General features: G+C 69.2%; 42 protein-coding genes. 27 read left to right on the top strand and 15 right to left on the bottom strand.

What is annotated here, in order from left to right; all coding sequences use genetic code 11:
• From OL599_RS21790 to OL599_RS21770, 5 genes are all read left to right on the top strand, one after another.
• Positions 1-2413 (top strand): DEAD/DEAH box helicase (locus OL599_RS21790; protein WP_264716134.1); only part of this gene is annotated, 2413 nt, incomplete at its 5' end.
• A gap of 89 nt (positions 2414-2502) precedes the next feature.
• Positions 2503-3390 (top strand): MBL fold metallo-hydrolase, encoded by an 888-nt coding sequence (locus tag OL599_RS21785; protein ID WP_264716133.1) that lies wholly within the window; start codon positions 2503-2505, stop codon positions 3388-3390.
• 188 nt (positions 3391-3578) lie between these two features.
• Positions 3579-4130: an NADPH-dependent FMN reductase gene (locus OL599_RS21780; RefSeq protein WP_264716132.1), complete on the top strand. Its 552-nt coding sequence runs from the start codon at positions 3579-3581 to the stop codon at positions 4128-4130.
• A 108-nt stretch (positions 4131-4238) separates the two neighbouring features.
• On the top strand, positions 4239-4397 hold the full coding sequence (locus tag OL599_RS21775) for a hypothetical protein (RefSeq protein WP_264716131.1): 159 nt from the start codon (positions 4239-4241) through the stop codon (positions 4395-4397).
• Positions 4398-4415: 18 nt separating this feature from the next.
• Positions 4416-4550 (top strand): hypothetical protein, encoded by a 135-nt coding sequence (locus OL599_RS21770; protein WP_264716130.1) that lies wholly within the window; start codon positions 4416-4418, stop codon positions 4548-4550.
• A gap of 215 nt (positions 4551-4765) precedes the next feature.
• On the opposite strand, the gene OL599_RS21765 is transcribed toward OL599_RS21770, so the two are convergent.
• Positions 4766-5668 (bottom strand): LysR family transcriptional regulator, encoded by a 903-nt coding sequence (locus tag OL599_RS21765; protein ID WP_264716129.1) that lies wholly within the window; start codon positions 5666-5668, stop codon positions 4766-4768.
• Positions 5669-5803: 135 nt separating this feature from the next.
• On the opposite strand from OL599_RS21765, the gene OL599_RS21760 reads away from it, so the two are divergent.
• Both OL599_RS21760 and OL599_RS21755 read left to right on the top strand, forming a co-directional pair.
• Positions 5804-6232: a YybH family protein gene (locus tag OL599_RS21760; RefSeq protein ID WP_264716128.1), complete on the top strand. Its 429-nt coding sequence runs from the start codon at positions 5804-5806 to the stop codon at positions 6230-6232.
• A gap of 89 nt (positions 6233-6321) precedes the next feature.
• On the top strand, positions 6322-6768 hold the full coding sequence (locus tag OL599_RS21755) for a DUF1330 domain-containing protein (RefSeq protein ID WP_264716127.1): 447 nt from the start codon (positions 6322-6324) through the stop codon (positions 6766-6768).
• Between the two features lie 83 nt (positions 6769-6851).
• On the opposite strand, the gene OL599_RS21750 is transcribed toward OL599_RS21755, so the two are convergent.
• Entirely contained in the window at positions 6852-7682 is an 831-nt protein-coding gene (locus OL599_RS21750) for a phosphodiesterase (protein ID WP_264716126.1), read from the bottom strand.
• 253 nt (positions 7683-7935) lie between these two features.
• Between OL599_RS21750 and OL599_RS21745 the strand changes: the two genes are divergently transcribed.
• Positions 7936-8877, top strand: coding sequence for a Hint domain-containing protein (locus OL599_RS21745; RefSeq protein WP_264716125.1), 942 nt, complete (start codon positions 7936-7938; stop codon positions 8875-8877).
• Positions 8878-8892: 15 nt separating this feature from the next.
• On the opposite strand, the gene OL599_RS21740 is transcribed toward OL599_RS21745, so the two are convergent.
• Positions 8893-10860, bottom strand: a complete 1968-nt coding sequence (locus OL599_RS21740) for a putative bifunctional diguanylate cyclase/phosphodiesterase (RefSeq protein WP_264716124.1) — start codon at positions 10858-10860, stop codon at positions 8893-8895.
• Positions 10861-11020: 160 nt separating this feature from the next.
• On the opposite strand from OL599_RS21740, the gene OL599_RS21735 reads away from it, so the two are divergent.
• The 4 genes from OL599_RS21735 (at position 11021) to OL599_RS21720 (ending at position 16807) form a co-directional block, all read left to right on the top strand.
• Positions 11021-11950, top strand: coding sequence for a ketopantoate reductase family protein (locus OL599_RS21735; protein ID WP_264716123.1), 930 nt, complete (start codon positions 11021-11023; stop codon positions 11948-11950).
• Positions 11951-12118: 168 nt separating this feature from the next.
• A complete protein-coding gene (locus tag OL599_RS21730; RefSeq protein WP_264716122.1) occupies positions 12119-12730 on the top strand; it encodes a TetR/AcrR family transcriptional regulator in 612 nt (203 codons plus the stop codon).
• A 54-nt stretch (positions 12731-12784) separates the two neighbouring features.
• Positions 12785-13753, top strand: a complete 969-nt coding sequence (locus tag OL599_RS21725; RefSeq protein ID WP_264716121.1) for a quinone oxidoreductase family protein — start codon at positions 12785-12787, stop codon at positions 13751-13753.
• A 528-nt stretch (positions 13754-14281) separates the two neighbouring features.
• A complete protein-coding gene (locus OL599_RS21720) occupies positions 14282-16807 on the top strand; it encodes an arylsulfatase (RefSeq protein ID WP_264716120.1) in 2526 nt (841 codons plus the stop codon).
• Between the two features lie 201 nt (positions 16808-17008).
• Here the strand turns inward: OL599_RS21720 and OL599_RS21715 are convergent, their stop codons facing one another.
• Positions 17009-18568, bottom strand: a complete 1560-nt coding sequence (locus OL599_RS21715) for a winged helix-turn-helix domain-containing tetratricopeptide repeat protein (RefSeq protein WP_264716118.1) — start codon at positions 18566-18568, stop codon at positions 17009-17011.
• A gap of 123 nt (positions 18569-18691) precedes the next feature.
• Here OL599_RS21715 and mddA point away from each other — a divergent pair, with 123 nt between their 5' ends.
• A complete protein-coding gene (gene mddA, locus OL599_RS21710) occupies positions 18692-19489 on the top strand; it encodes a methanethiol S-methyltransferase (RefSeq protein ID WP_264716117.1) in 798 nt (265 codons plus the stop codon).
• A 73-nt stretch (positions 19490-19562) separates the two neighbouring features.
• Positions 19563-21389, top strand: a complete 1827-nt coding sequence (locus tag OL599_RS21705; protein ID WP_347403224.1) for an adenylate/guanylate cyclase domain-containing protein — start codon at positions 19563-19565, stop codon at positions 21387-21389.
• On the opposite strand, the gene OL599_RS21700 is transcribed toward OL599_RS21705, so the two are convergent.
• Entirely contained in the window at positions 21295-22398 is a 1104-nt protein-coding gene (locus tag OL599_RS21700) for a Hint domain-containing protein (RefSeq protein ID WP_264716116.1), read from the bottom strand. The two genes, OL599_RS21705 and OL599_RS21700, sit on opposite strands and share 95 nt — an antisense overlap.
• Before the next feature lie 106 nt (positions 22399-22504).
• Here OL599_RS21700 and OL599_RS21695 point away from each other — a divergent pair, with 106 nt between their 5' ends.
• The 5 genes from OL599_RS21695 (at position 22505) to OL599_RS21675 (ending at position 30832) form a co-directional block, all read left to right on the top strand.
• Positions 22505-23128 (top strand): TetR/AcrR family transcriptional regulator, encoded by a 624-nt coding sequence (locus OL599_RS21695; protein WP_264716115.1) that lies wholly within the window; start codon positions 22505-22507, stop codon positions 23126-23128.
• 82 nt (positions 23129-23210) lie between these two features.
• Entirely contained in the window at positions 23211-24287 is a 1077-nt protein-coding gene (locus OL599_RS21690) for an efflux RND transporter periplasmic adaptor subunit (protein ID WP_264716113.1), read from the top strand.
• A 141-nt stretch (positions 24288-24428) separates the two neighbouring features.
• Positions 24429-27629 (top strand): efflux RND transporter permease subunit, encoded by a 3201-nt coding sequence (locus OL599_RS21685; RefSeq protein WP_264716112.1) that lies wholly within the window; start codon positions 24429-24431, stop codon positions 27627-27629.
• 380 nt (positions 27630-28009) lie between these two features.
• Positions 28010-30259, top strand: a complete 2250-nt coding sequence (locus OL599_RS21680) for a beta strand repeat-containing protein (protein ID WP_264716110.1) — start codon at positions 28010-28012, stop codon at positions 30257-30259.
• A 189-nt stretch (positions 30260-30448) separates the two neighbouring features.
• Positions 30449-30832 carry a glycine zipper domain-containing protein gene (locus tag OL599_RS21675; RefSeq protein ID WP_264716109.1) on the top strand — a complete coding sequence of 128 codons (384 nt, stop codon included), beginning with the start codon at positions 30449-30451 and terminating at the stop codon, positions 30830-30832.
• 72 nt (positions 30833-30904) lie between these two features.
• Here OL599_RS21675 and OL599_RS21670 read toward each other — a convergent pair whose 3' ends face one another.
• From OL599_RS21670 to OL599_RS21655, 4 genes are all read right to left on the bottom strand, one after another.
• A complete protein-coding gene (locus OL599_RS21670; protein WP_264716108.1) occupies positions 30905-31342 on the bottom strand; it encodes a hypothetical protein in 438 nt (145 codons plus the stop codon).
• Between the two features lie 47 nt (positions 31343-31389).
• Positions 31390-31773 carry a hypothetical protein gene (locus tag OL599_RS21665; protein ID WP_264716107.1) on the bottom strand — a complete coding sequence of 128 codons (384 nt, stop codon included), beginning with the start codon at positions 31771-31773 and terminating at the stop codon, positions 31390-31392.
• 179 nt (positions 31774-31952) lie between these two features.
• Complete coding sequence (locus OL599_RS21660) at positions 31953-33743, bottom strand: ATP-binding protein (protein WP_264716106.1); 1791 nt, start codon at positions 33741-33743, stop codon at positions 31953-31955.
• A gap of 155 nt (positions 33744-33898) precedes the next feature.
• Complete coding sequence (locus tag OL599_RS21655) at positions 33899-34525, bottom strand: Hsp20/alpha crystallin family protein (RefSeq protein WP_264716104.1); 627 nt, start codon at positions 34523-34525, stop codon at positions 33899-33901.
• Between the two features lie 242 nt (positions 34526-34767).
• Between OL599_RS21655 and OL599_RS21650 the strand changes: the two genes are divergently transcribed.
• The 5 genes from OL599_RS21650 to OL599_RS21630 all read left to right on the top strand — a co-directional run bounded on the left by OL599_RS21650 (position 34768) and on the right by OL599_RS21630 (position 39373).
• Positions 34768-36216: a calcium-binding protein gene (locus OL599_RS21650; protein ID WP_264716103.1), complete on the top strand. Its 1449-nt coding sequence runs from the start codon at positions 34768-34770 to the stop codon at positions 36214-36216.
• A gap of 100 nt (positions 36217-36316) precedes the next feature.
• Positions 36317-37111: an ABC transporter ATP-binding protein gene (locus OL599_RS21645; protein ID WP_264716102.1), complete on the top strand. Its 795-nt coding sequence runs from the start codon at positions 36317-36319 to the stop codon at positions 37109-37111.
• The gene (locus OL599_RS21640) at positions 37108-37884 is read left to right on the top strand and encodes an ABC transporter permease (RefSeq protein ID WP_264716101.1); all 777 of its coding nucleotides are present in this window, start codon (positions 37108-37110) and stop codon (positions 37882-37884) included. Before OL599_RS21645 ends, OL599_RS21640 begins: the two co-directional genes overlap by 4 nt.
• Positions 37881-38924 (top strand): ABC transporter substrate-binding protein, encoded by a 1044-nt coding sequence (locus OL599_RS21635; protein WP_264716100.1) that lies wholly within the window; start codon positions 37881-37883, stop codon positions 38922-38924. The genes OL599_RS21640 and OL599_RS21635 overlap by 4 nt, the downstream gene beginning before the upstream one ends.
• 131 nt (positions 38925-39055) lie before the next feature.
• Positions 39056-39373, top strand: coding sequence for a cupin domain-containing protein (locus tag OL599_RS21630; RefSeq protein ID WP_264716099.1), 318 nt, complete (start codon positions 39056-39058; stop codon positions 39371-39373).
• Positions 39374-39378: 5 nt separating this feature from the next.
• On the opposite strand, the gene OL599_RS21625 is transcribed toward OL599_RS21630, so the two are convergent.
• Complete coding sequence (locus tag OL599_RS21625) at positions 39379-40386, bottom strand: Lnb N-terminal periplasmic domain-containing protein (RefSeq protein WP_264716098.1); 1008 nt, start codon at positions 40384-40386, stop codon at positions 39379-39381.
• A 7-nt stretch (positions 40387-40393) separates the two neighbouring features.
• A complete protein-coding gene (locus tag OL599_RS21620; RefSeq protein WP_264716097.1) occupies positions 40394-42313 on the bottom strand; it encodes an esterase/lipase family protein in 1920 nt (639 codons plus the stop codon).
• Positions 42314-42511: 198 nt separating this feature from the next.
• Here OL599_RS21620 and OL599_RS21615 point away from each other — a divergent pair, with 198 nt between their 5' ends.
• Positions 42512-43303, top strand: coding sequence for a DUF6923 family protein (locus OL599_RS21615; protein WP_264716096.1), 792 nt, complete (start codon positions 42512-42514; stop codon positions 43301-43303).
• A gap of 120 nt (positions 43304-43423) precedes the next feature.
• Here OL599_RS21615 and fumC read toward each other — a convergent pair whose 3' ends face one another.
• Genes fumC through OL599_RS21600 form a run of 3 tightly spaced genes read right to left on the bottom strand, consistent with a single transcriptional unit; the run spans position 43424 to position 47209 of the window.
• Positions 43424-44827 (bottom strand): class II fumarate hydratase, encoded by a 1404-nt coding sequence (gene fumC / locus OL599_RS21610; RefSeq protein ID WP_264716095.1) that lies wholly within the window; start codon positions 44825-44827, stop codon positions 43424-43426.
• A 26-nt stretch (positions 44828-44853) separates the two neighbouring features.
• Positions 44854-45957: a lysylphosphatidylglycerol synthase domain-containing protein gene (locus OL599_RS21605; protein WP_264716093.1), complete on the bottom strand. Its 1104-nt coding sequence runs from the start codon at positions 45955-45957 to the stop codon at positions 44854-44856.
• Positions 45935-47209: a sulfotransferase family protein gene (locus OL599_RS21600; protein ID WP_264716092.1), complete on the bottom strand. Its 1275-nt coding sequence runs from the start codon at positions 47207-47209 to the stop codon at positions 45935-45937. The genes OL599_RS21605 and OL599_RS21600 overlap by 23 nt, the downstream gene beginning before the upstream one ends.
• Positions 47210-47534: 325 nt before the next feature.
• Between OL599_RS21600 and OL599_RS21595 the strand changes: the two genes are divergently transcribed.
• Positions 47535-48050, top strand: coding sequence for a M15 family metallopeptidase (locus tag OL599_RS21595; protein ID WP_264716091.1), 516 nt, complete (start codon positions 47535-47537; stop codon positions 48048-48050).
• Between the two features lie 53 nt (positions 48051-48103).
• Positions 48104-49321 (top strand): amidohydrolase, encoded by a 1218-nt coding sequence (locus tag OL599_RS21590; RefSeq protein WP_456306711.1) that lies wholly within the window; start codon positions 48104-48106, stop codon positions 49319-49321.
• 24 nt (positions 49322-49345) lie between these two features.
• Here the strand turns inward: OL599_RS21590 and OL599_RS21585 are convergent.
• A partial coding sequence (locus OL599_RS21585; RefSeq protein ID WP_264716090.1) for a hypothetical protein occupies positions 49346-50126 on the bottom strand: 781 nt, incomplete at its 5' end.

The raw sequence follows: 50126 nt of genomic DNA, 5'->3' as shown, positions 1-50126 counted from the left end.
CGACGCCGCGCCGCTGGTGCGGGCCGAGATGGCGCGCCGCCTGCCGGCGCTGGCCGCGCTGGCGCCGCAGGAGCTGGCCCCGCCGCGCGTGGTGGCGGGGCCGCCCGTTCCGGTGCTGCGGCTGTTCGCCGGCAGCGTGCCGTTCGATGTGCGCCTGCTGCGCGGCGGCGGGCCGCGCCCGGGCTGGAATGCCGGAAGGTGGCAGGAGCCGATGGCGCGGCTGTCGTTCCGCTACGGCCCGGTGACCCTGCCGGCGCTGCAGCCCGGGCCGGGCCTGCATGCCCATGAGGGGGCGCTGCTGCAGATCCGGCGCGACGCCGTCGCCGAGCGGGATGCCGCGGGGCGCCTGGCCGCGCTGGACTTCCTGCCGCTCGGCGCCATGCACCCGGTCTTCGCCCAGGACCCGCATCGCGACGATTTCCTGCTGAACGACAGCGAGTCGGACCTCGCGGGCTGGCTGGATGTCATGCTGGACGCGCTGCCGGCGCTGCGCCGCGACGGCTGGCAGGTGGAGATCGCCGACGACTTCCCGATCCGCCTCGCCACGCTCAGCGGCGACATCGAGGCGCGCATCAGCGAAGGCTCGGGGATCGACTGGTTCGAGCTGGATGTCGGCGTCAGCGTGGACGGCGCGCGCATCGACCTGGTGCCGCCGCTGCTGGGCTTGATCGAGCGCGAGGGGCTGGGCCTGTTCGCCGCCGCTGATGAGGTGCCGGGCGAAGACGCGGCGCAGGTCTGGATCACGCTCGATGACGGGCGGCTGCTGCCGCTGCCGATGGCGCGCATCCGCCCGATCGCCGTCGCCCTGCTGGAACTGTTCAATCCCTCGGGCGACAAGGACGGGCAGGTGGGCCTGTCGCGGCTGCGGGCCGCCGAGCTGGCGGCGCTGGAAGCGGAAACCGCCGGGCGCGGCATCGTCTGGCAGGGCGGCGACAGCCTGCGCGCGCTGGGCCGGCAGTTGCACGAGACCGGCTCGATCCCGCGGGCCAACCTGCCCGCCGGCTTCCGGGCGGTCCTGCGCCCGTACCAGGCCCGCGGCGTCGATTGGCTGCAGTTCCTGCGCGCGGCCGGCCTGGGCGGGGTGCTGGCCGACGACATGGGCCTGGGCAAGACCGTGCAGACGCTGGCGCATATCGCCATCGAGCAGGCCGCGGGGCGGCTGGATCGCCCCGCCCTGATCGTCTGCCCGACCAGCCTCGTCGCCAACTGGCGGCTGGAGGCGGCCCGCTTCGCGCCGGCGCTGAAGCTGCTGACGCTGCACGGCCCGGCCCGCAAGGACAGCTTCGCCGCCATTCCCCGCCACGACCTCGTGCTCACCACCTATCCGCTGCTGACCCGCGACCACGCCGCGCTGGCCGCGCAGGACTGGCACATCGTGGTGCTGGACGAGGCGCAGACCATCAAGAACCCGCAGGCCGACACCTCCCGGCGCGTGCGCGGCCTGCGGGCGCGCCAGCGGCTGTGCCTGTCCGGCACGCCGCTGGAGAACCATCTGGGCGAGCTGTGGTCGCTGTTCGACTTCGTCGCCCCCGGCTTCCTCGGCGATCGCCGCGGCTTCCAGGCCCGCTACCGCACCCCGATCGAGAAGGCCGGCAATGCCGAGCGCCGGACGCTGCTGGCGCGCCGCATCCGCCCGTTCCTGCTGCGCCGCACCAAGGACGAGGTGACGCCGGACCTGCCGCCGAAGACCGAAATCCCCGAGGCCGTGGACATGGCGGCCGACCAGCGTGCCGTGTACGAAAGCATCCGCCTGGCCATGCATGCGCGGGTGCGGGCGGCCATCGCCGCGCGCGGGCTGGCGCGCAGCGGCATCATCGTGCTCGATGCGCTGCTGAAGCTGCGCCAGGCCTGCTGCGACCCGCGGCTGCTGAAGCTGGCGTCGGTGCGGCGCAGCCGGACGACGTCGGCCAAGTTCAACCGGCTGATGGAACTGCTGCCGCACATGATCGCGGACGGACGGCGCATCCTGCTGTTCAGCCAGTTCACGGAAATGCTCGGCCTGATCCAGGACGGGCTGGCGGCGGCCAAGCTGCCGCATGCGCTGCTGACCGGCGACACGCGCGACCGCGCCACCCCGATCCGCCGGTTCCAGGCGGGCGAGGTGCCGCTGTTCCTGATCAGCCTGAAGGCGGGCGGCACCGGCCTGAACCTGACCGCCGCCGACACCGTGATCCATTACGACCCGTGGTGGAACCCGGCGGTGGAAGACCAGGCCACCGACCGCGCCCACCGCATCGGCCAGGACAAGGCCGTGTTCGTGCACAAGCTGGTGACGCTGGGCACGATCGAGGAGAAGATGGAGGTGCTGAAGCAGCGCAAGCGCGCCCTGGCCGCCGGCATCCTGCACGCCGAGCGCGGCGGCGCGCTGCGGATGACCGAGGCCGATGTGGAGGAGCTGTTCGCCGCGGCCTGACGTGGGCCCCCCGTTACGCTTCACGAACACCTGACAGCAACATTCCCGCCGCCTCCATGGTAGAGTGCCGCGCCGGGCCCCAACGGAGGATGCGCATGCACCCTGATGTCACCGCCTTTTTCGACGAGGCGACGAACACCATCACCTATCTGGTGTCCGACCCCGCCACGCAGCGGGCCGCCATCATCGATCCGGTGCTGGACTACGACGCCGCCTCCGGCCGGACCGGCACCGCCAACGCCGACCGCGTGGTGGCCGCGGTGCGCGACCAGGGCCTGACCGTGGACTGGCTGCTGGAGACGCACGTCCATGCCGACCACCTGTCCGGCGCGCCCTACCTCAAGCGCCGCTTGGCGGAGCTGGGGCTGGGCCAGGCGAAGATCGCCATCGGCGAGCACATCCGCCGGGTGCAGGAGGTGTTCCGCACCCTGTTCAACGCCGAGCCGTCCTTCGTGACCGACGGCCGCCAGTTCGACCACCTGTTCGCCGACGGCGAGCGCTTCCCGATCGGCCAGTTGCTGGCCGACGTGCTGCACACGCCCGGCCACACGCCGGCCTGCCTGACCTATGTGGTGGGCGATGCCGCCTTCGTCGGCGACACGCTGTTCATGCCGGATTTCGGCACCGCGCGCGCCGATTTCCCCGGCGGCGACGCGGCGGCGCTGTATCGCTCCATCCACCGCATCCTCGCCTTGCCGGGCCATACCCGCATCTTCACCGCGCACGACTACAAGGCGCCGGGGCGCGACAAATACGCCTGGGAAAGCACGGTGGCCGAGCAGCGCACCCGCAACGTGCACGTGCATGACGGGATCAGCGAAGCCGATTTCGTGGCCCTGCGCACCGCGCGCGACAGGACGCTGGCGGTGCCGAAGCTGCTGCTGCCGTCGGTGCAGGTGAACATGCGCGCGGGCCAGCGGCCGCCGGCCGAGGACAACGGGGTGTGCTACCTGAAGATCCCGCTGGATACGTTCTGATTCAGGCGCCACGGCGCCATGTCGCGGCCGGCGCCTGCAGTGTCGCGCGGACTATCGCGGGTCCCCCGGCTCTCCGTCCGGCCCCATCACGTCCCGTGGCCTGGAATCGCCGCGCGATTCCATCCGGGCCGGGATTGCTCTAGTCTGGGTGCGACAGCCGGAAGTCACGTCGTTCCAGGGGAGCCACCATGACCCAATACCAGATCGCTGTCGTCGTCGGCAGTCTTCGGCGGGAGTCATTCAACCGGAAGCTTGCGACCGCTGTCGTCAAGCTGGCGCCGCCAGACTTCTCGTTCACGCAGGTGCGGATCGACGACTTGCCGCTCTACAACCAGGATGACGACGCGAATCAGGCCGATCCCGTCAAGCGGCTCAAAAGCGAGATTGCCGGATCCAGTGGCGTGCTGTTCGTCACCGCCGAATACAACCGCTCGATCCCCGGCGTGCTGAAGAACGCGATCGACAACGCCTCGCGCCCGTATGGCCAAAGCGCCTGGGCCGGGAAGCCGGCCGGGATCCTGGGTGTGTCGGTGGGCGCTGTTGGAACTGCGGTCGCGCAGCAGCATCTGCGCAATACCCTGGCCTACCTGGATATGCCGACGCTCGGCGAACCCGAAGCTTTCATCCAGGCCACAGACGGCCTGTTCGATAAGGCCGGGAATATCGGGGAAGGCAGCAAGGCGTTCCTTCAGGGCTGGATGGACAAGTATGTCGCCTGGGTGAAGCGGCACGCCGGGTAAGGCGTTCAAGGCGCTGTTCGGCCGGGGTGTGGGGGCGTATCGCGGGCGGCCAATGAGACGGCCGCCGACGCGGTCACGGACAGGCATGAGCGGATCATCGGCACGTTCGTGGATGTAGGCAACCTCGATGCCGTGAAGTATCCGTGCTGGAGTGGCGCCTGTCCGTCCGGCCAGACCACCCGCGTGACCGTGACCGCGATCATCCTGGCCAGCATGCTGCCGGAAAAGAAAGGCATCATCTGGGCCCGCGCCGACGAATACGCGTAAAGCCGCGTCATCGGTGGGATGCATTATCTGAACGATTTGGTAGCCGGGCGGCGCGCCGGGACGGCTATGGCAGCGGTGATGTTTGCTGATGCTGCGTACCGGGCGGATTACGAGGTGGCGAAGGTTGAGGTTCGGAAGGCGATGGGTTTCTGAACGGGACACGGGCGCCTGCCCGAAGACTGCATTCGACCCAAAGCGGACTCCGCCGAATGCGCCTTGCCGCGACCGTCTCAATCGGGACTTCCGCACCGCACTTATGCACAGTCTAAGTCATTGAATCCACAGGTGCGACAGCGTGTTGCATATTTCTTAAGATATGCACTGCCCGTCCTTCCCAAGTTGGCGCAAAGCGGAAACGTCGGCCTTTGCTACAGCGCAAGGCTCGGATCTTGGGCGAAGATCTCGGCCAAAAAGTCGATGAACACCCTGACCTTGCTGGCCAGGAAGCGGCCGCCCGGCCGGACAGCGCTGATCGAGAGCTTGGCGGGCTCGTAATCCGTGAGCACCGGCCGCACGGCGCCGGAGGCAATCTCTGACGCGAAAAGCCAGCCGGGCGTGTGAGCGATACCGAGGTCGGCGAGAACGGCGGTTCGGATTTGCTCCGCGTCATTGGTGCGGAAGGCCCCCTTCGGCTGATGGGTGGTCGGGCCGAAGCGGCCATGAAAACCCCAAATGCGCGGCGCGCCTTGCGGGGCGTAGATAATGCAGAAGTGCTGCTCGAGCTCGGCCGGTATCGCGGGTTCACCGTGCGCCTCGAGATAGGCAGGGGTGGCGACGGTCACGACCGGCGTTTGCGCGATCTTGCGGGCAATCAGACTGGAGTCAGACAGTTCGCCATTGTGGACGCCGAGATCGATACCCTCCTCCACTAGGTTCATCAGGCGGTCGGCGACCACCAGGTCGACTGCGACATCAGGATAGCGCACGAAAAACTCGTGCAATCGCGGCACGACATAGAGTCGGCCGAAGACGGGCACGACTGTCGCTCGCACCAGCCCCGAAGGCGCGATGCGGCCGCGTCCGACACGTGATTCCGCCGCTTCGAGATCGCCCAAAAGGCGCACGCCGGACTCGTAGAAGTCGCGGCCGGCCTCCGTAAGGGTCAGGCTGCGCGAGGTTCGCTGCAATAGCTGAGCGCCGAGATGCGCTTCGAGCGCGGCGATCTGTTTGCTGACCGCCGGCTGGCCAACGCCAAGCGTGCGGGCGACGGCAGAAAAGCTGCCGCTGTCAACGACCCGGACAAAGAGACTGATGGCATCCATCCGGTCCATCTACGTCCCCAATGTATTCCAATAACGGAATTGATCCTATTCCACATGCCCTTCTACTCCCTCTTCCTGGGATGGGATAGGTATTCGTCACCGGAGATTGAAACAGAGCCTCCGCAAATCGAAAGGGAAGTCGCCATGACAAGGATCACCGGCAGCCAGCAGCGCGATAAGGAAGTTCTTACCTCCATCGTCAAGGAAATGGCTCAGTCCATGACAGGTGCGCAAAGCACGAAACACTGGTCAGAAGACGCCCTATGGTTCGACATCCCTGCTTTTGCCTCAAGAGGCATTCAGCCGGCGCTGAAGATGTTTGACCGTGTATTTAGCGGCTTTAAGTCATGCAAAATCGACATTCTCGAAGAGGATGTGGTGATAAACGGCGACATGGGAATTGTTTGCACGATTCAGAGAGTCAACATCGTGCTCAAGAGTGGAGATACAAAACAAGCATTGGTGCGCCAAACCGACTGTTTTGAACGGCGTGGCGGTGAGTGGTGGCTCATTCATGAACATGCCTCCTTCCCCGCCGGGGGAGAATGGGATGGAAAGATCATAACCGCTTAAGTTGCTGGCGACAGTGTGGTGCGTTTCGGCGCGTTGCCGCATTTCTCGCCACGTCCTGTTCCTGACTGGACTCACCAATGGAGCGAACGATGCCGGCTTATGTGATCGCCACGGTGAAATCCGTGACTGACAGACGGGGACTAGAGGAATACTGGTCCCATGCTGCACCCTCATTTGCAGGCTCGGGCGCAACACATCTCGCCGCTTATACGCCGTTCAGGCTGCTGGAGGGGAAAGGTCCTCTCGAAGCCGCCGTGCTGATAGAGTTTCCGGACATGGAAGCTGCCAATCGCTGGTATGAAAGCGCCGCCTACCAAGCGGCAAAACAGTATAGGGCTGGCGCTGCCGAAGTTGAGGTAATTGTTCTGGATGGCGGGACGGTCACAGCTGAGAATCGCAAGTTTCACAGCGAGAAGGGTGTGCGAAATTCTTTAATTATGCAACGCCGTCTGACGTGTTTGCGACTGGCCGGACGGCCGCTTTCCACCCAAACCCGTCATCGGATAGGTCCGCCGGCAAAGGTCGATATAACCTGAAGGCCGCTGATCCATCCAAGAGAGTCCGGGATTGCAAAGGCTCCGCCTTTGCTGGGGTCCAGGGGCAAAGCCCCTGGCCTTGCCTACGCCTTCCCCGGATACTCCGGATCCGCCAGGAACGGAAACGGCCCGGCGAAATTCTCCACATAAGCGGTGTGCGAAACGATCGCCCCGACCTCTTCCATCCACACATGCACCTGGAACGCCGCCGGCTCCAGGTTCCACTGTCCGGGTGCGCTGCTGAACAGGTCCAGCTCCACCTGATGCGCCACCGACGGCGCGATCGAGGCGATGGCGTGGGCCACCGGCACGTTGATCGGGCGGTGGTGGTGGCCGCTGATGATGCGTTGCACCTGCCTGTGCTTCGCGATCACCGCCGTGAACGCGGCGCTGTCGCGCAGGTTGATGCGGTCCATGTGGCGGATGCCGCAGGTGAAGGGCGGGTGGTGCATGCCGATCAGCGTCGGCCGGTCCGGCTGTTCCGCCAGCGTCGTGTCGAGCCAGGCCAGCCGGTCCGCGCACAGCTCGCCGTGGCCGACGCCGGGCACCACCGTGTCCAGCATTACCAGGCGCACCGGCAGATTTTCCACCGTGTACTGCACGAAGGTCGGGTGGTCGGACACGCCGGGCAGGTGCGCCAGATGCGCCTTCACGCCCTCGCGCCGGTCGTGGTTGCCGGGAATGACGTAGACCGGGGCTTCGGCGGTGCGCGCCAGGATCGCCGCCACTTCCTCGTATTCGGCTTGCAGGCCGTTGTCGGTCAGGTCGCCGGTGATGACGATGGCGTCGGGCCGCGGGCGGAAGGCGCGCACGGCACGCAGGGCACGCTCGGTCAGCATGTTGGTCTCGCAACGGCCCATGGCGGGGCGGCCGTGGGCGACGCAGTGCAGGTCGGTGAGCTGGGCGAGGATCATCGGGCTTCTTCCATCGAAAACGGCGGAGCGGCTGTCCGCCCCGCCGGAGTCACGCAGATCGTTGCGGCGCAGTCTGGCAGCTTCAGCGCGGTCCGGTCCACCGGGCGCGTCGGCGGCGCGGCCGGGCTGGGGGGCGTGCTGATAGACGCCGGCCGATGATCGCCGCGTGACCGGGCGGCGACGGTTCGGTGACATTGGCCGCCGGCACCGCGCCGCCCTAGAATGACGCGCACAACCGGGCGCGGACGGGCGGATGACGAACAAGGCGATCGGGCCGGCACGGGCGGCGCCGGCACAGGAAGCGGCGGCCGCATCCGGCGGCCTGCGCGCCGGCACCCGCATCGCCACCCCGCTGGGCCAGGTGCCAGTGGAGGCGTTGACCGTGGGCGACGCCGTGCTGACGCCCGCCGGAAAGGTCCGCCGCGTCGTGGGCATCGGCCGGCGCGGCCCGGGGCAGCCACCGGTGCGCGTCGCCGCCGGCGCGCTGGCCGACGGGCTGCCGCGGCGCGACCTGGTCCTGGCGCCCGGACAGGCGGTGCTGCTGCCCGATGGCGACAGCGTCGTTGCGGTTCCCGCGCTGCTGCTGGTGAACGGCGCCAGCATCACCGAGGCGGCGGGTGAGGCGGCCGATATCCAGGTGGAATTGAAGCAGCCCGACGGGCTTCTGGCCGAGGGCCAGCCGGTGGAATACCCAGGCGCCGTGCCCGGCGGCGGCGCCGCCATCGCGGCGCCGCTGGTGCGCATCCGCCGCCGCATCGACGCCCGCGCCGGCGTCGTTCCCGGCGAGCTGGCCGGCATCCTCGGCCGCGTCGCCGCGGACAGGCTGTCCGGCTGGGCGCATGACCGCGGCAATCCCGGCCGCCCCGTGCTGCTGGAGGTGGCAGTGAACGGCGACGTGGTGGGCGCGGTGCTCGCCGACCATCCGCGCGCGGACCTGGAGGCGGTGACGGGCAGCCCCGCCCGCGGCTATATCTTCGCCTTGCCGGCGCCGCTCGCGGGCGACCGCAGGCACCTCATATCCGTCCGCCGCGCCCAGGACGGCGCCGAACTGCCGGGCTCTCCGGCGTTGCTCGACCAGGCCCCGTCGGCGGCGGCGCTGCTGGCCGGGCTGCGCGCGGACGACGCCGCGGCGGCAACGGACCTGGCCATGTTCCTGACCGCGCAGATCGACCGGCTGCGCGCGGCGCGGCGATAAAGCCGAAGCCCGGCGCTACGCGGCCTCGCGCTGCAGGGCGGCGGCCAGCAGCACCGGCACGTCGCGGGCGGGGCGTGGCGGGCTGAAGAAATGCCCCTGCACCTCCGTGCAGCCCTTGGCGATGACGTGCTCCAGTTGCGCCAGCGTTTCCACGCCCTCGGCGGTGGTGGCGATGCCGAGCGAGACGCCCAGGCCGGCGATGGCGCGCACGATGGCGGCGTTTTCCTCACTGTCCGCAAGGCACTGGATGAAGGACTTGTCGATCTTGATCTTGTCGAACGGGAAGCTGCGCAGATAGCTCAACGAGGAATAGCCGGTGCCGAAATCGTCCATGCAGATGCGCGCGCCCAGGCGGCGCAGCCGGTGCAGGGTTTCCAGGGTCGTTGCGTTGTCCTGCAGCAGCACGCTTTCGGTGATCTCCAGCTCCAGCCGCTCGCCCGGCAGCCCGCTGGCGGCCAGCGCGGCTTGCACGGTCTCCACCAGGCCGTGGCCGGCGAACTGCAGGGGCGAGAGGTTCACGGCCACGCGTGGCGGGGCACCGCCGCCGGGAGCGGCCCAGCCGGCGGCCTCCATGCACGCGGTGCGCAGCACCCAGGCGCCGATCGGCCCGATCAGGCCGATCTCCTCGGCCAGCGGAATGAACGCGTCCGGCGGCACCAGGCCGCGGCTGGGATGGCGCCAGCGCAGCAGAGCCTCGAAGCCGTTCACGCGGCGGCTGTCGATGCTGACGAGCGGCTGGTAGTAGAGCTCGAACTCGTTGCGCGCCAGGGCCTGGCGCACGTCCATTTCCAGCGCGCGGTGGGCCTGGGCGCGGGTGTCCATCTCGGGCTCGAAGAAGCGGAACGTGCCGCGCCCGTCCTGCTTGGCGCGCCACAGCGCCAGGTCGGCGTTGCGCAACAGCAGGTGCACGTCGTGGCTGTCCCGGGTGGCCAGCGCGATGCCGACCGAGGCGCTGACGACGATCACCTGCCCGTCGATGGTGAAAGGCTGGCTCAATGTCTCGCCCACGCGGCGGGCCAGCGCCTCGGCGCCGCCGGGCTGGTCCAGGCCGGCCTGCACGATCGCGAACTCGTCGCCGCCGAAGCGGGCGACGGTGTCGATTTCGCGCACCGAGCGGCGCAGGCGCAGCGCCGCGTCGCGCAGCAGCGCGTCGCCGACCGGGTGGCCGAGCGTGTCGTTCACCTGCTTGAAGCGATCCAGGCCGATGCACAGCACGGCGAAGTCCTCGCCGCGGCGGGCACGGCCCAGGGCACGGCCGATCGCCTCGTGGAAGGCGGTGCGGTTGGGCAGCCCGGTCAGGCCGTCATGGCCGGCCATGTGGGCGATGCGCGCCACCGACATCTGCCGCTCGGTGATGTCCTCGAACGTGCCGATCCAGCCGCCGCCGGGCATCGGCTGCCACCGCGCGGCCAGCACGCGCCCGTCCGGCATTGTGTGCTCCCACATGCCGCGATGGCCGGGCCGGACATGCGCGTGCAGGTCCGCCATCAGCGCGTCCGGGCTGCGGCCGGGATGGTTGCCCATCTCGATGCTGTGGCGGAGCATGTCGTGCAGGGTGGCGCCCGGGCGCATCGCCTCGGGCCGCAGGTGGTAGAGCTCCAGCAGGCGGCGGTTGCACACCAGCAGGCGCTGCTGCGCGTCGAGCATCAGCAGGCCCTGGGCCATGTTGTTCAGCGCCGCCTCGAAGCGCCGGTTGGCCGCCTGCAGCGCGTCGCCGCGCCGTTCCAGCGCCGCGGTGCCGGCGCGCAGGCTGGCGACGGCGCAAGAGAGGTGGCTCAGCCGCGCCGGCGCGCCGCGCAGGAAGGCCAGGCTGAGCAGGCAGAGGGCGGCGCCGGCCACCCACAAGGCCATCGCCGGCGCGGCGGTGCCGGCGGCGACCTGCAGGCCGCCGCCGGCGAGCAGCGCCAGCGTCAGCAGCAGCGCCGACATTGCCGCGTACAGCCGGCCGGACAGTCCGAGCCGGCGGCGCCAGAGGTCGCGCATGTCCACAGGCATCTCCGCCCCGTCGCTTCGTGTGTCCGGGATCCGAGGGCTGTCCCGCGGCGGGAGCGTGACGCCGGAGTATTGCCGAACCGTTGAGAAACGGGCCGAATAGCCGCATCCGGCGTATCGTTTTGACGCTGCCACAGAACAGGACGGAAAAATGACGGAACCCATGCGGATCATCGTGGTCGGGGCCGGCGGGCTGGGCGGGTATTTCGGCGGGCGGCTGGCCCAGGGCGGGGCGGACGTGACCTTCGTCGCCCGCGGCGCGCATCTGCGGGCGCTGCAGGCCGAGGGGCTGCGCATCGAAAGCGGCCTGGGCGACCTGCATCTGCCGGACGTGCCCGCCACCGAGGATCCCGCGGGCCTGCCGCCGGCCGACCTGGTGATGATCGCGGTGAAGCTGCACGACACCGAGGCCGCCTGCCGGCTGGCCGCCCCGGTGGTGGGGCCGGGCACGGCGGTGGTGAGCTTCCAGAACGGCGTGCGCAAGGATGCGATCCTGCGCGCGGCGTTCGGCCCCGGGCGGGTGTTCGGCGGCGTCGGCTATATCGGGGCTGCGATCGCGCGGCCGGGGGTGATCGCGCATGTCGGCACCATGCAGCGCCTGGTGTTCGGCGAGTTCGACGCCAGCCGGTCGGACCGCACGCAGGCCTTCCTGGCCGCCTGCACGGCCGGCGGCATCGACGCCGAGCTGACCGAGGCGATCGAGCTGCGGCAATGGGAGAAGCTGGTGTTCCTGGTGGGCCTGTCCGGCGCCACCACGACGATGCGCAGCACGCTGGGCCCGGTGCGCGAGAACCCCGCCAGCCGCGCCTTCCTGCTGCAGCTGATGCAGGAGGTGGTGGCGGTGGGCCGCGCCCGCGGCGTGCCATTGCCGGCCGACTACGCCCAGGGGCGGCTGGCGTTCGTGGACGGGCTGCCGGCGGAGATGAACAGCTCGATGCACGAAGACCTCAAGCGCGGGCGGCGGCTGGAGCTGCCGTTCCTGGCGGGCGACGTGGTGCGCATGGGGCAGGAGGCAGGGGTGCCGACGCCGGCCAATGAGGCGGTGTGCGCCATACTCGCGGTGCATGCAGAGGGGGCGTGATCGTTGGGGCGTTCCGGGGCAGGCTGTGCAAAAACCCGGGTGGGCAAGCGGCCTGGCCTCCGCCGTATCCGGTGAGCAGACGCTCCAGGCTTCGGTTCGAGGCAGTGAGCGGTCATTGCGACAGCGGGCCGACGATGACCGGTTTGCGCCCATCGCCCACATTTTAACATGGGGTTTCTTGAACGATCGTTCCTGAACGACCAGATGGGGCTCATGGCAAGGCCCCGGGAATTTGATACAGACGCGGCCCTCGACGGCGCCATCGCGGTCTTCCGCGAGCACGGGTTCGAGGGCGCCTCGGCCCAGATGCTCGTCGACGCCATGGGGATCAGCCGACAGAGCCTGTACGACACATTCGGAGACAAGTGGCGGCTCTACTGCTCGGCGGTGCGCCGCTACGGGATGGGCGAGTGTGCGGCGCACTTCGAGGCGCTCCGCAGCGGCTTGCGAGCCATCGAAGGGATCGCGGCGATGCTGAACCGGGTCGTGGAGACGGCGGATCAGCCCTGCCTCGGCGTCGGCTCGACCTGGGAGTTCGGCGTCTCCCGCCCCGACCTCGCCGAGGTCAAGGCGCCCCTGGCCAGGACCCTGCGCGAGGCGATCGCCGCCCGCGTCCGGGACGGGCTGAGGGATGGCGATGTGGCGTCCGATCTCGACCCCGAGGCGACCGCCGACTTTCTGATCGCGAACATCTCCGGCATCCGGGTCGCCGGCCGCGGCGGCGCGGATCGCGCCGCCCTGACCCGGCTCGCCGAGATGACGCTCAGGGCGCTGCGGTAGGCACCCCTTTTTTTGACCAGCTGCGGAACGGTCGTTTGGCAACGGAGCAAGTCGATGAAAGCCGTGGTGATGAACGGTGTGGGCGGCTGGGAGCTGCTGGAGCATGTCGAGCGTCCGGCCCCCGTGGCGGGGCCCGGCCAGGCGCTGGTTGAGATCGCCTATGCGGGCGTCAACTTCATGGACATCGGCGTGCGGCAGGGCATGGCCTGGACCGAGACGCCCAATCCCAAGGTCCTCGGTGTGGAAGGCTCAGGCAGGGTCCTGGCGGTGGGCGACGGCGTCGAGGGCTTCGCGCCTGGTGATCGGGTCGCCTGGGTCTATGCGCCCGGAAGCTATGCGGAGCGGATCGCCATCCCGGCTACGTCCCTGGTGAAGGTTCCCGACGCGGTCGACGACCGCACGGCGGCGTCGGTGATGATGCAGGGGCTGACCGCCAGCCACTTCGCTACCGATTTCTATCCGGTGCAGCCTGGCGACGTCGCCTTCGTCCACGCGGCGGCAGGCGGCTTGGGCCTTCTGCTGACCCAGATCATCAAGCTGCGCGGCGGCCATGTCATCGGGCGGGTGTCGTCGGAAGAGAAGGTCGCCATGGCGAAGGCGGCCGGCGCCGACCACGTGATCGTCGACGCCGAGGGCCGGTTCGCCGAGGAGGCGATCCGCCTGACGGGCGGCGAGGGCGTGCATGTCGTCTATGACGGGTCCGGGCCGGCGACCTTCCAAGGGTCGCTCGACGTGCTGCGCCGGTCAGGAACCTTCTGCTGGTATGGCCCCGTCCTGGGCGGTCCCGGCCTGCTCGACATCATGAGCCTGCCGAAGAGCATCAAGCTCGGCTACGCGGTCTTCTTCGACCACATCCATACGCCGGAGCTGCTGCGCGCCCGCGCGGCGCAGGTGTTCGACTGGATCGCCGAGGAAAGGCTCGAGGTCCGGATCGGCGGCGTATATCCGCTGGCGGAGACGGCAAAGGCGCATGCGGACATGGAGAGCCGCAAGACAACCGGCAAACTGTTGCTGGTCCCATGAGCGGCAGGACGGTCGAGCTGTTGGGGACGCGTGGGTCAGCAAACGGCCGCCTCCGGACGGCGCCGCCGACCCGGCGCAATGTCATGGGGTCGTAGCGCGAGCAGCCTGGACCTGGCCGAGCTGGGCTTCAACCGGGTCGTTGCGGCGGCGACGGGCAGGTGACCGCTTCGGCCGGGGTGGCGTCGCGGCGGATGGCGACGCCGTTGACCGTGGTGCCTGCGGGGTATTCCGGCCCGACCAAAAGAACAGGCGCTGAAAAAGCGCGTACTTGTAATTGCGGCGCCAGAACAGATGGGCGGCCGAACGCCGCCGGCTAACTTTTCCTGCGCAATTCATGAATTACGCATATTTGAGATGTGCCGATGGTATCGTGGCACTTCGCAGCTTCAGATTCTCGCCCCTTGACCGGAAACGGGTCGCGCAACCGCTGCTGTCCCATCCCGGTTTCATGCGTTCCGAACAGCCTGTCCCGTACAGCTTCGATCGACATGCACGCGCCTGTCGGCCAACCGTTGAAGCGGAGGCACCATGCCAGGTTATCGGATCACGCCTGCGCTCGCCGGATTCGTCCTTGCCATCGCCGGCCTCGTTGCCGTGATCGACAAGCCGGCGGTCGCGCAGCAGACCACCGGTGTGCCGGGCTCGCCCGAGGCGACGACGACGATCGACGGCCGCTATCTGCCGCCGCCGGCGCAGCCGTTCCGGGGCCAGATCGGGCTGAACGCCGACCAGTCCAAACCGGCGTGGCCGATGCGCGTGGTGCCGCCGAAAGGTGCGCCCAACATCCTGCTGATCATGACCGACGACGTCGGTTTCGGGGCGCCGTCCACCTTCGGCGGCGTGATCCCGACGCCCACGCTCGACCGCATCGCCAATGACGGGCTGCGCTACACCAACTTCCACTCGACCGCGCTTTGCTCACCGACCCGGGCGGCGCTGATCACCGGCCGCAACCACCACTCGGTGGGCTTCGGCGTCGTCTCCGAGCAATCGACCGGGTTCCCCGGCTACAACAGCGTCATCGAGAGGGACAGCGCGACGATCGGCCGGATCCTGCTGGAGAACGGCTACCGCACCTCCTGGTTCGGCAAGGAGCATAACACGCCGACCTACCAGGCGAGCCAGGCCGGGCCGTTCGACCAGTGGCCGATCGGCATGGGCTTCGAGTATTTCTACGGGTTCATCGGCGGCGACACCAGCCAGTGGACCCCGAACCTGTTCCGCAACACCACGGCCATCTACCCGTATATCGGGCATCCCGAGTGGAACCTGATCACCGCCATGGCCGACGAGGCCATCCACTGGATGAACCAGCTCAACGACATCGATCCGACGATGCCGTTCTTCCTGTACTACGTGCCCGGGGGCACCCACGCGCCGCACCACGCGACGCCGGAATGGATCAAGAGGATCAGCGACATGCACCTCTTCGACAAGGGGTGGAACGCGCTGCGCGACGAGATCTTCGCCAACCAGAAGCGGCTGGGGGTGATCCCGGCGGACGCCAGGCTCACGCCCTGGCCGGACGCTTTGCTGAAGAGGTGGGACACGCTGAACGACGACGAGAAGAAGCTCTTCATCCGCCAGGCGGACGTCTATGGGGCCTACCTGGCCTACACCGACCATGAGATCGGCCGCGTGGTCCAGGCCGTGCAGGACCTGGGCAAGCTCGACAACACGCTGATCATCTACATCAGCGGCGACAACGGCGCCTCGGCGGAGGGCACGCCGAACGGCACGCCGAGCGAAAATCTTGCGTTCAACGGCATCGATCTGCCGGTGGCCGAGCAGATGAAGTGGTACGACGCCTGGGGCACCAACCAGACCTACAACCACTTTGCGGTGCCGTGGGCCTGGGCGTTCGACACGCCGTACAAGTGGACGAAGCAGATCGCGTCGTTCTTCGGCGGCACGCGCCAGGGCATGGCGATCTCCTGGCCCGCGCGCATCACAGACAAGGGCGGCATCCGCTGGCAGTTCCACCATGTGATCGACATCGTGCCGACGCTGCTGGAGGTCACCGGCATCCCCGCGCCGGTGATGGTGGACGGCATCGCGCAGAAGCCGATCGAGGGCGTGAGCCTGGCCTATACTTTCGACAAGGCCAACGCCGACGCAGCCACGAACCATCCCACCCAATACTTTGAGATGTTGGGCGTGCAGGGGCTGTATGACGACGGATGGATGCTGAGCGCGGTTCCCACTCGCGCGCCATGGGAGCTGGTCGGCAAGGCGATCGAGAACCCGGCCAGTGCCTTCAGGTTCGAACTGTACGACGTGCGGCATGACTGGACGCAGTACACCGATGTGGCCGCCCAGAATCCGGCCAGGATGCGGGCAATGACCGACCTGATGTTCGCCGAGTTCGCGAAGCACCAGGTGCTGCCGCTCGACGCGTCGGTCGCGACGCGGCTGGTGGCGCCGCGCCCGAGGCTGGCGGCCGGAAGGGACGTGTTCACCTATTCGGGCGAGACGGTCACCGGCATCCCCACTGGCGCCGCACCGAGTCTGCTGAACACCTCCTACACCATCACGGCGGAGATCGACGTGCCGCCGGGCGGTGCCGAGGGCATGATCGTCACCGACGGCGGACGGTTCGGTGGCTACGGCCTCTACCTGCTGAAGGGCAAGCCGGTGTTCCTGTGGAACCTGCTCGACCTGAAGCGGGTGCGTTGGGAAGGGCCGGACGCGCTGTCGCCGGGCAAGCATATGCTGGAGTACGACTTCAAATATGACGGGCTTGGCTTTGCGACCCTTGCCTTCAACGACATCAGCGGCATCGGCCGTGGCGGCACCGGCGTGTTTCGCGTGGACGGCAAGGAGGTGGCCCGCCAGACGCTGGAGCGCACGATCCCGCTGCTTCTGCCGATCGACGAGACGTTCGACGTCGGCGCGGATACCGGCACGCCAGTGGATGACGGGGACTACCAGGTGCCGTTCAGGTTCACCGGCACGATCGACAAGCTGACCATCACGCTCGATCCCCCGAGGCTGACACCAGAAGATCGGAAAAAGCTGATGGACGCGGCGGCAAGTGCGCAAGACGCCAAATAGAGGCGGGTGGCGTGAGAGGCCCGCGCATTCGCCACCGCTGCCGCGCACTCCGTCGCCACGCGACGCACGTTGCGTTCGACTCCCGGTATGAGGTGAAGGCTAGAGCAATATCGGCGCAGATGGAATCGCGCAGCGATTCCATGCCGATGAAATTGCTCGCGAGATATGCGCTAGAGCATGTTCGTCTGCGACGAACATGCTCTAGTCCAGGCCCGCGCGGCGGAAAGCCTCCAGATAGTGCTCCCGGTCGGCCTCCTGCTTGATCGGCATCTGGCTTGCGATCCAGGCGAGCGAAATGTTGGGCTGCACGCGGCGAAGCTCCTGCAATGCGGCCTTGGCGACGTCGTCCTGCCCGGCCATGCCCGCCGCGGCGGTCAGCACCCGGTGGGCGCCGACGAAATCGCCGCGTTGCCGGATGCCCTCGCGCGCAAGGCGCATCGCCTCGTCGTAGTTGCGGCCAACGAACTGGGCGAAGGCGGCAATGCCGTAATAGAGCGCCGTGAACGGATCGCGCGGGCTCAGCCGCAGCGCACGGCGCGCGGCCACGCTGCCTTCTTCCCAGCGCCCGCAATAGGCCAGCGCCAGGCCGTAATAGCCCTGGGCCAGCGAGAAGTTCGGATTGAGCCGCAGCGCCAGCTCGAACTCCGCCAGCGAGTCGTCGAAGCGCCGCTCGAACAGATAGACGCAGCCCAGCGCGTGGTGCGCCCAGGGGTCCTCGCTGTCGGCCAGGATCGCCGCCAGCGCCGCGCGTTCGGCGATCGGCGCCGCCGTCGCCATGTCCGCCCAGCCCATGTGGGCGCTGAACGTGTAGCTGGTGGCAAGCATGCCGAGCGCCTGGCCGTAGTTCGGATCGATGGCCGTCGCCTTCTCCAGCAGCGCCTGCGCGACCACATTGTCCTGCCGCGTCACCCGCCAGTAATGCGACAGCGCCCGCATCACCAGGTCCCACGCGCCCATGCTGTTCGGCGGCTTGCGCTGGGCGCGAAAATTCTCCGCGGCGTAAAGCTGCGGCTCGATCGCGGCGACGATGGCCTCGGTGATCTCGTCCTGCACCGCGAACACGTCGGCGAGGTCGCGGTCGTAGCGCTCCGCCCAGATGTGGCTGCCGGTGGCGGCGTCGTTGAGCTGTGCGGTGATGCGCACGCGCTCGCCGCCCTTGCGCACGCTGCCCTCGACCACGTAGCCGACGCCGAGCGCCTCGGCGACCTGCCTGATATGGACGGCCTTGCCCTTGTAGATGAACGAGGAGTTGCGCGCGATCACCAGGAACCAGCGCAGCTTGGACAGCGCGGTGATGATGTCTTCGCTGATGCCGTCGGAGAAATACTCCTGCTCCGGATCGCCGCTCATGTTGGTGAAGGGAAGCACGGCGATGGCCGGCCGGTCGGGCAGCGGCAGGGCCGGGCGCGGCTGCGCGTGGCGAGCGTCCGGCGCAGTTCTGCCGCCGTTCGGCCGCGTGCACACGGCGCCGACGAAGCGCAGGCCCTTGCGCGGGATGGTGCGGATCAGCTTCTGGTCCTCGCCGCTGTCGCCGACCGCCTTGCGCGCGGCGCTGATGCGGCTGGACAGCGTCGAATCCGACACGATCCGGCCGCCCCAGACGGATGCGATGAGATCGTCCTTGCTGACGACGCGATCGCGGTTCTGCGCCAGGTAGACCAGCAGGTCGAACACCTGCGGCTCGACGGCAACGGGCTCGCAGCCGCGGCGCAGCTCCCGCCGGTCGGTATCAAGCGTGTGATCGGTAAAGAGAAATTGCACGTCGGCACCCCAGAGCCGGACCGCGAAGCCGCTCTCAGGGAATAATCAAGCCCTTCTCAAGGGATAATCAAGCTCCGGGCAAAGTCTTCCGGGCGCGCGCCCGGCATCCTGCGCAGATCCCGATTGCTATCCGAACGGCCACGCGGCGGCAAACCGGCAACAGCAACGCCTGGAACACAGGAAAATCCCATGGGCAGGTTCATCGCGTTCCTCTACGGACTGGCATCCTACGCCGTGTTCTTCGCAACCTTCCTGTACGCCATCGGCTTCGTCTCCGGGCTCGGGGTGCCAAAGACCATCGACACCGGAACGGTCGTGCCCATGGCGCAGGCGTGCATCGCGAACCTTCTGCTGATGTCCGTCTTCGCCGTTCAGCACAGCGTGATGGCGCGCAAGCCGTTCAAGCAATGGTGGACGCAATTCGTCCCGGCCTCGGTCGAGCGCAGCACCTACGTGCTGTTTTCGAGCCTGGCGCTGGTCCTCCTGTTCTGGCAATGGCGCCCGATGCCGGCGCTGGTGTGGCAGGTCGCCGATCCGCACATCGCCATGGCGGTCACGGGCTTGTCATTCGCCGGCTGGCTGATCGTGTTGACCAGCACGTTCCTGATCAACCATTTTGAACTCTTCGGATTGCACCAGGTGGCAAGCAATCTCGCCGGCCGCGCGATGCCCGCACCGCGCTTCCGGACACCGCTGTACTACCGGTTTGTGCGGCACCCGCTCTATCTCGGTTTCATCATTGCGTTCTGGGCGGCACCAACGATGACGGCCGGACGTCTCCTGTTCGCGGCGGTGACCACGGCATACATCGTCGTCGGCATCCTGTTGGAGGAGCGCGACCTGGTCGCTCTCTTCGGCGACGACTACCGCCGCTACAAGAACCGCGTGTCGATGCTGGTGCCTTGGCGCAAGTCGGCCTGATCGATCGGTCCGGGCGCAATCGGATGGCGGCGCCGGCGCCGTGCCGGCGCCGCCGCTTCGTTTGCCGGCGCGTATGGCAATGTTGGCAGAAGGGTTCGCAATGGATTATGCTTTTAAGGAGAAGAGAGTCCGCCGCGCCATGCCCGCCCTCCGTCGCCTCGCCGCCGTCCTCGCCGCAGACGTGGCGGGGTATTCGCGGCTCATGGGCGCCGACGAGGAAGGCACGCTGGAGCGCCTGAAGGCGCATCGGCACGAACTGGTCGACAGCAAGATCGCCGAGCACCGCGGCCGTATCGTCAAGACGACCGGCGACGGGCTGCTGGTCGAGTTTCAAAGCGTCGTCGACGCGGTGCGCTGCGCGATCCACGTGCAGCGGGACATGGCCGCCCGCAACAGCAACCTGCCCGCGGATCAGCGCATCGCGTTCCGCATGGGCATCAATCTCGGCGACGTCATCCTCGACGGCGACGACATCTTCGGCGACGGCGTCAACATCGCCGCGCGGCTGGAAGCCCTGGCCGAGGCAGGCGGCCTCTGCCTCAGCGCCGGCGCCTACGATCAGGTGCGCGACCGGGTCGACATCGCGTTCGAGGACATGGGCGAACAGCAGGTCAAGAACATCGCCCGGCCGGTCCGCTTCTACCGCGCCCTTCTCGACAAGCGTGCGGCCGCACCCGCCTTGCCCGCTCTTCCGCTGCCGGAGAAGCCGTCGATCGCGGTCCTGGCGTTCACGAACATGAGCGGCGATCCGGAACAGGAGTACTTTGCCGACGGAATCGCCGAAGACATCATCACGGCCCTGTCGAAATCGCGCTCTCTCTTCGTCATCGCCCGCAACTCGAGCTTCACCTACAAGGGCAGGCAGGCCGCGCTCGACGAGATCGGCCGTGGGCTCGGGGTGCGCTACGTTCTGGAGGGCAGCGTGCGCAAGGCCGGCAACCGGGTGCGGGTGACCGCGCAGCTTGTCGAGGCCGAAACCGGCGGACATCTGTGGGCCGAGCGGTACGACCGGGACCTCGCCGATATTTTCGCGGTCCAGGACGAGATCACGGCCAGCGTGTCCGTCGCGATTCAGCCTGCGCTGGAGCGCAGCGAACAGAAGCGCGCAGTACGCAAGCCGCCCGACAGTCTCGACGCGTGGGAAAGCTACCACCGCGGGATGTGGCATTTCGCCAAGTTCGCGGTCGCCGAGAACGAGAAGGCCCGCAGCTTCTTCCAACGCGCGATCGAGCTCGACCCGCAATTCGCGCCGGCGGCGGCGGCACTCGCCGTCACCTATCTGAACGAGATCACGCTGTTCCGCCCCGAACGCCGCGCGGTGAATATTCCGCTGGCCCTCGATCACGCCGTGCATGCGGTGACGATCGACGCGGCGGACGCGACCGGCCATGCGGCGCTGGCGCGTGCGTTGTGGATTTCGGGGCGCCATGCCGAGGGCCTGGCCAAGGCGGAAATCGCCGTCAGCCTGGATCCCGGCTCGGCCGCGGCCCATGGCGCGCTCGGCGGCGCGCGCCTCTGGGGCGGCTTCCCGCGCGATGCGATCGAACCATTGCAGACGGCGATGCGGTTGAGTCCGTTCGATCCGCTCACGCCGTTATGGCTGCACTTCACGGCGCGGGCCCGCTACTGGAGCGAGGAGTACGAGGCGGCGATCGCGGTCGCGCACCAGCTGCGCCAGTCGTTTCCCAATTTCCGCCAACCCTACAACACGCTGATCGCAGCCCTGGGACAGGTCGGCAAGGTCGATGAGGCCCGCGCAGTGATGACGGACGCGCTGGCGCGGTTCGGGGAACCCTTCCTGTCGCTCATGTCGCTGCCGTTGAACGACCTGCGTGAGCTTCGCCCGCAAGACCGGGCGCACCTGATCGACGGCTTCCGCAAGGCGGGGTTCGCAGACTGATCGGAATGCCCCCCTGGCGTTCGATCCGCGCCTGCAGCAGCCGGTCGATGCGCTCCGCAAGGAACGCGGCGAGGGCGTCGCGCGCCGCGTCGCCGGGGGCGGGCGGGCGGTCCAGCGCGGCGTGCAGGGCCTCGGCGGTGCCGCCGGCGGGCGGCAGCAGCAGGGGGGAGCCGGACATGTCGGCGCCGTCGGCGGTGCGGCGGATCTGCAGGATGTGGCCGCGGTCGGCAGGCAGCGGGTGGGGGAAGCGGACGGCGAAGCCGCAGCGCCCGTCGCCCAGGCCGGCCATCTCCAGGTCGGGGCGGCGTTGGTCGGCGAGCAGGTGGGCGATCACCACGCCGTCGGCCACGGCCTCCAGCGCCACCGGGGTGGTGGGGCGGTGTTCGTCCAGCACCCAGCCGGCGGCGCCGTGATGGGTCGCCTGTTCGAGGTGGCCTTGCAGCGGGCCGTAGGACAACGCCGCAAGCCGTTCCAGCAGCAGGCGCAGCGATGCGGTGGCGGCGGGCGATGACCGGCGGGGCAGGGCAGGGCAGGCGACCGCCTCGGCCAGGAGGGCGCCGGGCGCGTCCAGCCGCAGGCTGATATAGGCGACATCGGCCGGGGCGGCGTCGCGGCGGATGCTGGCGCCGTTGACCAGGGCTGCGGCGGGGGCCGCCATGCCGTCCAGTTCAAGCCATTGCGCCGGCGCCAGCAGCAGGTCGCGCACCGGCACCCCCGCAGCGAGCGCGCCGGCGCCGATGCGCACCGGCCTCGCGTCCGGCCGGAGCGCCAGGGCGTCGGCGGTGAACGCGTGGCGGGTGGCGCGCAGCACATGGGCGGTGCCGGATGCCGTCGCCACGGCGTCGCCGGGGCGCAGGTCCTCGACGGCGGCCGTGCCGCCGGGGACCGCGATCCGCGTTCCCGCCGCGAGGCCGGATGGCGCCGCGGTCAGGCTCGCGCCGCCGGTGCCGTCGCTGCAGGCGATGCCGGCGGCGGCGGTCAGGGCGAAATTCGGGACGGCAGGCGGCATCGCGGGGTTCCGGTGGGGGCGTCCAGCCTATGCGCGCCCGGACCGGCCTGTCCACGCCCGCGCTGATGACGTGACAAATGACGAAAATCGTCATATGAACCGGTGTATGAGCGTCAGCACCCTCCGCCTGGACGTGCCCAGCGGCCCCAAGGCCGAGAGCACCCGCGCCGCCATCGTCGAGACCGCCGAGCAGCTGTTCAGGACCCTCGGCTACCAGAAGACCGCGGTCGCCGACATCGCCCGCGCGCTGAAGATGTCGCCCGCCAACATCTACCGCTTCTTCCCCAGCAAGGCCGCCATCAACGAGGCCATCTGTGCCCGCATCGTGGGCGGGCTGAGCGAACTGGCCTGGCAGGTCGCCCGCGGCCCCGGCAGCGCCGCCGACCGGCTGCGGCTGCTGTTCCAGACCTTGCAGCAGCAGACGATGGCGTTGGCGTTCCGGGAAAAGCGCATGCACGACATGGTGGCCGTCGCCATGGACGAGCACTGGGCGGTGATCAAGGAACACGTCCACGCCATCGACACCGCCCTGCGCCACATCGTCATGGACGGGCAGGCCAGCGGCGAGTTCGCGCGCCTGGACCCGGACGCCACCGGCCGGCTGCTGCACGCCACCATGATCGGCTTCAGCCATCCCACGGTGATGCAGCAATGCATGGCCGACGACCTGCCTGCCATGGCCCGCGACATGGCGGAATTCTGCCTGCGGGCGCTGCGCCCCGACCACTAACAGTTCGGAACACTGACGAAATTTGACATTCGTCAGCCCTGCGTCCTATGGTCCGGGCGATCCCGACCGGAGGCCGGCCCCCATGACATCGCGCGCCTTGCTGCTCGCCCTGCCGCTGCTGCTGACCGCCTGTCTGGAGCGGGCGCAGCCGGCCGTGGAGAATGCCGTCCGTCCGGTGCAGGCCGTGCGCGTCATCCTGGCGCCGGCGGAGGCGCCGCGCAGCTATGCCGGCACCATCCGGCCCCGGCGCGAGGCCGACATCGCCTTCCGCGCCAGCGGCCGCATGGTGGCGCGGGAGGTGGACATGGGCGCGCGCGTCACCGCGGGCCAGGAACTGGCGCGGCTGGACCCCACCGATCTCGGGCTCCCCGTGCGCAGCGCCGAAGCCGACCTCGCCAGCGCCGAGGCGCAGGCCAGGCAGGCCGTGGCGGACGCCCTGCGCAGCCGCACCCTGCTGGCGCAAGGCTGGGTTGCCACCGCCATCGACGAAACCAAGCAGGCCGCCGCCCGCACCGCGCAGGAACGCGTGGCCTCCGCCCGCGCAGCCCTGGAGCTGGCGCGCAACCGGCTGGACTACGCCGTGCTGAAGGCCCCCGTGGACGGCGTGGTGACCGCCGTGGTGGCCGACCCCGGCACCGTCGTCAGCGAAGGCCAGCCGGTGCTGCGGATCGCCCAGGCCGGCGAGCTGGAGGCCGAAGTGGCGCTGCCGGAATCCGCCGTCGCCGATGCCGGCGCGCCGGCCACCGTCACGTTGTGGGCGCGGCCGGACGCGGCGCTGAAAGCCAGCCTGCGCGAGCTCTCGCCCACCGCCGACCCGCGGCTGCGCACCTATGCCGCGCGCTACGTGATCGAGAACCCGCCGGCCTGGCTGGCACTGGGCATGACCGCCACCGTGCGCCTGGCCCGCACCGACACGGCGGAAGTGGCGTCCTTGCCTACCTCCGCCCTGGCCGACCGCGGCGACGGGCCGATGGTCTGGGTGGTGGACGCCACCGCCGGGCGGCTGGAAGCGCGGCACGTGCACCTGCACGCATTGCGCCAGGACCGCGCCCTGGTCACCGGGTTGAAGCAAGGCGAGCTGGTGGTGGGGCTGGGGGTGCAGAAACTCGATCCGGCGGCGCGGGTGAAGGTCGCGGATATCAGGCCGGCGGGGGAGTAGGCAGCATGGGAAGGCAAGGCGAGGCCGCCCGCCATCAGTTGATATCACCCGAAGGCCGTCGATCCAGCCAAGAGCAATCCAGGATTGCAAAGGCTCCGCCTTTGCTGGGGTCCAGGGGCAAAGCCCCTGGCCTGTGTTGAAATGTCCCGCTTCAATCTCTCCGCCTGGGCCGTCGCCCACCGCAGCCTCGTCGGCTTCCTGATCGCGCTGCTGTTCGTTTCGGGCGGCTGGTCTTATCTGCGCCTGGGCCGTGCCGAGGACCCGAGCTTCACCGTGAAGGTGCTGGTCGTCACCGCGCAGTGGCCCGGCGCCACGGCGGCGGAGACGCAGGACCAGGTGGCAGAGCGCATCGAGCGCAAGCTGCAGGACCTGCCGTACCTCGATCACCTCGACACGTTCGTGCGGCCCGGCTTCGCCGCGACGATGGTGATCTTGCGCGACGACACGCCGCCTTCGATGGTGCCGGAGCTGTTCTACCAGGCGCGCAAGAAGCTCGACGATCTGCGGCCGGAGATTCCCGCGGGCGTGCTCGGCCCCGCGGTGAACGACGAGTACGTCGACGTATATGGCGCGGTGTTCGCGCTGACCGGTGCCGACAATGCCGAGCTGGTGCGCCAGGCCGAGCGCGTGCGCGACCGCCTGCTGCGCGTGCCCGGCGCCGAGAAGGTGACCATCTCCGGCGAGATTGCGCGCACGCTGTTCGTGGAGTTCAGCCAGGCGAAGCTGGCCAGCCTGGGCGTGACCGTGCCGCAGATCGCGGACGCGCTGGCCCGGCAGAACGCGGTCGCCGCCGCCGGCATCGTGGAGACGGGCAACACCCGCATTCCCGTGCGCGTGGAGGGCGCGCTGGACGGCGCCGCCGCCCTGGCCGAAGTGCCCGTGAACGCCAACGGCCGCAGCATCCGCCTGGGCGACATCGCCACGATCACGCGCGGCTACGCCGACCCGCCGGCCTTCGAAGTGCGGCACAACGGCCAGGGCGCGGTGGTGATCGCGGTGTCCACGCGCAAGGGCACCAACGGCCTGGACTTCGGCGATGCGCTGCACGCCGAGGCCGCGCGCATCCGCGCCGACCTGCCCGTGGGCATCGAGCTGCAGCAGATCGCCGACCAGCCCGAGGTGATTCGCGACGCGGTGGGCGAGTTCGTGCTGAAATTCGCCGTGGCCCTTGGGGTGGTGCTGCTGGTGTCGTTCGCCTCGCTGGGCTGGCGCACCGGCATCGTGGTGGCGCTGGCGGTGCCGCTGACGCTGGCGATGGTGTTCCTGGTGATGGAGCTGCTGGGCATCGAGCTGCAGCGCATCTCGCTGGGCGCGCTGATCCTGTCGCTGGGCCTGCTGGTGGACGACGCCATCATCGCCATCGAAACCATGGTGGTGAAGCTGGAGGAAGGCTGGGACCGCATGCGCGCGGCGACCTTCGCCTGGACCTCGACGGCGTTCCCCATGCTGACGGGCACGCTCGTGACGGCGGCGGGGTTCCTGCCGGTCGGCATCGCCAAGTCCACGTCGGGCGAATACGCGGGCGGCATCTTCTGGGTTGTCGGATTGGCGCTGCTGGCGAGCTGGGTGGTGGCGGTGGTGTTCACGCCGTATCTGGGCGTGCTGCTGCTGCCCACGCCGAAACGCGTGGTGACGCATGACGCGTTGTATGCCACGCGCCCGTACCGCTGCCTGCGCGCGCTGGTGGCGTGGTGCGTGCGCCATCGCGGCGTGGTGGTGCTGGCGACGGTGCTGCTGTTCGTCGCCGCCGGCGCCGGCATGACGCGGGTGCGCCAGCAGTTCTTCCCGAATTCCTCCCGCCCCGAGCTGATCGTGGACGTGACCCTGCGCCAGGGCGCCAGCCACGCGGCCGCGCTGGACGCGGTGCGCCAGCTGGAGGCCGTGCTGGGCAAGGACGCGGATATACGCTGGTACACCAGCTATATCGGCGCCGGCCCGCCGCGCTTCTTCCTGGCGTTCAACCCGGCCCTGCCGAACGACGCGACCGCCACGGTGATCCTGACCACGAAGGACGCCGAAGCGCGCGAGCGGGTGTTCGCCCGGCTGAAGGCTGTGGCGGCGCACGAGGAGATCCCGCAGGCGCGCGTTCGCGTCTCGCGGCTGGAGCTTGGCCCGCCGGTGGGCTTCCCGGTGACGTTCCGCGTGGTCGGCCAGGACGTGGCCGCCGTGCGCCAGGCGGCCGACTCCGTGATGGCGGCGATGCGCGCCACCCCCGGCACGCGCGACGTGCAGTTCGCCTGGGGCGAGCGTGCGCCCAGCATGCGGCTGGAGCTTGACCAGGCGCGCATCCGCCAGCTCGGCCTGTCGCCCGGCGACATCGCGCAGACGATGGCCACGTTGCTGTCCGGCGCCACCGCCACGCAGTTGCGCGACCGCACCAAGCTGGTGGACGTGGTGCTGCGCGCCGAGCCCGGCGAGCGGCTGGATCTCGGCCGGCTGCCGGAGCTGATGCTGCCCACCGCCGCCGGCCCGGTGGCGCTGAGCCAGATCGCGCGGCTGGTGCCGCAGACCGAGGAGCCGATCCTGTGGCGGCGCGACCGCGCGCCCTATCTCAGCGTGCAGGCCGACGTGCAGGAGGGGCTGCAGGCGCCGGACGTGACCGCCGCCGCGCTGCCGCGCATCCGCGCCTTGGCGCTGCCGGACGGCGTGCGCGTGGAAACCGGCGGCGCCGCCGAGGAGTCGGAAAAGGCCAACGGCGCGCTGTATGACGTGTTCCCGGTGATGGCGGCGGCGATGCTGCTGCTGCTGATGCTGCAGTTGCAGAACCTGCCGCGGGCGCTGCTGGTGCTGGCGACGGCGCCGCTGGGCCTGATCGGCGCCGTGGGCGCGCTGCTGCTGTTCGACGCGCCGTTCGGCTTCGTGGCGCTGCTGGGGCTGATCGCGCTGGCCGGCATGATCATGCGCAACACCGTCATCCTGGTGGACCAGGTGCGTCAGGACCTGGAGGACGGACGGAGCCTGCGCGACGCCATCATCGAATCGACCGTGCGCCGCGCGCGCCCGGTGGTGCTGACCGCCTTGGCCGCGGCGCTGGCTTTCGTGCCGCTGTCGTTCAACGTGTTCTGGGGCCCGATGGCGCTGGTGATGATCGGCGGGCTGTGCGTGGCGACCGTGCTGACGCTGGTCTTCCTGCCGGCGCTGTACGCGCTGGCGTTCCGGGTGGAGCGGACGGCGGCCCCCGCGCATACCACCCGGGGACGCGTCGCCGCATCCCCGCCCGGGGGCGAGATCGGACCGAGGCCACCGGTGCCATCGGGCGTTCGCATCGGCGCCGCATCGCCTTGCCTCGCATACGCGACCAGAGAGGCCGGCCGGGCGCAGGCGCAGGCTGCGGCCGAGTGAACTTTCCGCCGCCGCGCCGTCGCGACGGCGCATCTGGATTGTGACGAAACGAAAGGCCGCCATCCTTCCCGCCGGGCCTGGCGAGCGTCCCGGCGATTTGACTGTTGAAGGTCGTATGGGTGGGCGGCTAATGTGCCGTCCGATACCGGTCAATCCGTCCTGACATACAGGGTTGAGACGCGGACCTGCGTTCGTCGGACTCTGGTTTGGCTTCTATCGGTTCAAGTAAGCAGAAGATCCCGGGCTGCCGCCATCCCTTCACCGGGTGGCGGCGAGGCATTTGACGCCAGCGGGAATCTTCAAAGTCCTTCGCTGGTCTCTTTCCCGCCTTTCGTTCCACCTGCGCCGAAGTTCCTCAGCGACCTTCCCGGGAGCGCAACATGGCAAGAACGATTACTGGCAGCACAATCGGCCCCCTCGTTCTCGGCAGCGCGGATAACCCGCTGACGATCACCAGCACGGGAAGCGTCATTGCGTCCGGGGTCGGGGTCGACGCCATTGATGGGGCAGCCGGGACCACCTGGACCATCGGCAATGCCGGCACGGTTTCTTCCGCCAACGGCTACGGCGTGTCCCTGGCCGGCGCCGGTGCGATCACCAATTCGGGGCTCGTCACCGGCCTGGACGCCATCCTGCTGACCGCCGGCGGCAGCGTCGCGAATTATAGCGGCGCGACGATCGCGGGCGGCAACAGCGGCGTTCGCGCCACACTCGCCGGCGTGACCGTCGCCAATGCCGGCAGCATCTTCGGCCCTGGCAAATACGCGGTGGCGCTGGACGCAGGCGGCCTGGTCACCAACACCGGCTCGCTGGTGGGCGGCGAGGACGGCATTCGCATCCAGAACGCCCTCGCCCAGGTGGTGAACTCGGGCCTGATCAAGGCGACGGTCGACGACGGCATCGGCATTTTTGCCGGCGGCAGCGTCACCAACAAGGCAGGCGGAACCATCACCGGCGCTGGCACCACAGGCGCCGGCATCTTCGTCACCGGCGGCGCCGGCAGTGTCGTGAACGCCGGCAGCATCGCGGGCGCCAGTGCTTTCGGCGTCCTGCTGTCGGTGGGCAGCATCACCAACAGCGCGTCCGGGTCCATCCTGGGCAGCACCTTTGGCGCCGGCATCAACCAGGGCGCCGGAACGGTCACCAACGCCGGCAGCATCATCGCATCGGCGGCGACGGGCTCCGGCATCGATCTGGAAGCCGGCGGCAGCGTTGCGAACAACCTCGGCGGCTTCGTTTCCGGCGGCAATCACGGGGTGTTCGTGACCGGCGGCTCCGGCACGGTCACGAACAGCGGCAGTCTGGTGGGCACGACCGGCGACGGCGTCCTGCTCGCGGGTGGCGGCAGTATCGCGAACAATGCCGGCGGCACCATCTCCGGTGGCAGCAATGGCGTTTTCCTGGCGCTGGCATCGAGCGTCACGAACAGCGGCAGCATCACCGGACCCGGAACCGGCGCCGATTTCCAGGCCGGCGGGACTCTTGCGAACACGTCCGGCGGCGCGGTGTCGGGCGGCAATTTCGGCGTGTTCGTGACCGGCGGGGCCGGCACCGTCACGAACGCTGGCCAGATCACCGTCACGAACGCTGGCCAGATCGCGGGCGCCGACGGTGTCGCGCTCGAGGGCGGCGGCAGCGTCGCGAACAATGCGGGCGCCACGATCGCAGGCGGGATCGCCGGCGTGTTCGTCCAGGGTGGCGCCGGCACGCTGACGAACGCCGGACGTATCAGCGCCGCGTCCCTGCACGGCGCAGGCGTCGACCTCGAGGGTGGCGGCGGCGTCGCGAACAACGCCAGCGCCCTGGTGGCAGGGAGCACGTATGGCGTTTTCATCAACGGCGGGTCTGGAACCGTTACCAATGGCGGCACGATTTCCGGGGCGACCTTCGCCGTAAGGTTCTCGGACAACGCCACCAACCGGCTGGTGGTCAACCCATCCGCTGTCTTCCTTGGCACCGTGCGCGGCGGGGCTTCGGCGAGCAACGTGCTGGAACTGGCCGGTGGCTCCGGCGCAATCTCCGGCATGGCAGGCGGGACCGGCACGGTCGCGCTGAACGGCCATAGCTGGCTGTTCACGAATTTCGGGTCGCTGGCCTTCGACGCCGGCAGCAATTGGACGTTGAACGGCAGCAACTCCGCTCCGACCATCGCCAACAACGGCACGGTCGAGATCGCCGGCTCGCTCGCTATCTCAACGGCCATCGACCCCGCCAGCACCGGCCTGTTCAGGATCGACAGCAACGCCACGCTGGATGTCGCGTCGGTGCTGGGTGGGGGCAGCCAGATGCAGTTCCTGCCCAGCAGCGACCTCGTGATCGACAACGCCGGGTCGTTCGGCACGGGCGTCGGCAGCGCCTCCTACACGGGACCGCTGCTGGAAAACTTTGCCCACGGCGACACGATTGATATCGAGAATTTCGGCGCGACGGGCGCGGTGCTCGCCTACAACGGCGCCACCGGGATATTGCAGGTTTCGAACAGCGCCTCGCAGGCGGCGAGCCTGCATTTCGACAACCCCAGCCTGGTCCCCGGAGTCTTCAAGGTCGCGGGGGACGGTGCCAGCGGCATTCTGATCACGCACACCGGTCCGATGAACGCCTTCGGTCCACCTGGCCAGAACACCAGCTGATTGCCTGAGGCGAACGCCGCTGTCCGGGTGTCGGCAAGGGCCGGACCATGTGTCGGTCCGGCCCTCATCATGTCGGCACGACCGGCGCGTCGGGCGGCAGGCGGGTCACGGTGCCCGGATATATGCGGGTGAGAGGCAACTTTCGGGCGCCCGAAGCATTTAGCTGCAACGACGTTCTTCTCGGAAGGAATGCAGCTGATGCGATACACATTTGTAGCAGCCGGCGCGGCGCTCGCTTTGTTGGCCGCGTGCGGCACGAATCCACAGGAACGCACAACCGGCGGCGCCGCGGCAGGTGCCGCCACCGGGGCCGGAATTGGCGCGCTTGCCGGACCGCCCGGCATGGTCGTCGGCGCCGTGGTTGGCGGTGGCGCCGGCGCGGTGACTGGCGCCGCCACCAAGCCAGACGACGTCAATCTCGGCAAGCCGCCATGGACCAACCCGCAAGCCCGCGTCCCAACCCCAGGCGGACCGCAAACCGCCTCCCGCGGGAGCGCTGCGTCCGAGCACGAGGCCGTGGAGCGGCTGAACGAACAAAGTCTGCAATCGACCCAGCAAGGCGCAAAGCAGTAGCCGGCAGCGGCGGCTGAAACGGGCCGGAGGGGAAACCCCCGGCCCTGCCGTCGCATGCGCCGGGCGCGCTGCCTAATGCAGCGCCGGGCCCTGCACCACCTCCCAGTTGTTCGAAGGGCCGGCGACGATCATGTAGCGATAGTTCGCCTTCAGCGTGCGGCTGATGGGGGCCGTTGTCGTGGCCATGTAGAACTTGAAGTCGCTGTCTTCGTCGCAGGTCGGGCAGTAGATCCCCTGTGAATTGTTGGGGCTGGCCGGATACTGGTTCCAGGCGTCCTCGTTCGGCAGCTTCACGCTGAAGTAAAGCGTCGACGGGGTGTTGTTGATGATGACGACCGTGCGATCGAGGATGTGCTCCAGCACCGAGGCCGCCGAGCCGTCCCCCGCTTCCGCGCTGGCGCCGGCGGTGGGCGCCGCGGTCGGGGCAGGGGCCGTCGTCGCGGCGGGCTTCGGGGCGCAACCGTCCAGCAGCAGGGCCAGAACGGCGGCCAGCGCGGCGCTCGTCTTCATTGTGTGTCCCTTCGCATATCGGCACCGACCATGCTCTGGATCATGTGCTAGTCTCCGCGCGGCTTCCCGGCGCTGCCGAGCAGATAGCCGGCGATCGTGCCGAACAATCCGATGCCCGGACCGATCTGATTGACCGAGAGTCCGGCGCTGACGAGGAACAGCGTGCACACCACGATCAGCGTCACCGCGTAGGACCGGATCACCAGTTCGGGATTGCTCGCGACGATGGTCCGCAGCGTCACGAACTGGATCAGCATCACGAGGACGCCGAAGGCCAGGACCGCGATGGCGAGATTCTTCTCCACCGCCGTCAGCCAGTCCTGCCCGCGCCCCAGCTCTTCCGGCGCGGGCGCCGCATTGACGATGGGGTTCGGGGGGACGTCGGGCCCAGCGGCGTGGGCGGCCGGGAGGCAGAACAGCAGCAGCGCCACGCATGCCAGCATGCCAAGCCAGCGTCCAGCGCCTCGCTGCCGTGTCGATCGCGTCAGTGCCATGCCCGGCTTCCCGCGGCCTGAGGACCGGACCGGTTCTGGATCGGGATCACGGCCCGCATGCAAACAGAGCAGGGCAGGGTCAGGCGGTCAACACAAGCTTGGGGTCAGGGCGCCGCCTACGAAACCCCCGATCTCGCCTCCGCGCTCACTGGCAGCAACAGCGTCACCGTCGTGCCGATGCCCGGCTGGCTGACCAGCGTGAGCGTGCCGCCGGCGCGCTCGGCGAAGCCGCGGGCCATGGACAGGCCGAGGCCGGTGCCCTTGCCGCGTTCCTTGGTGGTGAAGAATGCCTCGCCGGCGCGCGCCAGCGTGGCCTCGTCCATGCCGTGGCCGGTGTCGCGCACGGACAGGCGCAGATAGCGGCCGGGCTGGATCTCGGACAGCGGGTCCCCGTCCACCTGTTCCGTGCTGGCCTCCAGCGCGATGTCGCCGCCCGCCGCCATGGCGTCGCGGGCGTTGACGACGAGGTTGATCAGCACCGATTCCAGCTCGGCCGGGCTGCCTTGCACGCGCGGCAAGGCGCCGGCGGCGGAGACGACCAGCCGGTGGCGGCCGCCCAGCGAACGGCCCACCAGCACCTGCACGCTGTGCAGCGCCGCTTCGATGTTGATCTCGCCGGAAGCGGGCTCGTCGCGGCGCGCGTGGTCGAGCATGCGGCGGGTGAGGTCGGTGCCGCGCAGGCAGGCCTTCACCATCACCGCGGCGCTGCTGCGCACATGCGGCGGGTTCTCCGGGCGCTGCTGCAGCATCTCGGCATGCAGCAGCAGGGTCTGCAGCAGATTGTTGAAATCATGCGCCACGCCGGCGGCGAGCTGGCCGAGGGCGGCGACCTTCTCGGTCTGGCGCAGCTGCGCCTCCAGGTCCGCCCGCTCCTGCGCCAGCGCCCGGCCCTCCTCGGCGGTGGTGGTGCGCGACAGCAGGTCGGCGCGTTCCTGGCGGGTGCGGTGCTGCGCCCGCGCGGTCAGCGTCAGCAGCAGCAGCATGGCGGCCATGGCGCCGAGGGCCGCGGGCGTCATCTGGTGCAGCCAGTTGGTGCGCACCACCAGCGGGTCGGTGCTGTGGATGACGAACAGCCCGTAGTCGCCGACCTGGCGCAGCACCGTCAGCTGCAGCCCGCTGAGCAGCGAGCCGCTGCGCAGCACCCGCGTCTCCCCCGGGCCGAGGCCGCGCACGGCGGCCAGCACCGGGTCGTCGGGCGACAGGTGGTTGCCGGTGGTGGTGACGGCGTCGGGATAGCAGGCCAGCACCATGCCGTCGCTGCGCACCAGCTTGAACCCGGTGCTGTCGGTTTCCGCAACCGCACTGAAGAAGCGCTCGAACTGCTCCGGCGTGAAGGCCGAGGTGATGACGCCGCCGTCGGGGCTGTTCTCCGGCCCCAGCCGCGGCCGCGAGAGGTGCACCTGGACGCGCCCGTCGATGCGGCTGGCGATCACCTCGCCGACAAAGGTCGCGCGCCGCTCGGTGCCGACGGGGAAGGCGCGCACATAGTCGCGGTCGGCAAACGACAGGCCCGGCGGCGGCAGCACGGGCTCGCTGCTGACCGCGACATGGCCCTCGGGGTCGATGATGCCGGCATTGGCCACCGACGGCGTGGCCGCCACCAGGCGGCGGGCGAAATCGCGCGCGGCGGAGTCGCGGATCTGCTGCCAGCTCATGTCGTGCACATAGGCCTGCAGCGCCTGCAACGCGGCTTCCTGCGTCTCCAGCGCACGCATGGTCTGTTCCTGCACCATGTCGACGGTGCGCTGGGCCTCGCCCACCTGCGAGCGGGTGACATCCACCCAGTACCACCAGCCGGCCGCCGCGAGGCAGGCCAGCGGCACGGCGACAGAGCCGGCCCACAGCCGGCCGAAACCGGGCACAATCAGCGCCCGCAGGCGCGGCCCGAAGCCGCGCACGCCTGTCATCCTCTCGTTCGTTGCCGCCAGTGCCGAGCCCTCCACGCGCTGTGCCTCTCGATACCCCAGTCGGCATGACCGGGTAAATGAAGCAGGCGCGCGAGGACTGACGAAAGCTGCCCGGCCCGGCGAAACCGGCTGGGCCGGGCAAAGCTGGTCCGCTATCAGGCAGACTTGCTGATGCTGATGCGGCGCGCCTGGGCCGCCGCCGTCGGGTTCTTCGGCAGCGTGATGCTCAGCACGCCGTTCTTGAACTCCGCCGTCACCTTGTCGCGGTCGATGTCGCTGCCCAAGGGGATGCGGCGCTCGAAGCGGCCGTAGAAGCGCTCGCTGAGGCGCTTGGCCTCGTCCTTGGTCTCGCTTTTCTTCTCGCCCTTGATCGTCAGCATGTCGTCGGTGAGCGACAGCTCGATGTCTTTTTCATCCATGCCCGGCACTTCGGCGTTGATGACATAGGCCGAGTCGGTCTCGCTGACGTCGAGGCTGGGCCAGGCGGCGCCTTGCAGCAGGGCGGCGCCGGGCAGGGCGGCCAGGCTGGGCCACGCGCCGGCGGCAGGCGCCCCGAAGCCGCGCCAGACGTCTTCGATCATGCGACTCATCTCCCGCTGCAACGCACTGAAGGGGTCCGCCTCGCCGGCGCGCGTCATCGCGCGTGAACGAGCCCAGGGGATGAGATCCCTCATATCCATGCGATCCTCCTGTGTTCGGGTCGGGAAAGCACCGGGCGGCCGTGCGCCGCCGGTGGCGGGAAGATGCCACCGGGGCAAGGCGCGCGCATTGATCGAGGTCAATCCCGCCGCCGCACGAAACTGTACGATTTCACGCAATTCTCGTGAAGTTGATCGGCATTTACGCCCAAATGATTGGCAGCGTTACATTTCTGTGATCGTTTAATGCGATAATAACTCGACACAAAAAATCTTAATGCTGTTCACAATGCGCGGAACGTAGCCGGATATTTCTTGTTGTCCATGTCGGGCATCGAATAGGTGTTGGCCCACTGCAAATCTATTAGTGATCGGGATCTGGAATCATGGCGAATGTAACTGTGAGCGGCGGCGACGGGACGACGGTGTCGGTGCCGATTACGTCGGTGCAGAACGCCCAGATCGCTCAGCAGTTGCTCGGCAGCATCACGCAGGGGATCGATGACGGCACCATCACTCCCTTCACCTATGGCGGCCTCGGCCCGATCAATCCGCCGGCCGGCCCCAGCGCCATGTTCCTCACCGGCCCCGGTGCGGTCGGCATTCCCAGCACGACAGGGGCGGTGATCGACACCTCCACCCGGCCCGACGTCCTGTTCGGCGGCGCTGCGGCGGAGCAGCTGGTGGTGGCCGGCACCGGCGGCATCACCTATTTCGCCAACACCGGCAGCGGCACCGTGATCGCCGGCGGCGGCAACAACACCATCACCGTCGGCCCCGGCAGCGGTGACCACCTGATCCTGACCGACAACGGCGCCGACCGCGTGCTGGCCATGTCCGGCAACAACACGATCGGCGCCGGCCTGGGCGACAACAGCGTCGTGCTCGGCAGCGGCAACAATCTCGTGCAGGTGGAAGGCCACGACACCGTCACCGCCGGCAGCGGGGCGGCCACCATCAACGTGCTCAGCGGCCATGCGGTCGTGCATGGCGGCTCCGGCTCGCTGGTGTTCATCAACGGCGGCGAGGCGTCCACCGTGATCGGCGGCACCGGCTCGGCCACCATCGACGGCGGCCAGGGCGGCGGCGTGTTCCATGGCGGCACCGCCGGCAACAACGTCATCCTGGGCGGGCTGCAGGCCAGCACGCTGTTCGGCGGCGGCAACGGCGACCAGCTGTTCTCGTTCGGCACCGGCAAGAACCTGCTGGTGGCGGGCCTGGGCAACGAGACGCTGATCAGCGCCGGCGGCGGTGCCGACACGCTGCAGGGCGGGGCGGGCAACAACCTGATGATGGGCGGGGCCGGCAAGAACCTGCTGATCTCCGGCGCCGGCAACGAGACGATGAGCGGCGGCGCGGCGGCCGATACCTTCTCGTTCACCAAGGGCCAGGCCGGCGGTGCGGACGTGATCACCGACTTCGAGAAGAACGCCGACACGCTGCAGCTCGTCGGCTACGGCAACAACGCCTTCCAGAACGCCCTCAAGCACGCCATGCAGGGGCCGGGCGGCACCACCATCACCCTGTCCGACAACACCAGCATCACCTTCCTGGGCCTCAGCGCCAGCGACCTTGCCGGCATCAACGTGTCCAGCTCCAACGGCAACGGCAACGGCAACGGCAACGGCAACGGCAACGGCAACGGCAACGGCAACGGCAACGGTAATGGCAACGGGAACGGCAACGGGAACGGGAACGGGAACGGCAACGGCCACGGCTATGGTCACGACAACGGCAACGGCTTCGGCCATGGCAACGCCTTCGGCCACGGCTTTGGCCACGACGACGACAATGGCGGGCCCGGCGGCTGGGGCGGCGGGCAACACTTCGGTTAACCCTGGCTTGCGCTGAGCGGGCGTTACGGCTCCGGAATTTCGCCTTGCGGGATTGCGGAGCCGTAACTAGCTTGACCGCCATCGTGGAGACGAAGGCGGCGTGAACGATCAGACGACGGCGGCGGGTGAGCTGATCGCGGTGCGACGGCTCACCAGGCGTTACGGCACGGCAGTGACGGCCCTGGAGGCGATCGACCTGTCGATCGCGGAGGGCGAGCTGGTCGCGATCGTCGGGCCGTCCGGCTGCGGAAAATCCACCCTGCTGCGCATCCTCGCCGGCCTGCTGCCGCCCAGCGAGGGCGAGGCGTCGCTGGCCGGCCGGCGCATCGACGGGCCCCGGCGCGACATCGGCGTGGTGTTCCAGACGCCGGTTCTGTTCCCCTGGCGCAGCATTCTCGACAACGCGCTGCTGCCGGTGGACGTGCAGGGCCTGGGGCGCGAGAAGATGCGCGCCACCGCCATGGAACTGCTGAAGCTGGTCGGCCTCGACGGCTTCGAGCATCAGTTGCCGCGCCAGCTCTCCGGCGGCATGCAGCAGCGCGCCGCTCTGGTGCGCGCGCTGATCCACGACCCCAGCGTGCTGCTGATGGACGAGCCGTTCGGCGCGCTCGATGCGATGACGCGCGAGGCGATGAACCTGGAGTTGCAGCGCATCTGGATGGCCAGCGGCACCAGCCGCCGCAAGACCGTGGTGTTCGTGACCCATTCGGTGGGCGAGGCGGTGTTCCTGGCCGACCGCGTGGTGGTGATGTCGCCGCGCCCCGGCCGCATCGTCGATACGCTGAACGTCGATTTCCCGCGCCCGCGCCCGTTGTCGGTGATGAACACCGAGGCGTTCGGCGTGCATGTGCAGCGCATCCGCCAATCCCTCAACGCCGTGGGGGGACTGGAATGAACGCGCTGCTGCGCCTGCTGCTGATGGCGGCCCTGCTGGCGGTGTGGGAGGCGGGGGTGCGACTGCTGCACGTGCCCATCTACCTGCTGCCGCCGCCGTCCGCCGTGTTCACCGGCCTGTATCGCGGCATCGCCAGCGGGCTCTATGTCGAGCATGTCTGGATCACCATCGTCGAGACGCTGCTGGGCTTCCTGCTCGGGGCGGCCGCCGGCCTGCTGCTCGGCACCGCGGTGGCGTCGTCGGCGCGCTTCGAATACTTCCTCTATCCTGTCATCGTCATGTTCCAGGCCATGCCGAAAGTGGCATTGGCGCCGCTGATCATTGTCTGGTTCGGTCTTGACCTGACCTCGAAGGTCATCAATGCCGGTCTCGTCTGTTTCTTTCCGCTGATGATCAACACCATCGTCGGCCTGCGCTCGGCCGACGAGGACCGGGTGGCGCTGATGCGCTCGCTCGCGGCCACGCCCGCGCAGATCTTCTGGATGCTGCGCCTGCCGGGCGCGCTGCCGAGCATCTTCGCCGGGCTGGAGATCGCCATGATCTTCGCCCTGATCGGCGCCATCGTGGCCGAGTTCGTGGGCGCGCAATCCGGCCTGGGCATGCTGATCCAGAGCATGAACTTCTCCATGGACGTGGCCGGCCAGTTCTCGGTGCTGTTCATCCTGTCGCTGATCGGGCTGGGGCTGAACACCATCGTCGCCGTGGTGCGCCGGCGGGTGGTGTTCTGGGACCCCGGCGCCACCACGAATCGTCTGGGGAGAAAGTCGTCGTGAAGAAACTGCTGATCCTGGCCGCCCTGGCGCTGCCTTGGCCGGCCGTCGCGCAAACGCCGATCCGCGTGGGCTGGTGCGCGCGCACGGTCAGCTCCGCCGCGGCACCCTTCGCCATTGCCACCAAGCTCGGCTGGTTCGCCAAGGACGGCATCAAGGTCGATCTGGCGCCGCTGCCCGGCAGCACCGATTGCGTGAAGCTGGTGGCGACGAAAGAGCTGCCCTACGCGCTGCCCTCGATCGAGCCGCTGGCGATCATCCGCCCGCAAGGCGTGGCCGCGCGCAACTTCTACACCGCCTATCAGGGCTACATCTACGGCATCGCCGTGCCCGAGGGCAGCCCGATCAAGACGTTCCAGGACCTCAAGGGCAAGCGCGTCGGCGTCAACGCCATGGCCTCCGCGGGCTACATCGTCGCCCGCGCGCTCGCCACCTCGGCGGGCCTCAACCCCGACACCGACCTTCGCATCCTGGTCGCCGGCGAGGCCGCGCAGGCCGCGGCCCTGGTGCGCCAGGGCCAGGTGGACGCGCTGAGCCAGTTCGACACCCAGTATGCGCTGGTGGAGAACGCCGGGGTGAAGCTGACCTATCTCGACAGCAGCGCCATCTCCCGCTTCCCCTCCAACGGGTTCGTGGCGCTGGAGGAGCGGCTGAAGAACAACCGCGCCGAAGCGGTGGCGCTGGGCCGCGGCTACGCCATGGGCACGGTCTACGCCCTGGCCAACCCCGAAAGCGCCATCCGCATCCTGTGGGAGGTGTTCCCCCAGACCCGCGCCACCGGCAAGGACGAAGCGACCGCGCTGCGCGACGACGTGCACACGCTGGAAGCGCGCGCCCGCAACTGGCGGCTGGAAGCCGGCGGCGTGTCGAAATGGGGCCAGAACTCGGTGCCGAACTACCAGGCCTATCTGGACTTCCTGCTCGCCAACGGCCTGCTGAAGGAAAAGGCCAACGCCACCGACCTGGTGACCGACGACCTGATCGACGACATCAACCGCTTCGACGCCGCCGCGGTGGTCGCGCAGGCGAAGGCGGCGAAGTAGATCAGCGTCGTCGCGCCGGACGACGCCTGTCTGCAGCCAGGGCTGCGGCGACCGAAACGGGTCCCGCGCCCCCGGTGACGCCGGGGGCGCGCGCTGATACCCTGGGCCACCCTTCCCGAGCGCGAGTTCCCATGGCCTTCAAATGCGACATCCCCGCCGTGCCCACCACGCAGCGCGACGACGACGATTTCCGGATCACCCGATGGGATTTCCCGCCCGGCGCGGTGACGGGCTGGCACACCCATGGTTGGCCCTATTTCGTCATCATGCTGACCGACGGCATCCTGCGCCTGCATGACGGCACCACCGTCACCGACACGCATCTGACCGCGGGCCAGGCCTATAGCCGCGCCTCGGGCATCCAGCACGACGTGATGAACGGCTCCGACCATCCGATCGCCTTCGTCGAGATCGAAGTGAAGCGCCCGCAGGCTGTTCCGTTCCCGTAAGGGCGTCAGCGGGGCACCGGGATGCCCTCGCGGATTCGCGCGGAGAAATCGGGGGCGGCATCGGCCCGCGCCGCCTTGTCGCGGATCCTGGAGACGGCGCGAAGCTGTGCGAACGGCATGCTCGTGTCGGTGGCGCCGAGATCATAGGCGTAGTCGGGCAGATAGCCGGACAGCAGCACGCGCGCATCCAGAGGCAGGCCGGGATGGATCGCCCGGACCATGGCGAACACCAGGGTGGTGCAGTTGGTGGTCAGCGTGTTGTAGAAGCGCGGCCGGCGCGCGAGGTCGTTGGCCTCGCGCACGTATTCGGCCAGCAGCACCCGCGCGTTCGCCGGCGTCATCCGCAGGCGGTAGACGCGCACGTCCTCGCCGCGGACATTGCTGCGCACCCGCACCACGTCGCGTTCGTCGGCGGCGACGATGGCCAGCTCGTACTGCCGGAAGAAACCGGCAAGCGAGGAAAAGGCCTGGCCCTTCCGCTTGCGGATCTCGATCGAGAACGCAAGCCTGGTCGCGTCGTCGAAGCCGAAGCTGACGATGGTGTGGGCGATCGCCTCGCCGGCCCAGTACGACATCACCAGATCCACGTCGGAGAGGCGCGACAGGCTGTAGCTCCGCCGCTCCCAGCGCGCATCGAAATCGGCATCGCTGCGCCAGGCGAAATTGCGCACGCCGTCCACCACCAGCCGGTCGCCGTCGCTGGTCGCGGTCACGGCGCGGGCCACATCGGGCGCCCAGTCCCGGTCGTTGGTCGGCCGGATCGTCGTCCACCACGCGAGCACGCCAGCGAACGCGGCGGCGTAGAGCGCCACGGCAAGCCATCGCCTGGAGCTGGCGAGGCACAAGACGGTCGCGAGCGCCAGCACCATGGCCGCCCCGGCCAGCGCGCCGCACAGGGCTTCGCCGGCGGGGCACTGGAACCAGAGCGCGAGCGAACACCAGGCGCCGGTCAGCAGGATGGCCACCGCCAGGAGAGCGAAGCCGGCCCCGCGGGCCAGCCGCCCGAGGGTCATGCGCGCCTCATTGCGCCGGCGCCGCGGCGCGGCCGAGCGCAAGCGCGCAACCCTGCGGGCAGGACTCCGCCAGATGCAGCAGCAGGATGCGGCGCACCTCCGCCACGGCGCGCGGGTTTGCCTGCACCGAATGGCCCGAGCGCACCACCAGCTCCGACGCCACACCGTCGAGATGGGCGCTGCGGTACGTCACCACGCCGTCGTCGCCGGTCTCCACCGGGCCATTGCCCTGCACCGCGATGATCGAATGCGCCGCGACCTCGGGCGAGACGGGGATCGCGGCGAGCGCCTGCAATCCCGGGTTGCCGGGCGACATCGACCACACGCTGCCGAACCGGGTTGCGCGAGGGTCGACCCGCAGCTCGTCGGGGTAGCCGGCTGCGGTCTCCGCCAGGGCGTTCGCGACGTTGAGCGGCATGGTGACCAGGCGCCCGATGAGCCGGCCGACCCAGGAGCCGGCGACGAAGCTGCCGCGGTGCGGGGTCGCGATGAAGATGACGCGCCGCACCTCCGGCAGCGGCTTGACGAACACGGCCCGCTGCAACAAAGCGCGGGTCTCCGGCGACACGCGCATCTGGTCCAGCGGCTTGCTGCTGAAGGCGTCCCACACGCGCGATCCGCTGTCGATCACCAGCATCTTGGCCAGCAGGCCGCCCTGGCTGTGGCCGACCAGGACCATGTTCCGCAACGCCGGGTCCGTGCCCTGCGGGTCGAGCGTGCGGACGGCGTCCTCGATCGCGGTGCGCAACTGCAGGGCGGAATAGGGCACGGGGTTGCCCGTGCTGTAGAAGAACACCCAGAACTGGAAGTGCTCGCGGATCACGGGATCGGCCTGCAGGTCGTTGAGCATGTCGCCCCAGCGGCCGGCGCTGGAGCCCGTCCCGTGGATGAACACCACCGGGATCTGGCCGCGGCGATAGGGCTCGACGCCGACGAGCTGCGAGGGTTGCCGCGCGAAGAAGTCGCCTTGCAGGAACCCGGCGAATTCGCTGCGCCAGATCTTCGGGTTGCTGAGGCCGTAGGCCAGTGCCGCGGTGGTGTCGGCCTCCAGCGGCACCTGCTGGCCACGGATCTCCACCACGCTCGGCTCGAACGCGGGATAGACCTCGATGCTGCCGCTGAGCCGTCCCTGGGCGAGATCATGTGCGGCAAGGTCGATGCGAAGCAGCGCCGTGACCGGCACCTTCAGCACCGCCGCGACGCGGAACCCTGTCTCCTGCACCGGCGCCGTGGCGCTCGCCGCGAGCGGGGCCCCGATCCCGGCCCGGCGGTAGCGGTTCTGCAGCCCGATGACGTGCAGCTCGTCGGCTGGCGTGAAATCCGACAGGACGAGGTTGCCCCAACGGACGCTCGCGGCGTCGAACGTGATGTCGATGCTGCCGAACGGAAGCTCGAAGCGGCCCGAACGCAGTCGCACCCGCGAACGGTCCGGCGAGGCGAAGCCGGAGGTGAGGCCGCGATTGTAGATGTCGGACGCCGCGCGCAGGCGCGGATCGAACGGGTCGGGCCGCCGCGCCGGATCGGCGGGGAACAGATAGACGAAGGCATAGACGGAGGCGGCCAGATAATAGGGTTGCCTGCCGGTCTGCTCGGCGTGCTGGAACGACATCTCCGCCAGCGCGAACAGGGCATCCGCGTCCGCCTGCCCCGCCGTGACGGTGCGGTGCAGGATGGCGATCGCCGCCTCCGGGTCGCGGTCGAACAGCGCCGACAGGTCCTGGCGATGCAGCACGACCTGGGTCGGACCGCTGAGTTCGCCCGTGGAGATCACGGTGCTGGTCAACTCGCGCTGCACGTCGCGCGGGTCCCTGCGCTGGACCTGCACCGGGGTGGCGCAGCCGGCCAGCAGCAGCAACGCCGCCGCGCCGAGCGCCGCGCGCCACCCCATGCGCCTGCGCCGCCGCCACGCCGTATCGGCCCCCGTCACCAGATCACCGCCACGGCACACGCCTCCTCCCCGGTTCGCGGCCCTGGATCGATGCCTGGTCGGCTTGACTCAAGATTCCGTGATGCCGTAATGGAACTCGGCAACATTCTTCAATATTAATCGATTTCCGCGGCGGCGTGGAATCGTGGGAGACGCCTTTTCGTGACAACTGTGAAAACGAACCGTGCCGTGGTTGCCATGGCGGCGATCGGGATCGCCACGCTGGCCCTCGCCTCTCCAGCACGCGCATTGGTGCTGTACTCCACCGGAAACAACGGGAAGGCCCTGTTCACGATCGACCCTACGACCGGAGCCGGCACGAATGTCGGCAGCTTCGGCTATAACGATACCTTCGGCCTTGCTTTCAGCCCGGACAACACGCTTTACGCCATTGTCAATTCCTACAGCACGAGCGCCTTGGCGACCGTAGACACGGCGACCGGAGCGGCGACGCCGGTGGGTGCCGGGACGAACATCTTGAACTTGATGGCCCTCGTCTTCGCGCCGACCGGGACCCTCTACGCGGCGAATTGGGGTACCAACCAGCTGTATACGATGGACCCGGCAACGGGCGCTGCCACGGCCGTCGGCAGTCTCGGCTTTGATGGCATCATGGATCTGGCATTCGATGGCGCTGGTCAGCTCTATGGCCTTGCGAGCATGGGAAGTTCGAGTTCGCTCTACGAGATCGATCCGACCACAGGTGCCGGGACATTCGTCAGCTCGGCTGCCAACTCCTGCCTTATGGGCCTCACCATTACGCCAGCCAACCAGTTCCTGGCCACTGACTACTGCGTATCTGATTCTCCATTGTACGAGATCAACACGAGTGACGGGACGGTGACCAACCTCGGCGCCACGGGCATCAGCGCCCCCATGGGCCTTACCTACGCGAGCACCACCGCCGTTGCGGAGCCGGCGTCGCTGGCGTTGCTTTTTCCGGCCGTCGCGTCCCTTGAACTGCTCCGGCGGCGCAACAGGAAGGTATGATACCAACGCCCCTTGACGATGACCCTTTCATCGTCAAGGGGCGTTGGTATCGCGCGCCGGGTTGGTGGGCGGCGGCGCGCAAAACAAAGACTCATACCAACGGCCCGGAAGCCGCCTTGATCACCCTTCGGCCACATAGGGTTGGGTCATCTTCCGGGGATCGACCACCCGGTCGAACTCGTCGGCGCTGACGACACCGAGCTTCAGCGCCGCTTCCCGCAGGCTCAGGTCGTGCGCCATGGCATAATGCGCCGTCTGCGACGCCTTGTCGTAGCCGATCACCGGGGCGAGTGCGGTCACCAGCATCAGCGAGCGTTCGACGAAGCCCGCGATCCGCTTGCGGTCGGGCTCCATGCCCTCCACCAGGAACCGGCGGAAATTCGTGCAGCCATCTGCCAGAATCCGCACGGACTTCATGACGTTGAAGATCATCAACGGCTTGTAGACGTTCATTTCCAGATGCCCGCCGGCGCCGCCGAGCGCCACCGCGGCGTCGTTGGCCATCACCTGGGCGGCGATCATCGTCAGCGCCTCGCACTGCGTCGGGTTCACCTTGCCGGGCATGATGGAGGAGCCGGGCTCGTTCTCGGGAAGATACAGCTCGGCGATGCCGGCGCGCGGACCGCAGGACAGCAGGCGGATGTCGTTCGCGATCTTGTAGAGCGACACGGCCAGCGTCTTCAGCGTGGCGCTCAGCTGCACCAGGTCGTCATGCGCGCCCTGGGCCGCGAACTTGTTCGGCGCGGTCACGAAAGCCAGCCCGGTCAGCCGCGCGATCTCCGCCGCCGCCGCGCGGTCGAAGCCCGGCTGCGCGTTGATGCCGGTGCCCACGGCGGTGCCGCCCAGCGCCAGCCGGTACACGCCGCGCAATGCGTCCTCCAGCCGGTCCAGGTTGTCGCCGAGCATGGCGGCATAGCCGGAGAATTCCTGGCCCAGCGTCAGCGGCGTCGCGTCCTGCAGATGCGTCCGCCCGATCTTCACGATGTCGTCCCACGCGCGCGCCTTGGCGTCGAGCGCCTCGCGCAGCGCCTGCACCGCCGGCATCAGGGCCTGCTTCACGCCGATCGCGGCGGCGACGTGCATCGCCGTCGGGAACGTGTCGTTGGAGGACTGCGCCATGTTCACGTGGTCGTTGGGATGCACCGGCGTCTTGCTGCCCAGCGCCTCGCCGGCGATCTGTGCGCTGCGGTTGGCGATCACCTCGTTCGCGTTCATGTTGAACTGGGTGCCGCTGCCGGTCATCCAGACATGCAGCGGGAACTGGTCGAGGTGCTTGCCGGCCAGGATCTCGTCGCAGACCTGCACGATCAGCGTCTTCTGCATCTCGCCGAGGCGACCCGCCTGGTGGTTCACCAGGGCCGCGGCTTTCTTGATCACGGCGTAGGCGGGGATCAGCTCGCGCGGCATCAGCTCGTCGCCGATGCTGAAATAGGCGATGGACCGCTGCGTCTGCGCGCCCCACAGCCGGTCGGCCGGAACCTCGACCGGGCCGAGGCTGTCATGTTCGACGCGGGTGGCCGTCATCGCTTCTCCTCTCGCACGCGCACCGGCTATTCGGGCCGGAACGTCTCGGCCGGTGCCGGGATGACCGGTGCCGGGATGACCGGCGCCGGGATCGCCGGCGCCAGCGGATCGCGGCCGGCGCCGCGCCAGGCCAGCTGGCCTTCGCGCAGTTGCCAGGCCAGCAGCGACGGAATCGCGATCGCGAGGTCGCGGCCACGGCGCAGCAGCGACAGCGCCAGCGCCACCTGCGGGTCGATGCCGAACAGCCCGCATAGCAGCACATACGCGCCTTCCTGCAAACCGATCACGTTGGGCGCCACGAAGGTGGCGCTGCGGATGGCGGAGACGGCGCAGTCGATGACGATGCCTTCGCGGATGCCCATGGGGAAGCTGAGATGCACGCCCATCAGCCACAGCGGCAGCGCCACCTCGATGCCGCTGAGCAGCCAGCCGGCGAAATGCAGCAGCACGCCGGCGCCCATGGCGCCGCGGTCGGCATGGATGGCGCGGATCGTCGCCTGCAGCGCGGTCGCGGTCCCGCCGCGGGCGGCGGCCCATTGCGGCGCCAGCCTCGCCCCCAGCTTCTCGATCGCGGCATCGATCGCGCCGGCACCGTGCGCGGTGACGGTGAAGAACGCCACCGCGGCGGCGGCCAGCAGCAGCGTGCCCAGCAGCGCCGGCACCACCAGCCATTGCACCGGCGCCAGCCACACCAGCATGGCCAGGCCCAGCACCATGTAGGGCACCCGCCCGGCCAGCTCCACCGTCAGGTCCACCACGGTCGAGGCGGCGGCGAAGGTGCCGGACACGCCGCACAGCGCCGCCGCCCGCGCGCCCATCACGAAGCCGCCGACCTGGGAGAACGGCAACGCCTCGCCGGCGGAATCGCGGATCAGCCGGCCCCACACGAAGCAGCGGAGGCGGCCGACCCGCAGGCCCCGGCCGAGATTCCACCAGGCGCAGCCGGCCAGGCCGATCACGCCCAGATGCAAGGCGACGATCAGGCCGAAGCCCCCCCACCCCAGCGCCCGCATCGCCTGGGCGATGGCGCCGAGGCCGATATGGGCCACCAGCACCGAGAACGCGATGGCGCCGGCGCCGACGGCGACGAAGGCGGCGCGGCCGATGCTACGCGGCCAGATGCGGGGCATGGCGGGCCTGGCTGCGGGACGGCGTTTCCGCATCGATGCGGAAATGCGCGACATAGCCGGCGAACCGGCGCCGCTCGGCTTCGGGGGCGACGGCGAAATCCTCCAGCCGGTAGACGGTGCGCCGCGTCACCGCGTCGCCGCGCCGCAGCGCCGCGGCGTTGATCCGCTGCGCCGCCAGCTCGGGCAGAGGCAGGCCGAAATGGCGGTAGAGCTCGGCGATCACGCGCATCGGGGCTGCGATCAGCTCGGTGTGGTGGATGTGGAAGATCCGCTCGGAGGGGATGGCGCCGGTGGCGCTCGCCGCGGTCATCAGCGCGGCCCCCGCCGCCCAGCGGTCGCATTCCTGGCGGCCGATGGCGGCGCGGTCCACGTGGCGGGTGAACGGCTCGCGCAGGATCTCGGTCAGCCGCGCGACCGAGGCCAGCACCTTCAGCGGATCGCGGTGCACGAACACGTAGCGCGCGTCCGGATACACGGTGCGGATCGCGTCCAGGGCGAAGATGTGGTCCGGGCATTTCAGCACGCAGCGCATGCTCGCGCCCGCGTCCGGGCCGATCTGGTGCAGCAGGTGCTGCAGGAAGCGGCGGTGGAAGCGATAGGCCGCGTCATGCCCCGCCCGGTCCAGCCACGCCAGATAGGACGGGACGCGGTGGGTGGTGTCGAAGCGCAGGCTGCGGAACACATGCGCGGTGATCTCGCTGCATTCCTGCGGCGAGGTGGCGGTGACGGGATGCACGTCGGGAAATTCCGGCGCCAGCCGCGCGAACAGGCGCAACTGCCGCGCCACCAGCTCCACCCGCCGGTCCTGCCCGGGGACGGCACCCGCCAGCGGATAGGGATAGACGGTCTGCCAGTAGCGCGGCACCAGGTTGGCCGGGTCCTCGGCCAGCAGCGTGTGCAGGAAGGTGGTGCCGCTGCGGGGCAGGCCGGTGATGAAGATGGGCCGGTCCACCGGCTGGCGCAGGATCGCGGGCGCGCGCCGTTCCTCCTCGCGCAGCCGCAGCAGGTTGCTGAGGAAGCGCACCATGTCCCAGCGCACCGCCATCCGCCCGATCAGGCTGAGATCGGCCTCCTCGGCATAGGATTGCAGCAGGATGCGCAACGGTTCGGTGCACTCCTCCGCGCCGAAATCATCCAGGCCGCTGGCGCGCCGGGCGGCGCGCATCAGGCTGCCGGCATCGAACGGGCGGCCCAGCAGGCCCGCGGCGGCGGCCAGCCGGTCGGTGGTGCGCAGCGCGAAGGTTCGCGTCATCGGAGGCGCCTCCGGTCGTGTCCGGCGGGGCAGGGCCGTACGCGGGACGGGGCACCCGCCCGCGGCCTTCGCACCCCGGCGAAGGGGTCATGTCGATAGCGATCGCCTGGCTGAAAGGGCTCCCCCCGGCGCCCGTCCGCACACCTAGCACGCGCCGCGGGCGCCGCTGCGCTTCCCACGGAATCGTTAAGGCCGCGGCATCGCGCGGGGCCCGGCCGCGGCGGCGGCGCCGATGCACTCTTTTGTGTAGCGGGGAGATATCGTGCCGGATACGAGTTAGACTGATAAGAGAACGAACGCGGTTGCGGTCGTGAAGGAGGGCATCATGGTCAAGCTGACGGATCTGGTTCCGGCGTTCCGCACGACGGTGCAGGCGGTGCTGGACGAATGCGCGGCGAACGGGCTGGTCCTGCGCCCGTATTTCGTCATGCGCGACCCCGTGACCCAGGGGCGGCTGTGGCGGCAATCCCGGCCCGGCGCCGAGGTGGAGGCGCGGATCGAGCAGTTGCGCGCCCAGGGCTGCGACTTCCTGGCGAGCTGCATCGAGCGCGCCGGCCCGTCCTGCGGCCAGGAAGTGACCAGGGCCATCCCCGGCCTGTCCTGGCACCAGTATGGCGAGGCGGTGGACTGCTACGTCGTCGGCCCCGACGGGCAGCCGGACTGGGACAGCCCGGACTACGCCAAATTCGGCCAGGTGGGCGAGGCGCACGGCCTGCGCTGGGGCGGGCATTTCGGCGACAACGACCACCTGCAGCTGCGCCCGATCGAGCCGCTGGCCGCGTTCGGTAGCCTCAAGGCCATCAACGATGCCATGATGGCGCGATGGGGCGCCGGGGCATGACCGAGGGGGCATGACCGGGGCACCCGTTGCGCTCGCTTGAATGGGGAAACGCCGTGACCGACTCCGCGACCATGGACAAGATCAACAGCTACCAGCCCGAGCTGGTGGCGATCCGCCGCGACATCCACGCCCACCCGGAAATGGGGCTGGAGGAAGTGCGCACCGCCGCCCTGGTGGCCGGCAAGCTGCGCGAATGGGGCATCGAGGTCACCGAAGGCGTGGGCGGCACCGGCGTGGTCGGCACGGTGAAGGGAAGGCTGCCCGGCCAGCGCGCCATCGGCCTGCGCGCCGACATGGACGCGCTGAGCATCCCCGAGCAGACCGGCAAGCCCTACGCCTCCACCAATGCCGGCGTCATGCATGCCTGCGGCCATGACGGGCACACCACCATGCTGCTGGGCGCGGCAAAGCACCTGGCCGAGCACCGGGATTTCAGCGGCACCGTGCAGCTGATCTTCCAGCCCGCCGAGGAAGGCCGCGGCGGTGCGGCGGCGATGCTGAAGGACGGGCTGTTCGAGCGCTTCCCCTGCGACGCCGTCTACGGCATGCACAACATGCCCGGCATTCCCGTGGGCAAGTTCTCCATCCGCAAGGGGCCGTACATGGCCTCGGCCTCGCGCTGGCAGGCGATCTTCCGCGGCAATGGCGGGCATGGCGGCGCCAGCCCGCATCTGGCCGCCGACCTGTCCATCGTGCAGGCGCATTTCGTGCTGGGGCTGCAGACCATCGTCGGGCGCAACGTGCCGCCGGTGGAAACCGCGGTGATCAGCGTCGGCTATATCGGCGGCGGCTCCAACCTGTCGGTGAACGTGATGCCGTCCGAGCTGGTGGTGTCCGGCACCGCGCGCTGCTTCACCTATGCCACGCGCGACATCATCAACGCCCGCATGGCGGAGCTGGCGCACACGCTGGCGAAGCTGCACGGCGCGACTGTCGAGTTCACGATCGACTGGGGCGCGCCCGCGGTGGTGAACCACGACGAGCAGGTGGACGTGGCCGTGGCGGTCGCCAGCGGCGTGGTGGGCGCCGAGCACGTGGAGCCGAACGCGCCCCCGATCACCGGCGGCGAGGACTTCGCCTACATGCTGGAAGCCAAGCCCGGCGCCTTCATCTTCATCGGCAACGGCGTCAACGCCGACGGCAGCTATCACGCCGTGCACACGCCGCTGTACGACTTCAACGACGCCATCATCCCGCTGGGCGTGGCCTGGTGGGTCGGCATCGTCCAGCAGGAGCTGAACATGGGCCGCCGCCGGGTACGGCTCATCTGAACATGGGCCGCCGCCGGGTACGGCTTATCCCCGCACGGCGTAGATGACGCGGTTCAGCATCCGCTCGACCATGCCCGGGTGCGGCCGGTGGCTGGTGGCGCCGGAATGGCCGGCCCGGCTCACCGCCTTGGTGCCGGTGGCGGGGGTGGTGCTGATCGGGGTCGGCTGCAGGTCTGCCGGCACCGGGGTCAGGCTGACAGGCTCGGCGCGCAGATCGGCCCGGGCCGCCTGAACCGCGGCCAGATCGGCCCGCAAGCCGTCGCGGGCCGTCCGCAAGGCGGCGATCTCCGCATGCAGATCCGCCCGCGCGGCCTGAAGGGCGGCAAGGTCGTCGCGCAGGCCCGCCGCTTCCGCCTGGATGGCGTCGCGCGGGGGCGGCAGGTCGCTGACTTCGATCCGGGCGGCGCGGGGGGCGGAGCGCGGGCCGGCGACGCCCGGCTCGGTTGCGCGCGGATCGGTGCGCAGGTCGGCGACGATGGTCTGGGCGCTGCGCCCGTCCGCCGGGACATCGGCACGCAGGTCGCCCATGCCGCCGCGGATGTCGTGCCGGTCGGCGCGCAGGTCGGCGCTGTCGGCGCGAACATCGCGGCGGTCGGCCTGCACGTCGGCACGCAGGTCGCCCATGCCGCCGCGGATGTCGTGCCGGTCGGCGCGCAGGTCGGCAATGTCGGTGCGAACGTCGCGGCGGTCGGTCTGGATGTCGGCGATATCGGCCCTGACGTCGCGCCGCCCGGCCTGGACGTCGCCCGTGCCGGCGCGGAGCCCCTGCCGGTCGGCGCGCAGGTCGCCGATGTCGGTGCGCAGA

The organism is Limobrevibacterium gyesilva (genome assembly GCF_025989185.1).
Classification (GTDB): domain Bacteria; phylum Pseudomonadota; class Alphaproteobacteria; order Acetobacterales; family Acetobacteraceae; genus Limobrevibacterium; species Limobrevibacterium gyesilva.
Note: the sequence above shows the minus strand (reverse complement) of the source record. Positions and strands in the feature narration are given on the sequence as shown.

Bases quoted from the DNA above. Each gene is read 5' to 3' on its own strand.
- OL599_RS21785 (WP_264716133.1), top strand. From the start codon at position 2,503: ATGCGCATGCACCCTGATGTCACCGCCTTTTTCGACGAGGCGACGAAC.
- OL599_RS21780 (WP_264716132.1), top strand. From the start codon at position 3,579: ATGACCCAATACCAGATCGCTGTCGTCGTCGGCAGTCTTCGGCGGGAG.
- OL599_RS21770 (WP_264716130.1), top strand. From the start codon at position 4,416: ATGCATTATCTGAACGATTTGGTAGCCGGGCGGCGCGCCGGGACGGCT.
- OL599_RS21765 (WP_264716129.1), bottom strand. From the start codon at position 5,668: ATGGACCGGATGGATGCCATCAGTCTCTTTGTCCGGGTCGTTGACAGC.
- OL599_RS21760 (WP_264716128.1), top strand. From the start codon at position 5,804: ATGACAAGGATCACCGGCAGCCAGCAGCGCGATAAGGAAGTTCTTACC.
- OL599_RS21755 (WP_264716127.1), top strand. From the start codon at position 6,322: ATGCCGGCTTATGTGATCGCCACGGTGAAATCCGTGACTGACAGACGG.
- OL599_RS21750 (WP_264716126.1), bottom strand. From the start codon at position 7,682: ATGATCCTCGCCCAGCTCACCGACCTGCACTGCGTCGCCCACGGCCGC.
- OL599_RS21745 (WP_264716125.1), top strand. From the start codon at position 7,936: ATGACGAACAAGGCGATCGGGCCGGCACGGGCGGCGCCGGCACAGGAA.
- OL599_RS21740 (WP_264716124.1), bottom strand. From the start codon at position 10,860: ATGCGCGACCTCTGGCGCCGCCGGCTCGGACTGTCCGGCCGGCTGTAC.
- OL599_RS21735 (WP_264716123.1), top strand. From the start codon at position 11,021: ATGACGGAACCCATGCGGATCATCGTGGTCGGGGCCGGCGGGCTGGGC.
- OL599_RS21730 (WP_264716122.1), top strand. From the start codon at position 12,119: ATGGGGTTTCTTGAACGATCGTTCCTGAACGACCAGATGGGGCTCATG.
- OL599_RS21725 (WP_264716121.1), top strand. From the start codon at position 12,785: ATGAAAGCCGTGGTGATGAACGGTGTGGGCGGCTGGGAGCTGCTGGAG.
- OL599_RS21720 (WP_264716120.1), top strand. From the start codon at position 14,282: ATGCCAGGTTATCGGATCACGCCTGCGCTCGCCGGATTCGTCCTTGCC.
- OL599_RS21705 (WP_347403224.1), top strand. From the start codon at position 19,563: ATGGCAATGTTGGCAGAAGGGTTCGCAATGGATTATGCTTTTAAGGAG.
- OL599_RS21700 (WP_264716116.1), bottom strand. From the start codon at position 22,398: ATGCCGCCTGCCGTCCCGAATTTCGCCCTGACCGCCGCCGCCGGCATC.
- OL599_RS21695 (WP_264716115.1), top strand. From the start codon at position 22,505: ATGAGCGTCAGCACCCTCCGCCTGGACGTGCCCAGCGGCCCCAAGGCC.
- OL599_RS21690 (WP_264716113.1), top strand. From the start codon at position 23,211: ATGACATCGCGCGCCTTGCTGCTCGCCCTGCCGCTGCTGCTGACCGCC.
- OL599_RS21685 (WP_264716112.1), top strand. From the start codon at position 24,429: ATGTCCCGCTTCAATCTCTCCGCCTGGGCCGTCGCCCACCGCAGCCTC.
- OL599_RS21680 (WP_264716110.1), top strand. From the start codon at position 28,010: ATGGCAAGAACGATTACTGGCAGCACAATCGGCCCCCTCGTTCTCGGC.
- OL599_RS21675 (WP_264716109.1), top strand. From the start codon at position 30,449: ATGCAGCTGATGCGATACACATTTGTAGCAGCCGGCGCGGCGCTCGCT.
- OL599_RS21670 (WP_264716108.1), bottom strand. From the start codon at position 31,342: ATGAAGACGAGCGCCGCGCTGGCCGCCGTTCTGGCCCTGCTGCTGGAC.
- OL599_RS21660 (WP_264716106.1), bottom strand. From the start codon at position 33,743: ATGACAGGCGTGCGCGGCTTCGGGCCGCGCCTGCGGGCGCTGATTGTG.
- OL599_RS21650 (WP_264716103.1), top strand. From the start codon at position 34,768: ATGGCGAATGTAACTGTGAGCGGCGGCGACGGGACGACGGTGTCGGTG.
- OL599_RS21640 (WP_264716101.1), top strand. From the start codon at position 37,108: ATGAACGCGCTGCTGCGCCTGCTGCTGATGGCGGCCCTGCTGGCGGTG.
- OL599_RS21630 (WP_264716099.1), top strand. From the start codon at position 39,056: ATGGCCTTCAAATGCGACATCCCCGCCGTGCCCACCACGCAGCGCGAC.
- OL599_RS21625 (WP_264716098.1), bottom strand. From the start codon at position 40,386: ATGACCCTCGGGCGGCTGGCCCGCGGGGCCGGCTTCGCTCTCCTGGCG.
- OL599_RS21615 (WP_264716096.1), top strand. From the start codon at position 42,512: ATGGCGGCGATCGGGATCGCCACGCTGGCCCTCGCCTCTCCAGCACGC.
- fumC (WP_264716095.1), bottom strand. From the start codon at position 44,827: ATGACGGCCACCCGCGTCGAACATGACAGCCTCGGCCCGGTCGAGGTT.
- OL599_RS21605 (WP_264716093.1), bottom strand. From the start codon at position 45,957: ATGCCCCGCATCTGGCCGCGTAGCATCGGCCGCGCCGCCTTCGTCGCC.
- OL599_RS21600 (WP_264716092.1), bottom strand. From the start codon at position 47,209: ATGACGCGAACCTTCGCGCTGCGCACCACCGACCGGCTGGCCGCCGCC.
- OL599_RS21595 (WP_264716091.1), top strand. From the start codon at position 47,535: ATGGTCAAGCTGACGGATCTGGTTCCGGCGTTCCGCACGACGGTGCAG.